Annotated in this window: 48 protein-coding genes and 2 tRNA genes (1 of these 50 running past the window's edge); 14 read left to right on the forward strand and 36 right to left on the reverse strand. The window is 73.6% G+C overall.

All coding sequences use genetic code 11. From position 1 onward, the window contains the following. Positions 1 to 505: 505 nt before the first annotated feature. Together ABZ945_RS11570 and lepA are read right to left on the reverse strand one after the other, a co-directional pair. Complete coding sequence (locus tag ABZ945_RS11570; protein ID WP_361267154.1) at positions 506 to 2,395, reverse strand: long-chain fatty acid--CoA ligase; 1,890 nt, start codon at positions 2,393 to 2,395, stop codon at positions 506 to 508. Positions 2,396 to 2,968: 573 nt separating this feature from the next. Beyond that, positions 2,969 to 4,843: a translation elongation factor 4 gene (gene lepA / locus ABZ945_RS11575; RefSeq protein WP_361267156.1), complete on the reverse strand. Its 1,875-nt coding sequence runs from the start codon at positions 4,841 to 4,843 to the stop codon at positions 2,969 to 2,971. A gap of 307 nt (positions 4,844 to 5,150) precedes the next feature. Here lepA and rpsT point away from each other — a divergent pair, with 307 nt between their 5' ends. Next, positions 5,151 to 5,417, forward strand: a complete 267-nt coding sequence (rpsT, locus tag ABZ945_RS11580) for a 30S ribosomal protein S20 (protein WP_248632114.1) — start codon at positions 5,151 to 5,153, stop codon at positions 5,415 to 5,417. 214 nt (positions 5,418 to 5,631) lie between these two features. On the opposite strand, the gene ABZ945_RS11585 is transcribed toward rpsT, so the two are convergent. Then, entirely contained in the window at positions 5,632 to 6,528 is an 897-nt protein-coding gene (locus ABZ945_RS11585; RefSeq protein WP_361267158.1) for a LysR family transcriptional regulator, read from the reverse strand. 100 nt (positions 6,529 to 6,628) lie between these two features. Between ABZ945_RS11585 and ABZ945_RS11590 the strand changes: the two genes are divergently transcribed. After that, positions 6,629 to 6,982 carry a DoxX family protein gene (locus ABZ945_RS11590; protein ID WP_361267450.1) on the forward strand — a complete coding sequence of 118 codons (354 nt, stop codon included), beginning with the start codon at positions 6,629 to 6,631 and terminating at the stop codon, positions 6,980 to 6,982. Between the two features lie 24 nt (positions 6,983 to 7,006). Here ABZ945_RS11590 and holA read toward each other — a convergent pair whose 3' ends face one another. After that, positions 7,007 to 7,993: a DNA polymerase III subunit delta gene (gene holA / locus ABZ945_RS11595; RefSeq protein WP_361267160.1), complete on the reverse strand. Its 987-nt coding sequence runs from the start codon at positions 7,991 to 7,993 to the stop codon at positions 7,007 to 7,009. A gap of 51 nt (positions 7,994 to 8,044) precedes the next feature. Beyond that, positions 8,045 to 9,037 carry an alpha/beta hydrolase gene (locus ABZ945_RS11600; protein ID WP_361267162.1) on the reverse strand — a complete coding sequence of 331 codons (993 nt, stop codon included), beginning with the start codon at positions 9,035 to 9,037 and terminating at the stop codon, positions 8,045 to 8,047. Between the two features lie 224 nt (positions 9,038 to 9,261). On the opposite strand from ABZ945_RS11600, the gene ABZ945_RS11605 reads away from it, so the two are divergent. Beyond that, the gene (locus ABZ945_RS11605) at positions 9,262 to 9,870 is read left to right on the forward strand and encodes a GNAT family N-acetyltransferase (RefSeq protein WP_361267164.1); all 609 of its coding nucleotides are present in this window, start codon (positions 9,262 to 9,264) and stop codon (positions 9,868 to 9,870) included. After that, positions 9,867 to 10,742: a PaaX family transcriptional regulator C-terminal domain-containing protein gene (locus tag ABZ945_RS11610; protein ID WP_361267166.1), complete on the forward strand. Its 876-nt coding sequence runs from the start codon at positions 9,867 to 9,869 to the stop codon at positions 10,740 to 10,742. The genes ABZ945_RS11605 and ABZ945_RS11610 overlap by 4 nt, the downstream gene beginning before the upstream one ends. A gap of 45 nt (positions 10,743 to 10,787) precedes the next feature. On the opposite strand, the gene ABZ945_RS11615 is transcribed toward ABZ945_RS11610, so the two are convergent. Beyond that, positions 10,788 to 11,033, reverse strand: a complete 246-nt coding sequence (locus ABZ945_RS11615) for a hypothetical protein (RefSeq protein WP_248632107.1) — start codon at positions 11,031 to 11,033, stop codon at positions 10,788 to 10,790. 158 nt (positions 11,034 to 11,191) lie between these two features. On the opposite strand from ABZ945_RS11615, the gene ABZ945_RS11620 reads away from it, so the two are divergent. Beyond that, positions 11,192 to 11,647 carry a pyridoxamine 5'-phosphate oxidase family protein gene (locus ABZ945_RS11620; RefSeq protein ID WP_361267168.1) on the forward strand — a complete coding sequence of 152 codons (456 nt, stop codon included), beginning with the start codon at positions 11,192 to 11,194 and terminating at the stop codon, positions 11,645 to 11,647. A 48-nt stretch (positions 11,648 to 11,695) separates the two neighbouring features. On the opposite strand, the gene ABZ945_RS11625 is transcribed toward ABZ945_RS11620, so the two are convergent. From ABZ945_RS11625 to leuS, 5 genes are all read right to left on the reverse strand, one after another. Continuing rightward, positions 11,696 to 14,332 (reverse strand): ComEC/Rec2 family competence protein, encoded by a 2,637-nt coding sequence (locus ABZ945_RS11625; RefSeq protein WP_361267170.1) that lies wholly within the window; start codon positions 14,330 to 14,332, stop codon positions 11,696 to 11,698. A gap of 209 nt (positions 14,333 to 14,541) precedes the next feature. Continuing rightward, positions 14,542 to 15,201 carry a ComEA family DNA-binding protein gene (locus ABZ945_RS11630; protein WP_361267172.1) on the reverse strand — a complete coding sequence of 220 codons (660 nt, stop codon included), beginning with the start codon at positions 15,199 to 15,201 and terminating at the stop codon, positions 14,542 to 14,544. A 494-nt stretch (positions 15,202 to 15,695) separates the two neighbouring features. Then, positions 15,696 to 16,544 (reverse strand): DegV family protein, encoded by an 849-nt coding sequence (locus ABZ945_RS11635; RefSeq protein WP_361267174.1) that lies wholly within the window; start codon positions 16,542 to 16,544, stop codon positions 15,696 to 15,698. Positions 16,545 to 16,617: 73 nt separating this feature from the next. After that, on the reverse strand, positions 16,618 to 17,457 hold the full coding sequence (locus tag ABZ945_RS11640; protein ID WP_361267176.1) for a hypothetical protein: 840 nt from the start codon (positions 17,455 to 17,457) through the stop codon (positions 16,618 to 16,620). Between the two features lie 182 nt (positions 17,458 to 17,639). Further along, complete coding sequence (gene leuS / locus ABZ945_RS11645) at positions 17,640 to 20,510, reverse strand: leucine--tRNA ligase (RefSeq protein ID WP_361267178.1); 2,871 nt, start codon at positions 20,508 to 20,510, stop codon at positions 17,640 to 17,642. A 602-nt stretch (positions 20,511 to 21,112) separates the two neighbouring features. Between leuS and ABZ945_RS11650 the strand changes: the two genes are divergently transcribed. Next, entirely contained in the window at positions 21,113 to 22,690 is a 1,578-nt protein-coding gene (locus tag ABZ945_RS11650; RefSeq protein WP_361267180.1) for a ferric reductase-like transmembrane domain-containing protein, read from the forward strand. Continuing rightward, positions 22,687 to 24,270: an NADH-ubiquinone oxidoreductase-F iron-sulfur binding region domain-containing protein gene (locus ABZ945_RS11655; protein ID WP_361267182.1), complete on the forward strand. Its 1,584-nt coding sequence runs from the start codon at positions 22,687 to 22,689 to the stop codon at positions 24,268 to 24,270. The genes ABZ945_RS11650 and ABZ945_RS11655 overlap by 4 nt, the downstream gene beginning before the upstream one ends. 157 nt (positions 24,271 to 24,427) lie before the next feature. Here the strand turns inward: ABZ945_RS11655 and ABZ945_RS11660 are convergent. Then, positions 24,428 to 24,500 (reverse strand) — tRNA-Ala (locus tag ABZ945_RS11660). 195 nt (positions 24,501 to 24,695) lie between these two features. On the opposite strand from ABZ945_RS11660, the gene ABZ945_RS11665 reads away from it, so the two are divergent. Then, positions 24,696 to 26,054: a glycosyltransferase 87 family protein gene (locus tag ABZ945_RS11665; RefSeq protein WP_361267184.1), complete on the forward strand. Its 1,359-nt coding sequence runs from the start codon at positions 24,696 to 24,698 to the stop codon at positions 26,052 to 26,054. Here ABZ945_RS11665 and ABZ945_RS11670 read toward each other — a convergent pair. From ABZ945_RS11670 to ABZ945_RS11710, 9 genes are all read right to left on the reverse strand, one after another. Continuing rightward, complete coding sequence (locus ABZ945_RS11670; protein WP_248632099.1) at positions 26,033 to 26,266, reverse strand: hypothetical protein; 234 nt, start codon at positions 26,264 to 26,266, stop codon at positions 26,033 to 26,035. The genes ABZ945_RS11665 and ABZ945_RS11670 overlap by 22 nt on opposite strands. Positions 26,267 to 26,269: 3 nt before the next feature. Beyond that, positions 26,270 to 26,452, reverse strand: coding sequence for a hypothetical protein (locus ABZ945_RS11675; protein WP_361267186.1), 183 nt, complete (start codon positions 26,450 to 26,452; stop codon positions 26,270 to 26,272). A gap of 215 nt (positions 26,453 to 26,667) precedes the next feature. Continuing rightward, positions 26,668 to 26,740, reverse strand: a tRNA-Ala gene (locus ABZ945_RS11680). Positions 26,741 to 26,851: 111 nt separating this feature from the next. After that, complete coding sequence (locus ABZ945_RS11685) at positions 26,852 to 27,505, reverse strand: histidine phosphatase family protein (RefSeq protein ID WP_361267452.1); 654 nt, start codon at positions 27,503 to 27,505, stop codon at positions 26,852 to 26,854. Beyond that, positions 27,502 to 27,939 (reverse strand): ribosome silencing factor, encoded by a 438-nt coding sequence (gene rsfS, locus ABZ945_RS11690; RefSeq protein WP_248632097.1) that lies wholly within the window; start codon positions 27,937 to 27,939, stop codon positions 27,502 to 27,504. The genes ABZ945_RS11685 and rsfS overlap by 4 nt, the downstream gene beginning before the upstream one ends. Before the next feature lie 94 nt (positions 27,940 to 28,033). Beyond that, positions 28,034 to 29,923 (reverse strand): LCP family protein, encoded by a 1,890-nt coding sequence (locus ABZ945_RS11695; RefSeq protein ID WP_361267189.1) that lies wholly within the window; start codon positions 29,921 to 29,923, stop codon positions 28,034 to 28,036. 19 nt (positions 29,924 to 29,942) lie between these two features. After that, positions 29,943 to 30,563 carry a nicotinate-nucleotide adenylyltransferase gene (gene nadD / locus ABZ945_RS11700; protein ID WP_361267191.1) on the reverse strand — a complete coding sequence of 207 codons (621 nt, stop codon included), beginning with the start codon at positions 30,561 to 30,563 and terminating at the stop codon, positions 29,943 to 29,945. A 118-nt stretch (positions 30,564 to 30,681) separates the two neighbouring features. After that, positions 30,682 to 30,837 carry a hypothetical protein gene (locus ABZ945_RS11705; RefSeq protein WP_361267193.1) on the reverse strand — a complete coding sequence of 52 codons (156 nt, stop codon included), beginning with the start codon at positions 30,835 to 30,837 and terminating at the stop codon, positions 30,682 to 30,684. Positions 30,838 to 30,959: 122 nt separating this feature from the next. After that, on the reverse strand, positions 30,960 to 31,127 hold the full coding sequence (locus tag ABZ945_RS11710) for a hypothetical protein (protein WP_361267195.1): 168 nt from the start codon (positions 31,125 to 31,127) through the stop codon (positions 30,960 to 30,962). A 204-nt stretch (positions 31,128 to 31,331) separates the two neighbouring features. Here ABZ945_RS11710 and ABZ945_RS11715 point away from each other — a divergent pair, with 204 nt between their 5' ends. Then, a complete protein-coding gene (locus ABZ945_RS11715) occupies positions 31,332 to 32,450 on the forward strand; it encodes a M48 family metallopeptidase (protein WP_361267197.1) in 1,119 nt (372 codons plus the stop codon). 70 nt (positions 32,451 to 32,520) lie between these two features. Here the strand turns inward: ABZ945_RS11715 and ABZ945_RS11720 are convergent, their stop codons facing one another. From ABZ945_RS11720 to rplU, 11 genes are all read right to left on the reverse strand, one after another. After that, positions 32,521 to 33,603 (reverse strand): hypothetical protein, encoded by a 1,083-nt coding sequence (locus ABZ945_RS11720; protein WP_361267199.1) that lies wholly within the window; start codon positions 33,601 to 33,603, stop codon positions 32,521 to 32,523. A gap of 65 nt (positions 33,604 to 33,668) precedes the next feature. Beyond that, complete coding sequence (locus ABZ945_RS11725; RefSeq protein WP_361267201.1) at positions 33,669 to 34,229, reverse strand: hypothetical protein; 561 nt, start codon at positions 34,227 to 34,229, stop codon at positions 33,669 to 33,671. Positions 34,230 to 34,317: 88 nt separating this feature from the next. Beyond that, positions 34,318 to 35,670 (reverse strand): glutamate-5-semialdehyde dehydrogenase, encoded by a 1,353-nt coding sequence (locus ABZ945_RS11730; RefSeq protein ID WP_361267203.1) that lies wholly within the window; start codon positions 35,668 to 35,670, stop codon positions 34,318 to 34,320. A 439-nt stretch (positions 35,671 to 36,109) separates the two neighbouring features. Then, positions 36,110 to 36,622 carry a hypothetical protein gene (locus tag ABZ945_RS11735; RefSeq protein WP_361267205.1) on the reverse strand — a complete coding sequence of 171 codons (513 nt, stop codon included), beginning with the start codon at positions 36,620 to 36,622 and terminating at the stop codon, positions 36,110 to 36,112. 269 nt (positions 36,623 to 36,891) lie between these two features. Next, positions 36,892 to 38,007, reverse strand: coding sequence for a glutamate 5-kinase (gene proB / locus ABZ945_RS11740; RefSeq protein ID WP_361267454.1), 1,116 nt, complete (start codon positions 38,005 to 38,007; stop codon positions 36,892 to 36,894). A gap of 170 nt (positions 38,008 to 38,177) precedes the next feature. Then, the gene (locus ABZ945_RS11745; protein WP_361267207.1) at positions 38,178 to 39,500 is read right to left on the reverse strand and encodes a glycosyltransferase family 2 protein; all 1,323 of its coding nucleotides are present in this window, start codon (positions 39,498 to 39,500) and stop codon (positions 38,178 to 38,180) included. Positions 39,501 to 39,601: 101 nt separating this feature from the next. Further along, positions 39,602 to 41,893 (reverse strand): hypothetical protein, encoded by a 2,292-nt coding sequence (locus tag ABZ945_RS11750; RefSeq protein ID WP_361267209.1) that lies wholly within the window; start codon positions 41,891 to 41,893, stop codon positions 39,602 to 39,604. Between the two features lie 301 nt (positions 41,894 to 42,194). Further along, entirely contained in the window at positions 42,195 to 43,694 is a 1,500-nt protein-coding gene (locus ABZ945_RS11755) for a bifunctional cytidylyltransferase/SDR family oxidoreductase (protein WP_361267211.1), read from the reverse strand. Positions 43,695 to 44,042: 348 nt separating this feature from the next. After that, positions 44,043 to 45,479: a GTPase ObgE gene (gene obgE / locus ABZ945_RS11760; protein WP_361267213.1), complete on the reverse strand. Its 1,437-nt coding sequence runs from the start codon at positions 45,477 to 45,479 to the stop codon at positions 44,043 to 44,045. A gap of 106 nt (positions 45,480 to 45,585) precedes the next feature. Further along, positions 45,586 to 45,840, reverse strand: coding sequence for a 50S ribosomal protein L27 (rpmA, locus tag ABZ945_RS11765; RefSeq protein WP_031070415.1), 255 nt, complete (start codon positions 45,838 to 45,840; stop codon positions 45,586 to 45,588). 14 nt (positions 45,841 to 45,854) lie between these two features. Beyond that, on the reverse strand, positions 45,855 to 46,175 hold the full coding sequence (rplU, locus tag ABZ945_RS11770) for a 50S ribosomal protein L21 (protein WP_361267215.1): 321 nt from the start codon (positions 46,173 to 46,175) through the stop codon (positions 45,855 to 45,857). 375 nt (positions 46,176 to 46,550) lie between these two features. On the opposite strand from rplU, the gene ABZ945_RS11775 reads away from it, so the two are divergent. Continuing rightward, positions 46,551 to 47,765, forward strand: a complete 1,215-nt coding sequence (locus tag ABZ945_RS11775; RefSeq protein ID WP_361267217.1) for a glycosyltransferase family 39 protein — start codon at positions 46,551 to 46,553, stop codon at positions 47,763 to 47,765. 107 nt (positions 47,766 to 47,872) lie between these two features. After that, a complete protein-coding gene (locus tag ABZ945_RS11780; RefSeq protein WP_361267219.1) occupies positions 47,873 to 48,478 on the forward strand; it encodes an acyltransferase in 606 nt (201 codons plus the stop codon). Positions 48,479 to 48,620: 142 nt separating this feature from the next. Here ABZ945_RS11780 and ABZ945_RS11785 read toward each other — a convergent pair whose 3' ends face one another. After that, a complete protein-coding gene (locus ABZ945_RS11785) occupies positions 48,621 to 49,679 on the reverse strand; it encodes a hypothetical protein (protein WP_361267221.1) in 1,059 nt (352 codons plus the stop codon). Between the two features lie 430 nt (positions 49,680 to 50,109). Here ABZ945_RS11785 and wecB point away from each other — a divergent pair, with 430 nt between their 5' ends. From wecB to ABZ945_RS11800, 3 genes are all read left to right on the forward strand, one after another. Next, positions 50,110 to 51,222: a UDP-N-acetylglucosamine 2-epimerase (non-hydrolyzing) gene (gene wecB / locus ABZ945_RS11790; protein WP_361267223.1), complete on the forward strand. Its 1,113-nt coding sequence runs from the start codon at positions 50,110 to 50,112 to the stop codon at positions 51,220 to 51,222. 115 nt (positions 51,223 to 51,337) lie between these two features. After that, positions 51,338 to 52,708 (forward strand): glycosyltransferase, encoded by a 1,371-nt coding sequence (locus ABZ945_RS11795; RefSeq protein WP_361267456.1) that lies wholly within the window; start codon positions 51,338 to 51,340, stop codon positions 52,706 to 52,708. Further along, on the forward strand, positions 52,705 to 54,834 hold the full coding sequence (locus ABZ945_RS11800) for a glycosyltransferase family 1 protein (RefSeq protein WP_361267225.1): 2,130 nt from the start codon (positions 52,705 to 52,707) through the stop codon (positions 54,832 to 54,834). The genes ABZ945_RS11795 and ABZ945_RS11800 overlap by 4 nt, the downstream gene beginning before the upstream one ends. A 78-nt stretch (positions 54,835 to 54,912) precedes the next feature. Here ABZ945_RS11800 and galE read toward each other — a convergent pair whose 3' ends face one another. The 3 genes from galE to ABZ945_RS11815 form a co-directional block, all read right to left on the reverse strand. Further along, positions 54,913 to 55,881: a UDP-glucose 4-epimerase GalE gene (gene galE, locus ABZ945_RS11805; RefSeq protein ID WP_361267227.1), complete on the reverse strand. Its 969-nt coding sequence runs from the start codon at positions 55,879 to 55,881 to the stop codon at positions 54,913 to 54,915. 86 nt (positions 55,882 to 55,967) lie between these two features. After that, on the reverse strand, positions 55,968 to 57,251 hold the full coding sequence (locus ABZ945_RS11810; RefSeq protein ID WP_361267229.1) for a nucleotide sugar dehydrogenase: 1,284 nt from the start codon (positions 57,249 to 57,251) through the stop codon (positions 55,968 to 55,970). After that, positions 57,248 to 57,671: the end of a glycosyltransferase gene (locus ABZ945_RS11815; protein WP_361267231.1), read on the reverse strand. The gene runs 1,220 nt beyond the window's last position; only the last 424 of its 1,644 coding nucleotides appear in the window; the start codon falls outside the window, past its right edge; it ends in the stop codon at positions 57,248 to 57,250. The genes ABZ945_RS11810 and ABZ945_RS11815 overlap by 4 nt, the downstream gene beginning before the upstream one ends.

The raw sequence follows: 57,671 nt of genomic DNA on the forward strand, positions 1-57,671 counted from the left end.
TGCGGATCTACGGCTCGGGGGACGCGACCGGGAACGAGAAGGACGCGCTGCGGGCGCTGGTGGCGCCGGCCGCCCACCCCCTCCGCCGCTCACCAGCCCCGCCCCCGCCCCCACGCCGACCGTTCACTCCCGTCGACAACGACCTATGGCCGAAAACAGCCCCTCCCCCGGCCTCCGGAGCGGACCCCCCACAGCCGGGGCGGATCCCGTACACCGGGGGCGGCGCAACGCGCAGGAGCCGGGGGCAACGCGCCACCGACCGCCCCGATGGGACACCGACGGACCCGGAGGGACCGCGACGGGCCCGGAGGAACACCGGAGGAACCGAAGGACCCGGACGAACACCGAAGGACCCGGAGGAACACCGGAGGAACACCGAAGGACCCGGAGGGCGGCGCAACGGAGGTGGCGCAAAGTGGGCGGCACAACGGGAGGGGGCGCGGCACAAGTCCCCGCCCCCTCCCGCGTGTCCTCCTCCCGCGTGTCCCCGCCCCCCTTCGCGTCCTCAGCCCTCCTTGGTGCCCGCGTACATGTCCTCGATGAGGTGCTTGTACTCGCGCTCCACGACCGGACGCTTCAACTTCAGGCTCGGGGTCAGCTCGCCGTGCTCGATGTCCAGGTCACGCGGCAGCAGCCGGAACTTCTTGATCGTCTGCCAGCGCTGGAGGCCCTCGTTGAGCTGGTCCACATATCCCTGGACCAGGGCGTCGGCCTGCGGGGTGGCGACCACCTCCGCGTACGACTTGCCGCCCAGGCCGTTCTCCTCCGCCCAGCCGAGCAGGGCCGGTTCGTCCAGCGCGATCAGGGCGGTGCAGAAGTTCCGGTCGGCGCCGTGCACCAGGATGTTGGAGACGTACGGGCAGACCGCCTTGAACTGGCCCTCGACCTCGGCGGGCGCGATGTACTTGCCGCCGGAGGTCTTGATCAGGTCCTTCTTGCGGTCGGTGATCCGCAGATAGCCGTCGACGGACAGCTCGCCGATGTCCCCGGTGTGGAACCAGCCGTCCGACTCCAGCACCTCGGCCGTCTTCTCCGGCAGCCCGTGGTAGCCCTCCATGATCCCGGGGCCGCGCAGCAGGATCTCGCCGTCGTCGGCGATCCGCACCTCGGTGCCGGGCAGCGGCTTGCCGACCGTGCCGGTGCGGTAGGCCTCGCCCGGGTTGACGAAGGACGCGGCGCTGGACTCGGTGAGGCCGTAGCCCTCCAGGATGTGGATGCCGGCGCCGGAGAAGAAGTAGCCGATGTCGGGGGCGAGCGCGGCGGAGCCGGACACGGCCGCGCGCAGCCGGCCGCCGAAGGCCTCGCGGAGCTTGGAGTAGACCAGGGCGTCGGCCACCTTGTGCTTGGCGCCGAGGCCGAACGGCACACTGGCGCTGCCGGTGCGGCGGTAGTTGTCCTGGCTGGTCTTCGCGTACTCGCGGGCGACCTCGGCGGCCCACTGGAAGATCTTGTACTTGGCGCCGCCGCCGGCCCGGGCCTTGGCCGCGACCCCGTTGTAGACCTTCTCGAAGATCCGCGGGACGGCGGCCATATAGGTCGGCTGGACCACCGGCAGGTTCTCGATGATCTTGTCGACCCGGCCGTCGACCGCGGTGACGTGACCGACCTCGATCTGCCCGGAGGTCAGCACCTTGCCGAAGACATGGGCCAGCGGCAGCCACAGGTACTGCACGTCCTCGGCGGTGACCAGCCCGGTGGCCGCTATGGCCTTGGCCATGTACGACCAGTTGTCGTGCGGCAGCCGCACACCCTTGGGCCGGCCGGTGGTGCCGGAGGTGTAGATCACGGTGGCGAGCTGGTCCGCGGTGATCGCGCCGACCCGCTCCCGTACCGCCTCGGGGTGCTGCTCCAGGTAGTCCCGGCCGCGCTTCTCCAGATCGGCGAGGGAGAGCACCCAGCCCGCCGGGTCGTCCCCGGCCACCTCGACGCCCTCGTTGTCGATGACGACGACATGGGCGAGATGCGGCAGGTCGGCGCGGCGCTCACGGGCCTTGGCCAGCTGCGCGGCGTCCTCCGCGATCAGCACCCGGCTCTCGGAGTCGGCCAGGAGGTACGAGGACTCCTCGGCGTTGGTCTGCGGGTAGACCGTGGTGGTGGCGGCACCGGCGCACATCACGCCCAGGTCCGAGAGGATCCACTCCACCCGGGTCCCCGAGGCGAGCGCGATCCGCTCCTCGGCCTGTACGCCGAGGTCGATCAGACCCGCCGCGATCGCGAAGACCCGCTCGGCCGCCTGCTCCCAGCTGAGCGACCGCCACTCGTCCGGCCCCTGGCCGGAGGGCGCGGGAACCGGGTAGCGGTACGCCTCCGCGTTCGGAGTCTTCGCCACGCGCTCCAGGAAGAGTGCCGCCACCGAGGGCGGGCGGTTCTCGATCAGGGTCTGTGTGTCGCTCACGGCGTCCTCCGGGCGGCTTGCGGCTCTGGGCTGCACGTCGAGTGGGCTCTGGGCTGCACGTCGAGATTGTTAACTGGCGAGTAACCCTCGGGCGGCCAGGTTAGAGGGCCGGGGTCCGACACGTAAGGGGCTGCGGCCCGGCGCTTGGTTCCCTCTTCATAACGCTTCACCTCATATCGCTTCACCGTCTCCCGTGCCGCTGCTCCGTGTCTGCTGCGCGCTTCCCTGTCTGCTGTGCGCTGTCCCCCCCTGCCTGTCTGCTGTGCGCTGTCCCCCCGCCCGCGCCCCCTTCCTCTTTGGGCAACGAAAAAAGTGCGGCCATCGTGCCGGAGTGGCCCGGAGTGGCGAGGACTCGCCACGTACCGGAGTTGGCGAGCGGGCCCTGCGGGCCGGTCGATGGGGGAACGGGCGGATGGGCCGGGGAGTGCCGTGGTGGCGACCATCCGCCACGACGGGCGCCACCGCGAGTGCCACCGCGTCATGCGGCGAGCGCCCGCCCCTGGGTGAGGGACGGGCGCTCGGAAGCACGGCCGGGCTGTATGCCCCGGCGGGCGGGATGCCCCGGTGGGCGGGCTACTTCTTGGTCTTGCCGCCGCCCGCGGAGTCGTCGCTGGACAGCACCGCGATGAAGGCCTCCTGGGGGACCTCCACCGAGCCGACCATCTTCATCCGCTTCTTGCCTTCCTTCTGCTTCTCCAGCAGCTTCCGCTTACGGGAGATGTCACCGCCGTAGCACTTGGCGAGGACGTCCTTGCGGATGGCGCGGATGGTCTCGCGGGCGATCACCCGGGAGCCGATGGCGGCCTGGATCGGCACCTCGAAGGCCTGGCGCGGGATGAGCTCCCGCAGCTTGGCGACGAGCCGCACCCCGTACGCGTACGCGGCGTCCTTGTGGGTGATGGCGGAGAAGGCGTCCACCTTGTCGCCGTGGAGGAGGATGTCCACCTTCACCAGGGAGCTGGCCTGCTCGCCGGTGGGCTCGTAGTCGAGCGAGGCGTAGCCGCGGGTCTTGGACTTCAGCTGGTCGAAGAAGTCGAAGACGATCTCGGCGAGGGGGAGCGTGTAGCGGATCTCGACCCGGTCCTCGGAGAGGTAGTCCATGCCGAGCAGGGTGCCGCGCCGGGTCTGGCAGAGCTCCATGATCGAGCCGATGAACTCGCTCGGCGCGAGGATGGTGGCCCGGACCACCGGCTCGTACACCTCGCCGATCTTGCCCTCGGGGAACTCGCTGGGGTTGGTGACGGTGTGCTCGGTGCCGTCCTCCATGAGTACCCGGTAGACCACGTTGGGCGCGGTGGCGATCAGGTCGAGCCCGAACTCGCGCTCCAGCCGCTCGCGGATCACGTCCAGGTGGAGCAGGCCGAGGAAGCCGACCCGGAAGCCGAAGCCGAGCGCGGCGGAGGTCTCCGGCTCGTAGACCAGGGCGGCGTCGTTGAGCTGGAGCTTGTCCAGGGCGTCGCGCAGCTCGGGGTAGTCGGAGCCGTCCAGCGGGTAGAGGCCGGAGAACACCATCGGCTTGGGGTCCTTGTAGCCGCCCAGCGCGTCGGTGGCGCCCTTGTGCTGCTGGGTGATGGTGTCGCCGACCTTGGACTGGCGGACGTCCTTCACACCGGTGATCAGGTAGCCGACCTCCCCGACGCCGAGGCCGTCGGCGGGCAGCATCTCCGGGGAGTTGGTGCCGATCTCCAGCAGCTCGTGGGTGGCGCCGGTGGACATCATCCGGATGCGCTCGCGCTTGTTGAGCTGGCCGTCGACCACCCGGACGTAGGTGACGACACCGCGGTACGAGTCGTAGACCGAGTCGAAGATCATCGCGCGGGCGGGCGCGTCGGCGACGCCGACCGGGGCGGGCACGTCCTGGACGACCCGGTCGAGCAGCGCCTCGACGCCGAGGCCGGTCTTGGCGGAGACCCGCAGCACGTCGTCGGGGTCGCAGCCGACCAGGTTGGCCAGCTCCTCGGCGAACTTCTCCGGCTGGGCGGCCGGGAGGTCGATCTTGTTGAGCACCGGGACGATGGTGAGGTCGTTCTCCATCGCCAGGTAGAGGTTGGCGAGGGTCTGCGCCTCGATGCCCTGGGCGGCGTCCACCAGCAGGACCGTGCCCTCGCAGGCGGCCAGGGAGCGCGAGACCTCGTAGGTGAAGTCGACGTGCCCCGGCGTGTCGATCATGTTGAGGATATGGGTGCTGCCCTGGCCGTCGCCGCTGGTGGGCGCCCACGGCAGCCGGACGGCCTGGGACTTGATCGTGATGCCGCGCTCGCGCTCGATGTCCATCCGGTCGAGGTACTGGGCGCGCATCTGCCGCTGCTCGACCACACCGGTCAGCTGAAGCATCCGGTCGGCGAGTGTGGACTTGCCGTGGTCGATGTGCGCGATGATGCAGAAGTTGCGGATCAGCGCCGGGTCGGTACGGCTCGGCTCCGGCACATGGGTAGGGGTCGCGGGCACGCAGGGTCCTGATTCTCGAGACGCCGGGCGCTGCCGGGGGTCTCTGCTCGGGTCGACGTCGGATCGATACGTAGGTTCCATGGTCCCACGGACGGCGGCGGGCCCTGGGTACGGGCCGCGCGGGCTGCGGTTCGGGGTGCGGGGGCTTGGGTTCGCGGCCGTGGGGGGAGCGTGGGTTCGCGGCCGTGGCCGGCTGCGGTTTGGGCCGTTCGGACGCCGACTGCTAGCCTGGGCAGCTGTGTCTTCTGGCCCCTCTCGGCCGGCGGACGCGTCGATCAAATCCTTACGAACCTGAAAAGGCTCTTTCGTGGCGAACATCAAGTCCCAGATCAAGCGGAACAAGACGAACGAGAAGGCGCGGCTGCGCAACAAGGCCGTGAAGTCCTCGCTCAAGACCGCGATCCGCAAGGCCCGCGAGGCCGCCGCCTCGGGTGACGTCGAGAAGGCCACCACGGCCGCTCGCGCCGCCACCCGTCAGCTGGACAAGGCTGTCTCGAAGGGTGTCATCCACAAGAACGCCGCCGCCAACAAGAAGTCGGCGCTGGCTTCCAAGGTCGCCACCCTGCAGGGCTGAGCTCACGCTCTGACTGCTTCTGATGTGACAACCGCCGGTACGGACCAAGCGGGCCCTCTCATCCGCTCCTGACCGGCACCCTGCGTCATACGCGACTGCGTTCGCCACGCGGGTATGGCGCACACTTCTTGATCCGCGAGGCCCCGGTCGCCGTCCTTCCCCAGGACGGTGGCCGGGGCCTTCGGCATGCGGGCGGGAGTTTTTCGGTCGCCGGTCACGGGGCCGGTACGGCTTCCAGGCAGCTGCGGACGAAGTCCTGTACGACGGGGTCGTGGTCGTGGGCGGGTGCCCAGGCGACGCCCACCCGGCTCGGGCCGATGCCGCGCACCGGGCGGTAGACCACGCCGGGGCGGGCGTAGAAGCGGGCGGCCGAGGCGGGCGCGAGCGCGATCCCGTAGCCGTTGGCGATGGCGCTCAGCCAGTCGTCCGGCAGGTCGGTCACCGCGCCGATACGCACGGGCCGGCCCTGGCGCTCGTCGGCGGCCAGCCAGTGGTCGCGCCACCAGCCGGACTCGGCGGGGGCGGCGACGAACGGCTCGTCCAGAAGTTCGCGGAAGTCGATCACCTCGCGGTCGGCGAGCGGGTGCCCGGCGGCGAGCGCCACCCAGCGGTCCTCGCTGAACAGCTCGGCCGTGCGCAGTGCCTCCTGGCCGGGGAAGGGCAGCCGGAGCAGTGCCGCGTCGACCTCTCCGTCGGCCAGTCCGGCGGTGGGCTCGGACCAGGCGGCCTGCCGCATCTCCACTCGCCAGTCCGGTCGCCGTGCGGTGAAGGCGGCCACGATGTCCGGGGTGGCCTCGTTGGCGGCGCTGGCCAGGAAACCGACCCGCAGCACCCGGGCGGCCCGGGCGGCCGCGGCCTTGGTCTCCCGTACCGTCCGGTCCCAGGCCGCCAGCAGGTCCGGTACCCGCTCGGCGAGGGCGCGGCCGGGCCCGGTGAGGGCCATCCCGGTACGGGAGCGGGTGAACAGCCGGACGCCGAGCTGGGTCTCCAGTTGCCGGATCTGCTTGGTCAGCGCGGGCTGCGAGACGAACAGCTCCTCGGCGGCGCGGGTGAGGGTGCCCGTCTCGGCGACGGCGGTGAAGTAGCGGAGCAGCCGGGTGTCCACATCCATGCCTCCAGGTTATGGACGCAGGTATTGGACGGGGTGCCGGGGGCCTGGGGAGGGTGGTGGTGACCCTGTGGGAGACCTGGACCTGGCGGAAGGCACCTCGATGTATCCGGCGTTTGTGATCGTCACCCTTGTCACCGTGCTGGCCAACGCCGCGATCGCCGTGGCGGATCTGCGCGGGGCCGGCTTTGTGCTGGCCAACTCGGCGGAGGTCGGGGTTCCGCGCGGCTGGCTGTGGTGGCTGGGCGCGCTGAAGGGGGCGGGGGCGGCCGGGCTGCTGCTCGGCCTGCTGGGGGTGGTGTGGGTGGGTGAGGCGGCGGCGGTGGGGCTGGTGCTGTTCTTCATGGGCGCGGTGATCGCCCATGTGCGCGCCGGGGTGTACCGGAACATGGCGTTCCCGGGCGGCTTTCTGTGCCTGGCCGTGGCGGTGCTGGTGCTGGGCGCGGCCGCCCGCTGAGTCGGTGCTGCTTCGGCGGGTGGCTCAGCGGCGGGGGCGGGCGGCGTGGGCGATGGCGACGACGGCCTTCTCCAGGGCGTATTCCGGGTCGTCGCCGCCGCCCTTGACCCCGGCGTCGGCCTCGGCGACGGCGCGCAGGGCGGTGGCGACGCCGTCGGGGGTCCAGCCGCGCATCTGCTGCCGTACCCGGTCGATCTTCCACGGCGGCATGCCCAGCTCGCGGGCGAGGTCGGCCGGGCGGCCGCCGCGCGCCGAGGAGAGCTTGCCGATCGCCCGGACGCCCTGGGCGAGGGCGCTGGTGATCAGTACGGGGGCGACGCCGGTGGCCAGCGACCAGCGCAGCGCCTCCAGGGCCTCGGCGGCGCGGCCCTCCACCGCCCGGTCGGCGATGGTGAAGCTGGAGGCCTCGGCGCGGCCGGTGTAGTAGCGGCCCACCACGGCCTCGTCGATGGTGCCCTCGACATCGGCGGTGAGCTGGGAGACGGCGGACGCCAGCTCGCGCAGGTCGCTGCCGATCGCGTCGACCAGCGCCTGGCAGGCCTCCGGAGTCGCGGACCTGCCCAGGGTGCGGAACTCCCCGCGGACGAAGGTCAGCCGCTCGGCCGGCTTGGTGGTCTTGGGGCAGGCCACCTCGCGTGCCCCGGCCTTGCGGGCCGCGTCGAGCAGGCCCTTGCCCTTGGCGCCGCCCGCGTGGAGCAGCACCAGGGTGATCTCCTCGGCGGGGGCGGCGATATAGGCCTTCACGTCCTTGACCGTGTCGGCGGAGAGGTCCTGGGCGTTCCGCACGACCAGGACCTTGCGCTCGGAGAACAGGGACGGGCTGGTCAGCTCGGCGAGCGTGCCGGGCTGGAGCTGGTCGGAGGTGAGATCGCGGACGTCCGTGTCGGCGTCGGCCGCCCGCGCCGCGGCCACCACCTGCTGCACCGCCCGGTCCAGGAGCAGGTCCTCCTGCCCCACGGCGAGGGTGAGGGGGGCGAGGACGTCGTCGGTCTGGTTCTTTCTGCTGGCCATCGCTGCCCAGCATCCCACGCCCCACTGACATCCCGTTCGGGGGCGGTTCCCTCAGGGGCCCGGATTGCTTCTGGGGCGGGCGCGCTTGAGGAACTGCCGCTGGTCGTCCAGGAAGCCGTCCGCGAAGAGCGAGCGGGGGGAGAAGAGCGCGGTGAGTACGGTCCTGGCCTCCGACTGCTCGATGGACTGCTTGAGCAGCGAGTGGGTCGCCTGCGGGTAGTGCTCGACCGTGAGCGCGCCGCCCGGGCCCAGTACCTCGCGGTAGACGCGCTCCGTGTCGGCGGTGTCGACGTTGATGTCCTGGCCCGCGAGGGTCAGCAGCACCGGTATGCCGCGCAGGGCGCTCAGGTCGTGGGTGGCGTCCGCGGTGTGGTTTCTGGCGATGAAGCCCCAGCGGTCGGCGGTCATGCCGTCCGTGTCACCGTGCGTGGCCTTCACGTACTCCTCGAAGGTCGCCCGGCGTTCCAGCAGTCGGCGGGTGGTGTCGCTCCTGGCGATCGCGGCCCGGGTACGGGCCGCCGACGCGCCGTCGGCGCGCAGCTCGGCGAGGAGGTTGTAGCGGCCCTGCCGGAGCCAGTTGATCGCGGGCGAGACGGCGATGACGAAACTCACCGGGGTCCTGGACGCGATCTTCGGCAGGACCCAGCCCGCCTGGCTGGCGCCCCAGAGCCCGATCCGGTCGCCGTCGATGTCCGGGCGGGCGCGCGCCCAGGCGATGGCGGCGGCCGCCTCGTCGGCCCGGTCGTCCATGGACTGGTCGAGCCAGTCGCCGGGGGCACCGGCGACGCCGGGCTTGTCCCAGGACAGGGTGGCGTAACCGGCTTGGGCGTTGGCTTCCCACAGGGGCTGGTAGCCGTCCTCGTGGGTGGCGTCGACGGGGCCGTCGCCGTGGATGTACACGACCAGGCCGTGGCGCTTGCGGCCGTCCCTGGGGGTGGCCAGTACGCCGTGGAGGGTGTGGCCGCCGTGGCGGATCGAGACCCGCTGCTGGTCCATGTCGTAGGAGTGCTGCCACAGCACCGCGCCGGCGAGCCCGGCGGCCACGACCAGGACTATGACGAGCGCGTACACGGCGACGCGGAGCCCGCGCCGCCGGGGTCGGGTTTTCGGACACATGGGAGGAGACCGCCTCTGTTCAGCCGCGTACCGGGAGGTGAAACTATCACCAGCAGAACGGTCGTAGTAAATTTGATAGATTTGGTGTTCCGAGAGGGAGTAGAGAGGGAGGGAACGGCGTGGAAGCTGACGCGAGATCCGGGACCGGATCTGTGGCGGTCCGGCGAGGTGTTCCGGCCGGGGCCGAGCGGCGGGCGGCCGAGCTGTACTGGGACGCCTTCGGCCGCAAACTCGGTCCCGCGCTGAACCCGCCGGGCAAGGCGGTGCCCTTCATCGCCGCCCATCTGAACGCCGACCGCGCGGTCTGCGCGCTCCTCGACGGGCGGCTCGTCGGCCTCGCCGGCTACCAGCTCGGTGGGCGGGCCCTCACCGGGGGATCGGCATCGGACGTGCTGCGGGTGTACGGATACGTCGGAGGGCTGCGCCGGCTCCCGCTCCTGGCTCTGTTCGAGCGCCGGCCGGCCCCCGGGCAGCTCGTGATGGACGGCATCGCCGTCGACCCGGAGCTACGCGGCCTCGGTGTCGGAAGCCTGCTGATCGAAGAGGTGGCCGCCGTCGCGGCGGAGCAGGGCTGCCGGGAGATCCGACTGGACGTGATAGACACCAACCCGCGTGCCAGAGCCCTCTACGAGCGGCGGGGCTTCACGGCCGTACGGACCGAGTCCACGCCCTACCTCCGCGGGCTGCTGGGGTTCGGCGCCGTGACCACCATGCACCGCCCCGTCGGGACGGACGGGCCGAGAGGACCGCGCACACCGTGACCGACCACGTCGAGATCCCCACCCGCCTGCTGGTCCACGCGCTGATCCGGGAGGACGGTACGGTCAGCGCGGACGAGCTGTACACCGTCGCCGGGACCCTCGGGATGAGTGACCAGCAGGTGCGGCTGTGCATCAAGCGCCTGGTGGCCGAGGACCGGTTCAGCCACGAGGGCCGCGGTCGCCGAGCGGTTCTGCACGCCACCGAGGACACCGCGCGGGCACTGGCTCCCCACACGGACTTCCTGCGGCACGCGTTCCGCCAGGACGCCGGGCTCGCCCCCTGGGACGGCGTCTGGCATCTGGCCGCCTTCGCCGTGCCCGAGTCGTCGCGCACCGCCCGGGACGCCCTGCGCGAGACCCTTGTGCACCTCGGCGGCGCCCCGCTCCAGGGCGGACTGTACGTCTGCGCCAACGCCTGGGAACCGTATGTCGAGGACGCCGCGCACCGCCTCGGCGTCCACGGTGCGCTCACCCTCCTCAGCACGACCGACCTGCGCAGGGGCGAGGTCCGGGAGCCCGCCGAACTCGTCCGCGACCTGTGGCCCCTCCAGGAGATCGCCGACCGCTACCACCGCCTCGGCCGCATCGCCCGGCCCCGTCTCGGCCGGCTCACCGGCTCCGCCGCACTCCCCCCGACCGAACTGCTCACCATCGCCGTCGAGCTGGCGGCCGAACTCACCCGCGCCATGGAGCCCGACCCCCTGCTGCCGCCCCAGCTCCTGCCCCAGCCCTGGCCCGGCACCCAGGCCCGGGAGCTCATCGCCCGGTGCTGGGCGGCCCTGCCCGAGCACGGCCATGGCGAGGCCCGCCCGGTCCTGTTCCGCCGGTACGCCGACATCACCCGGGAGGCGGCGGAGCGGGCCGCACGCTGAGGAGGCGGCCGCCGGTACGGGCGGTCCGCCGTCCCGCGCCCCGCCTCAGGGCTCCTCGCGCCAGCCGTCCCAGCGGGCGGCGAACTCGTCCAGTTCGGCGGCGACCAGCCGCCCGTCCGGGTCCTCCAGTACCAGCAGCCACTGGGCGTCCTCGGCGTCGTCCTCCCCGGCGAGGGCGTCGCGCACCAGCTGCGGTTCCTCGGTGACCCCGAACCGCTCCCCCACTTCCTCCGCCGCCTCCTCGGCGGCGTCCCGGTCGGGCAGTACCAGCACATGTCTCAGATCGCTCACCGGACCATTGTCGCCATGCCGATCGCGCCGCCGGTCCGGCCCCGGCGACCGCCCGGGGGTCGGACGGCTGCCGGGGGTCGGACGGCTGCCCGGGGGTCGGACGACCTAGGACCGCCGCCCGATGTGCGAGGGCCCGGACCGCGCCTACCGTGCCGATCATGACGAACCGGGAGCCGGCGCGTACCGCCGAGCAGCGCAAGCGGGACACCCTGAAGCGGCTGGAGAACGACGAGGACGTATGGGTGGCGACCGCTTCGGCCGCGGGGGATCCGGTGCTGGTGCCGCTCTCCTTCGTCTGGGACGGTGCCACCCTCCTGATGTCGACCAAGCGCACCAACCCCACGGCCCGCAACCTGACCCCGCGGGGCACGGTGGTGCTGAGTCTGGGGCACACCCGTGACGTGGTGCTGATCGACGGGGTCGCGGAGGCGGTCGAGGCGGCGGACCTGGAAGGCTCCTCGGCGGACGCCCTCGCGGCCAAGCTCGGCTGGGACCCGAGGGACCTGGCCGCCTGGGTCTATCTGCGGGTGACCCCGCGGAGGGTGAGGGCCTGGCGCGAGGCGAACGAGATCGCCGGCCGCACGCTGATGCGCGAGGGTGCCTGGCTGGTGTGACCTGAGCGGAGCCGGTCCGTACGGTCTCCGCCCTCGCCGGCCGGGCGCTCACGGCGGTGCCGCCGGCCCGCGTGGCACGGCGCGGAGGCCTTGCTCGCCCGTGGTCACGGCGATCGCCCCATGGTCGCTGGTGCTCAGCACCGCCGCTCCCCCGGCGCCCAGCGCGGTCATGGTGCGCGGGGCGGGATGCCCATAGGAGTTGTCCCGGCCCGCCGACACCAGCGCCAGCCGGGGGCGCGCCCGTTGCAGCAGCTCCGGATCCTGGTGGGCCGAGCCGTGGTGGGCGACCTTGAGCACGTCGACGGCCGGCAGGCGGGGGTGGGCCCGGAGCAGCGCCTGCTGGGCGGGCGGCTCCAGGTCGCCGAGGAGCAGCAGACTCAGGCCTCCGGCGGTGCGCACCAGCAGGGTGACGCTGGAGTCGTTGGGTTCGGGGTGGGGCGATGAGGGGTCCCACCCCGGGGACGGTGGGGACGGCAGGGGCGGCCACAGTACGTGCCAGTCCAGCGGGCCCAGTCGACGGCGTTCGCCTGCCACCGCCCGCACCACCGGGACACCGGCGGCGGCCGCGGTCCGGTGGACGAACTCCGCCTGTTCCGGGGGCTGTCGCAGGCCGGTGGTCTGGATGGCACCGACCTGCCTGCCGTCCAGCACGCCCGGCAGCCCTCGCACATGGTCGGCGTGGAAGTGCGTGAGCACCAGGAACGGGACGCGGTGGACGCCCAGTTCGGTGAGGCAGCCGTCGACGAGCCGCGGGTCGGGGCCCGCGTCCACCACCAGCGCCTGGCCCGGGCCGGCCGCCAGCACCAGGGCGTCGCCCTGGCCGACATCGCATATCGCGGCCACCCAGCCCGGTGGCGGCCAGCCGGTGAGCAGCCGGACCACCGGCGGGGGACGGAGTACGGCGAGGAGTAGCAGGATCACACAGGCGCTCACCGCCCAGGCCCGGTGGCGTATCCGCCGTACCGCGACCAGCGCGAGCAGGGTGGCCAGGGCGAGCAGCAGACCGCCGCCCCATCCGCCGGGCCAGGCGGCCTCCGCTCCGGGCAGGGCGGCCCCGGCCCGGGCGATGGACGCGATCCACCCGGCCGGCCAGCCGGCGCAGACGGCCACCCAGCCGGCCAGCGTCCCGGAGACCGGCGCCGTGGCCAGGGTGGCGAACCCCAGGATGGTGGCCGGGGCCACCGCGAGCTCGGCGAGCAGGTTGCAGGGGATGGCGACCAGGCTCATCCGGCCGGCGAAGACGACCACCACGGGCGCGCAGACGGCCTGTGCCGCCGCGGCCGCCGCCAGCGCCTCCGCCAGGCGCCCGGGGACGCCCCGCCGCCGCAGGGCGGCGCTCCATCGGGGCGCGAGGGTGAGCAGGGCGCCGGTGGCGAGCACCGACAGCAGGAAGCCGTACCCGCGTGCCAGCCAGGGGTTCCACAGCACCAGCAGCAGCACGGCGGCGGCCAGCGCGGGCAGCAGGGAGCGGCGGCGCCCGGTGGCGATGGCGAGCAGGGTGATCAGTCCGCAGGCGGCGGCGCGCAGCACGCTCGGTTCGGGGCGGCAGACGAGGACGAAGGCGAGGGTGAGCAGCCCGCCGAGGAGCGCGGTGCCGCGCAGGGTGATGCCCAGCCGGGGCGCCAGGCCTCCGCGTTCGGCCCGCAGGGCGCGGCCGGGCGGCCCGATGAGCAGCAGCAGGACGATGCTGAGGTTGCTTCCGCTGACGGCGAGAAGGTGGAGCAGGTCGGTCGCTTCGAAGGCGTGGTGCAGGTCGTCCGGGATCCGGGAGGTGTCGCCGACGACGAGCCCCGGCAGCAGGGCACGGGCGTCCGGGGGCAGGTGGTCGGTGGCGTCGCGCAGCCCGGCGCGGAGCTCTCCGGCCGTGCGCTGGAGTCGGGTCGGCGCGCCGGTGACGACCGGTCCCGCCGCGTCGGGCCGCAGCACGGCCGCGTATCGGCCGCCCTGCTCACCGGGTGGTTCCAGGCGTCCGCTGAGCCGTAGCCGGGTGGAGGGGAGCAGTGGGCGCCACCGCTGCTGGGCGGTGAAGGTCATCACCAGGACGGGGGTGCGGACCCGGGTCGGAGGGCGGGTGCCGTTGGCGCTCTCGACTCTGGTCACCTCGGCGTCGAGCATCACCCCGGGCGGACCGGTCCGCGGGCCGTCCATGACGGGCCGGGTCAGCCGGGGGTCCGAGGTGACGGTCGCCTCCACCGTCACCCTGGCGTGGTGGCCGGCCAGTTCGGGCACCGGCCCCCGGCGCAGGTCGGCGCCGTGCAGTCCGGCGGAGGCGGCTCCGGCGGCCGCGCACAGCAGCACCGCCGCGGCGGCCGTGGCGTTCTGCCGCCACCAAAGGGCACGGAGCCATCCCGCAGGGGTGCGTCCGCGCTGGCCGCCGTTGGGTGCGAAGGGGTCCGGTGAGTCGGCTCGGGTCCGCTCCGTCGAGCCGTTCGGCCTCCCCGAGATGGGACCGGCCGGTCTCCTCCGCCGGGCGGTCAGCAGCAGGGCCAGGGCCGCCGCCGTACAGAGCGCCACGGCGGCGGCCGTCCAGCCGCCGGGGGCGCCGAGCGCGAGCGCCGCCGCGACCCAGGCGGCCACCGCGGGCCCGACCAGCCGCAGATCGACCGGGCCTTCGGCGGGAACCGGGTGTCCGCTCGGCGCACTACCGGGAGCCACGGCACCGGAGACGGCGGCCCGGCGGGCCATCCGGCGAGTTGCCCCCGCCCTGACGGGCGGGACCAAACCCTCTGCCCCACTCGCCGCCGTGCTCGCCGCCGCGGCCCGGCTCACCGACGCTGTCTCGCCCGGACCCTGACCAGCCGACCCGCTCGCCGCCGCACTGACCGCCGCGGCCCGGCTCACCGACGCCGTCTCGCCCTCGCCCACGGCCGGAGGCCCACCGGCAGCCGGCCTGGTCATGGCCGCACCAGCGACTGGAGTTCGGCGAACCGGCGGTCGCCGATGCCGCTCACCTCACGCAGCTGCTCCACCGAGCGGAAGCCGCCGGTCCGCGTGCGATGGTCAACGATCTTCCGGGCGAGGACCGGGCCGACGCCGGGCAGGGTGTCCAACTGCTCGACGGTGGCGGTGCTGAGGCTGATCGGCCCGGTCGGCGCCGCCCCCGTACCGGTGCCGGCCGCCCCCGGCACACTCGGAACCGGCCCGGCCATCGGGGCGGCCGCCTGCGCCGCCGTGCCGACCACGACCTGCTCGCCGTCCAGCAGCACCCGGGCCCGGTTCAGCCCGCTGACGTCGGTGCCGGGGGTGACCCCGCCGGCGGCCCGCAGTGCGTCGGCGACCCGCGATCCGGCGGGCAGCCGCAGCACCCCGGGGTGGCGCACCTCCCCGCCGACGTCGATGACCACCACCGGCAGCGGTCCGGCCGTGGGCGCCGCCGCCCCGGCCGCGACCGGCGGGCGGGACGGGGCCGCGTGGTGCACCACCTCGGGGGCTCGCACCGGCTCCGGGCGGCCCGACCAGAAGTGCCGTCCCGCCAGCACCGCCGCCACCGCGAGGACGACGGCCAGCGCGGCGAGCGTGCGCGGCTCCATACCGCAGCGGGTCTGCACCCACATCGGTAACCGGTCCCGTACCGCCGACCGCCACCGTTCTCCACGGCCGGGCGCCCGCTCGGGCCCTGGTCCCGGCTCCGGCCTCGCCAGGACCCCTTCGGCCGGACCGGGCACCTCGGGTTCCGGTGCCGTGGCGTCAGTCCCGACAACCGGGTCCGGGGGGTGGCGGCGTGGGCCGGGTGGGGCGAAGAGGCCGTCCGCTCGTCGCCGTGCGGCCAGCAGGGCCTCCGCCGTCGTCCGGGCTCGTCCACCACTCTGTCCGCGTCCGCGTCCGCGCCGCAGTCGGCCGTCGGAGCCCGGGGCTCGTCCGGGGCCGCTGGTGGCGCGGCGGCGGACGGTGGAGCCGGTTGTCACGGAACGTGTTCGTACGGTCATGGCTCAGGACGGTAGACGTCGGAGCGGGCCAGCGGGTGGCCGGTCGCGAATCTGTGGATAGGCTCTGGAATGGGGATACTTCGGCCACTCCGGAGAGTGACAGCGAAGGGTGAAGGAGGGGGTCAGCGGGCGGAGACGACCACGCCCAGCAGTCCCGGGCCGGTGTGTGCGCCGATCACCGCCCCCACCTCGCTGACATGCACCTCGTCCAGTCCGGGCACCCGGGCCCGCAGCCGGTCGGCCAGCGCGGCGGCCCGGTCCGGGGCGGCGAGATGGTGGACCGCGATGTCCACGGCACCGCCCGCCGCCGCACGCTCGGCGGCGATCTCCTCCAGCCGGGCGATCGCCTTGGACGCGGTGCGTACCTTCTCCCGCAGCTCGATCCGTCCGCCCTCCAGCTCCAGCAGCGGCTTCACGGCGAGCGCGGAGCCCAGCAGCGCCTGGGCGGCGCCGATGCGCCCGCCGCGCCGCAGATACTCCAGGGTGTCGACGTAGAAGTACGCGGAGGTCCCGGCCGCGCGCTTCTCGGCGGCGGCCGCCACCTCGTCCAGGGCCGCGCCCGCCTCCGCGGCCTCGGCCGCCGCCAGGGCGCAGAAGCCCAGGGCCATCGCCACCATTCCGGTGTCCACCACCCGTACCGGCACCGCGGCGGTGCGGGCGGCCAGCACGGCCGCGTCGTAGGTGCCGGAGAACTCGGCGGACAGATGCAGGGACACGATGCCGATGGCGCCCCGCTCGGCGGCCTGGGCGTAGGCGGCGGCGAAGGTCTCCGGGCTCGGCCGGGAGGTGGTCACCGAGCGCCGCTTCTGCAGGGCGAGGGCGAGCGAGCGAGCCGAGATCTCGGTGCCCTCCTCAAGGGCCTGGTCGCCGAGGACGACGGTCAGCGGGACCGCGGTGATAGCGTGCCGCTCCATCGTCTGAGGCGGCAGGTAGGCCGTGGAATCGGTGACGATCGCGACATGGCGGGACATGACCGGGAGGTTACCCCGCGGCGACCACCGGGCGGCAGGCCACCCCTTACCCGGCCAGCCCCACGTCTCGGACTCAGTTGGTCGTCTCGGGACGGGCCGTCTTCTGCCAGGAGAAGCTCTGCAGCCGCGGGTCGCGCGCGGTGATCGCCTGCGGACCGGCCTCCTCGGACCGGCCCTCCGCCGGATCCCTGCCGTCCGGGCGGCCGGTGGAGTCGCCGACGGCGGGAGCGCCCTCGTCGGCCGGCCAGACCTGCTCGGAGGAGGTGCTCTGCCGTCCGGTGGGGGCCTCCGGCCAGGCGGAGGCAGCGGCGGAACCACCCGTCGCCGCGCCGGAGCCGGTGGCTCCGGTCCCGCTTCCGGGCTCGTCGGTGGCGGCCCAGTGGCGCAGGGCGCCCGCCTCCATGTCGATCTGGGCGCTCAGCGACTCCAGCTCGTCGTCGGCGAACCGCTGCGCCCGGTCGCGGGCGGCCCAGCGCAGCGAGTCGGCCGCGTGCGTGACCTGCTCGGTGCGCCGGCGGACCTCGTCCAGGTGCGCGGCCACCCGGGACCGGTCGGGGTCGCGCTCCATCCGCCGGAGGTCGGCGTCCAGCTCCTTGCCGTGCGCGCTGAGCCGACCGAACAGCGCCAGTGACTCCTTGAGCGAGGCGTCCTCGGCCACCCCCGCCTCCAGGGCGTCCTGGGTGGCGCGCATCGAGGTGCGCAGGGCGAGCCGCAGCCGGGCCAGCTCGGCCGGCGCCCCGGCCTGGCCGTAGCTGCGGGCGCGCAGGGTGGTGTCCTCGACGGTGCGGCGGGCCTGGTCGATGGTGCGGTCCACACCGCGCTTGGCGGCCTTGACCGCCTTGACGCTCAGATAGGCACCCAGCGCGACGAAGGCGACGAAGAGCAGCGCCAGGATCAGGATCGCCTCTGCCATGCCGGTCCCCTCGGTGTGGATGCCCTCGGTGTCGATGCGGCGGGTGTGGGGGACGCGATGCCCAGCCGTGCCGGGAGCGCGTCGCCGCCGCCGTTCTCCACGGTAAACGGAACGGGCGGGCCACAGGTTCCCCTGGAACCCGCAACCCGCCCGTAGGGGTCATCCCTCAGCCATGCACCCGATCACGCCGGGACGATGTTCACCAGCTTCGGCGCCCGGACGATGACCTTCCGGATGCCGGCGCCGCCCAGCGCGGCGACGACGCCCTCGTCCGCCAGGGCCAGGGCCTCCAGCTCGGCGTCGGTGATGGACGGGGCCACCTCCAGCCGGGCCTTGACCTTGCCCTTGATCTGGACCACGCAGGTCACCGTCTCGTCCACCACATACGCCGGGTCGGCGACCGGGAAGTCCCGGTGGACGACGGACTCGGTGTGGCCCAGCTTGCGCCACAGCTCCTCGGCGATGTGCGGGGCCAGCGGGGCGACCAGCAGCACCAGCCGCTCGGCGACGGTGCGGGGCAGCGCGCCGCCCGCCTTGGTCAGGTGGTTGTTCAGCTCGGTGACCTTGGCGATCGCCGTGTTGAAGCGCATCGCGGCCATGTCCTGGGAGACGCCGTCGACCGCCTTGTGCAGGGCGCGCAGGGTTTCCTCGTCGGGCTCGGCGTCGACCACGGTGGTTTCCCCCGTCGCCTCGTCGACGATGTTGCGCCACAGCCGCTGCAGCAGCCGGAACTGGCCGACCACGGCGCGGGTGTCCCAGGGGCGGGAAACGTCCAGCGGGCCCATCGCCATCTCGTACAGCCGCAGCGTGTCGGCCCCGTACTCGGCGCAGATCTCGTCCGGGGTGACCGCGTTCTTCAGGGACTTGCCCATCTTGCCCAGGACACGGCTGACCTTCTCGCCCTGGTAGTAGTAGGCGCCGTCGCGCTCCTCGACCTCGGCGGCGGGCACCGCGATACCGCGTGCGTCGCGGTAGACGAAGGCCTGGATCATGCCCTGGTTGAACAGCTTGTGGAACGGCTCGGCGGAGGAGACGTACCCCAGGTCGAACAGCACCTTGGACCAGAACCGGGCGTACAGCAGGTGCAGTACGGCGTGCTCGGCGCCGCCCACGTACAGGTCGACGCCGCCGTGCGGCTGCCCCTCGCGCGGGCCCATCCAGTAGCGCTCGATCTCCGGGTCGACCAGCGCGGAGTCGTTGTGCGGGTCCAGGTAGCGCAGCTCGTACCAGCAGGAACCGGCCCAGTTGGGCATGGTGTTGGTCTCGCGGCGGTACTTCTTGGGGCCGTCGCCCAGGTCCAGGGTGACGTTGACCCAGTCCTCGTTGCGGGACAGCGGGGTCTCGGGCTGGGTGTCGGCGTCGTCCGGGTCGAAGGTGCGCGGCGAGTAGTCGTCGACCTCGGGCAGCTCCAGCGGCAGCATCGACTCGGGCAGCGGGTGGGCGATGCCGTCCTCGTCGTAGACGATCGGGAAGGGCTCGCCCCAGTAGCGCTGGCGGCTGAACAGCCAGTCGCGCAGCCGGAAGTTGACGGTGCCCTCGCCGATACCGCGTTCGGCCAGCCAGTCCGTGATCCGGGCCTTGGCCTCGACCACGCCCAGCCCGTCCAGGGTGATGTCACCGTGCGCGGAGTTGACCAGCGCGGCGTCGTACGAGGAGAAGGCGTCGTCCCACTCGGCCGGGTCGGTGGAACGGCCGTCGGTGGGCTGGACCACGCAGCGCATCGGCAGCTCGAAGGCGCGGGCGAAGGCGAAGTCGCGGCTGTCGTGCGCCGGGACGGCCATGATCGCCCCGGTGCCGTAGCCCATCAGCACGTAGTCGGCGATGAAGACGGGGACGCGCTCGCCGCTGACCGGGTTGATCGCGTACGCGCCGGTGAAGACACCGGTCTTGTCCTTGGCCTCGGCCTGGCGCTCCACGTCGGACTTGGAAGCGGCCTGCTTGCGGTAGGCGCCCACGGCGTCGGCGGGGGTGGCGTGGCCGCCGGTCCACACCTGGTGGGTGCCCTCGGGCCAGGCGGCCGGGACGATCTTCCCGACCAGCTCGTGCTCGGGCGCCAGCACCATGTAGGTGGCGCCGAACAGGGTGTCCTGACGGGTGGTGAAGACGGTGATGGCGTCGTCCTCGCCGACGGCGAAGTCGACCCGGGCGCCCTCGGAGCGGCCGATCCAGTTGCGCTGCTGCAGCTTGATGGCCTCGGGCCAGTCCAGCGCGTCCAGGTCGTCCAGCAGCCGGTCGGCGTAGGCGGTGATGCGCATGTTCCACTGGCGCAGCTTGGCCTTGAAGACGGGGAAGTTGCCGCGCTCGGAGCGGCCCTCGGCGGTGACCTCCTCGTTGGCCAGTACGGTGCCCAGCCCGGGGCACCAGTTGACCGGGGCGTCCGAGGCGTACGCCAGGCGGTACTCGCCCAGCAGGTCGGCGCGCTCGGCGGCGGTCAGCCCGGCCCAGCTCCGGCCCTCGCCGGGCACCGGGCGCTCACCGCTCTCGAACTGGGCGACCAGCTCGGCGATCGGGCGGGCCTTGGCGGCCTGCTCGTCGTACCAGGAGTCGAAGATCTTCAGGAAGATCCACTGCGTCCACTGGTAGTAGGACGGGTCGATGGTGGCGAACGAGCGGCGCTTGTCATGGCCCAGGCCCAGCCGGCGCAGCTGGATCTTCATATTGGCCATGTTGGCCTCGGTGGAGGTCCGCGGGTGCGTGCCGGTCTGCACCGCGTACTGCTCGGCGGGCAGGCCGAAGGCGTCGAAGCCCAGGGTGTGCAGGACGTTGTGCCCGGTCATCCGCTGGTGGCGGGCGTAGACGTCGGTGGCGATATAGCCCAGCGGGTGCCCCACGTGCAGCCCCGCCCCGGACGGGTACGGGAACATGTCCATGATGAACTTCTTGGGGCGGGCGGCGACCGCCGGGTCCCCGGCCAGGTCACCGGTGGGGTTGGGCGCCTCGTAGGTGCCGTGCGCGTCCCAGAAGTCCTGCCAGCGTGCCTCGATGTCGGCGGCCATCGCCGCCGTGTAACGATGCGGGGCCGCCTGCTCGGCGGCCGGATTCGTCTCGCTCATGATCCTTTAAGCTCCATCGGGGTCGTCTCTGCCCACCGCCGGCCGGCCTGTGCGCGGAAGTCCGGGCACGGTCCGGGCGCGGAGTCCTCCACGCGCGGATGGCCGGGGCGCGAAACGAAAAATCCCCTCACACAGGAGGGGACGCCGCGCCGACTCCGCGCGGGTGGTGGGAGCCCCGCGTCGGGACTGGTCAGCGCGGCTCGGTAAGCAGAAGGCGTACGGCACGCATGGCGCCAGGGTACCGCAGCGCCCGCAAGGCCCGCAGCGAGGTCCGCCCACCGGACGCGCCCGCGTGAACGCCCTGCGTGACGGCGCGCACCACCTCGTACGCGCCCCGCGCCGCGCCCACCCACCCCCGCCCGCACCCCCTCCCGCCCCGGGGCGCCGAGCCGCCGCGTACCGCCTGGTCCAGACCACTGGCGGGCTCCGAACGGCCGCCCGGGGGTGCCGGGTTACTCCGCGTATCGCCCCTATCCCGGGCAACCCCAGAGTCAGTTGGCGAGGGACCGAAACATAAACGCCCGATTCTCGTACCGGTTGGTATGCGTCGACTTAGCATGCGGCCACGGGACCTCTTTTCCGCACCACAGGAGTCGCCCCCTATGAACCCTCCTCATCGCACGACCCGCTCCTCGCCCACGCGGAAACCCGGCCTCAGCAAGCCGGTACAGGGCGGACTGGCCGCGGCCGTACTGCTCCTCATACCCCTGCTGGCGATCGTCGGCAGCGACCGCTTCCGGGCCGCGCTGGACTTCACCACCGGCGTCCTCTCCCTTGTCTCGCTGACCGCGTCCGTCGCCTGGGGCCTGCTCGCCACCGACCGGCTGCTGCTCTCCGTACGGCACCGGCTGCTCGCCCAGGCCATCCACCGCACCACCGCGGTGGCCTCGCTGGGCTTCCTGCTGCTGCACGCCACCGTGAAGGTGTCACTGGGCCATGTGGAGCTCATCGGCGCGCTGATCCCGTTCAGCCTCGGGCTGACCGGCACTTCCGGGCTGATCGGCCTCGGCTCGCTCGCGGGGCTACTGATGGTGGTCGCCGCCTCCACCGGCGCGGCGCGCAGCGCGCTGGCCGGGCGCGGGCCGATCGCGGCCCGCTGGCGACCGCTGCACATGCTGGCCTATCCGGCCTGGTGCTTCGCGCTGATGCACGGACTCTACGCGGGTCGCCCCGCCGCGACCTGGGTTACCACGATGTACTGCCTGGCCCTGACCGGCGTCGCGGGGGCCGTCTCGATACGGCTGCTGCCGCGCCCGCAGCAGAACAAGCTCGCCGAGCGGCTGCTGGCCCTGCTCGGCCCCGGCGCCGAGCGGAACGCCTCCCCCTCGCGCCGGCGCCGCGACCCCTCGGTCTCCCCGCTCCCGGGTACGGGGGACCTCCCCGCCGCCGCGACCGGCACCGGCCGGGCCGGCCCCGCCCCCTACCCCCCGGAACCCTCCCGTCCACCCGCCTCCCCCTCCCCCGAGTGGAGCGCCGAGCGGCCACCCGTCTCCCCCGAGTGGACGGCCGAGCGGGCGGCCGGCGATCCACCCCGCAGAGCGCGGAAGCGGCGTTCGTCCTCCATATCGGCCGGCTACCGGGCCGTGTCCCTCGGCACCACGGGGGGCACGGCCGCTGCCGCGTCCGGCGGCCCGGCCACCCAGGAGATCCCGTTCGCCGAGCGGGTGCCGATGACGGAGGAGCTGCCGGTGGTCACCGAGGAGCCGGCGACCCGACCGGGCTACTGGCCCACCCCCTCCCCGCCGCCGCCCGCCCAGTCCCCGGCGCCGCCCTCCTCGTACATCCCCCAGCAGCCAACCCGCTCGCCCTTCGACTCCTTCGGGTCCTCCGGCTCGTCGGAGTCCTCCGGCTCCTCAGGGGCCTCCGCGCCCTTCGGCTCCTCCGGCGGTGGCGACCCCTTCAACGGCGGTTTCGCCCCCTCCCCGCCGTCCACCACACCCCCGTCCTACGCCTTCCCCTACGGCTACGGCGACCGCGGCACCCCCGGCGGCTACCCCGCCACCGGCCCCGGCTTCGACACCGGCCCCGACACCGATGTCCACACCGATGTCGACAACGGTGCCGGGACCGGTCAGGCGCCTTTCACCCCCTTCACGCCCTTCGCCGACCCCGCGCAGGGCACCTTCCAGCAGCCACCGGCCGGCGAGCCGTGGACCGCACCCGCAGGAGAACGCCCGTGAACGCCCCGCTCCCCGACGTCCCCGAGGTCCGCGTCGTCGGCCTGCCGCAGCTGACCCAGGGGTTCGACCTGGTCGAGCGGCTGGACCTGCCGATGCACCTCAAGGTGCACGGACCGCTCGAACCGATCGCCGGGGAGCGGCTGGCGCAGCTCGCCGACGACATATCCCTGCGCGGGCGGGGCGGCGCGGGGTTCCCGTTCGGCCGGAAGCTGCGCGCGGTGGCCAAGTCGACCATCCGGCGCGGGGTGCGGCCGGTCGTGGTGGTCAACGGCAGCGAGGGCGAACCGGCCTGCCGCAAGGACACCGTGCTGCTCAACCGCGCCCCGCACCTCATCCTGGACGGCGCGCTGCTGGCCGCCGAGGCCCTGGGCGCGCGCACCCTGGTGGTGGCGGTGACCCGCAATTCCACCGAGGTCTCCATCCGCGCCGCGCTCGCCGAGCGCGGGCTGTCCGACCGGCGCGGGCAGCGGTTGCGGGCCCGGGTGGTGCGCACCCCCGAGCGGATGGTCTCCGGTGAGGCCTCGGCCGTGATCCGGGCGGCGGGCGGCGGACCGGCGCTGCCTCCGGGCCGCCGGGAGCGGGCCGCGGAGTCCGGGGTGGGCGGTGCGCCGACCCTGCTGTCGAACGCCGAGACCTACGCGCAGCTCGCGGTCGCCGCCCGGATCGGCCCGACCCGGTACGCCCACGGCGGGCTGGACAGCGAGCCGGGCACGGTGATGCTGACGATCTCCGGGGCGGTGGCCCGGCCGATGGTGGTGGAGGTGCCGACCGGGGTGCCGCTGCGGTACGTGCTCCAGCTGGCCGGCGCCCCGGCGCAGCCGCAGGGCGTGCTGACCGGTGGCTACCACGGCAACTGGATCGACTCGACGGCCGTGCACAACGCGGTGATCTCCCGGGAGTCGCTGGCGGCGGTGGGCGGTTCGCTGGGGGCGGGGGCGATCCTGCCGATCGGCCCGGAGACCTGTCCGCTGGGTGAGGCGCAGCGGGTGGCGAACTGGCTGGCGGCGGAGACCGCCGGGCAGTGCGGCCCTTGTCGGCTGGGTCTTCCGGCGGCGGCCGGCGGGCTGTCGGATGTGCTCAACGGAGGCGGCCCGGCGGCGCTGGAGGCGTTGCGGGAGGTGACCCAGGCGGTGAAGGGGCGGGGGGTGTGCAAGCACCCGGACGGTTCGGCCCGGTTCTTCGCCTCCACCCTGTCGGCGTTCACCGACGACCTGGCCGCGCATGTGCTGCACGGCGGTTGCGGCCGTCCGACGACCGGGGTGCTGCCGCTGCCGGGACCCGGCTACCAGGACGTGGTGGAGTCCATTCCGAGCGGCCGGAAACTGGCCGTGGACTGGACGCTGTGCAAGGGGCACGGGCTGTGCGCGGACATCGTGCCGGAGCTGGTGCGGATGGGCCGGGACGGCTACCCGGTGCTGGCCGACGCCTCGGTGCCGATGCATCTGCGGGACCGTGCGCAACTGGCGGTGCGCCGCTGCCCCGAGCTGGCGCTGCGGCTGGAGGCGGCCCCGCAGGAGCGGCCGGACCGCCCGGCGCTGCCCCCGGTGACCCGCAAGGCCCTTGGCAGCGGCCAGGGTTGACCCGTAGCCGCTGATCCCGGGCCGGGCCCGTCGCCCCTGGTGACGGGCCCGGCCCGGGCGGGAAACGGCGCGGGCAACACCGGGAAACCCCCCGGGAAACCAGGGAAACGAAAGGGAGGCGGGCCATCCGACCGGATGACCCGCCTCCCACATACTGTGGAGCTAAGGAGAATTGAACTCCTGACCTCCTGCATGCCATGCAGGCGCTCTACCAACTGAGCTATAGCCCCTTGCGGTGCGCCGCCCTCCGGGGCTTCCTCCCGATGGGGTTTCCCTGCTGGTTTCCCTTGGGGTTTCCCTCGCGGCGACAGAGAGAACATTACACGGTCCCCCCGGTGGTTCGCCAAATCGGTTACGGGCCGGGGGCCGCACGGCCGCCCACGGCGGGTGCCGGGCCCCAGCGGCCGCCCGGTAGCGTCCTCCGGGTGACCGTGACCGTGAACCTCCGGGCCCGACTGGCCCGGGCGCCCTTCGCCGCCGCGGCGGCGGCCTGCCTGCTGTCGCTCGCCGCCTTCTGGCTGGCGCAGCGCGCCGCCCACGTGACGATGCTGGACCTGTCCGTGTACCGGGCGGAGGGCGAGACGGTGCTCGCCGGCGGCGACCTGTACGCGATGCGCGCCACCTCGGCGAACCTGCCGACCACCTACCCGCCGTTCGCCGCGCTGCTGTTCACCCCGCTGACCCTGCTCGGGGTGCCGGAGATGCGGACCCTGGCGACGGCCGGGAACCTGCTGCTGCTGGTGGCGCTGGTGCGGCTGTCGCTGCGCCTGGTGCGGCCCGAGGCGCCGGCGCGGGCGCTGTGGACGGCGGCGCTGTGGGCGTCCGCGGTGCTGGTGTGGTGCGAGCCGGTGTGGACCACCCTGCGCTACGGCCAGATCAATCTGCTGATCGCGGTGGCGGTGCTGTGGGACTTCACCCGGCGCGAGGGCCACTGGGGCGCCCGCTGGGCCGGGCTCGGCACGGGTCTGGCGACCGCGGTGAAGCTGACACCGGGGCTGTTCGTGGTGCTGATGCTGGTGGTCGGTGTGCTGCGGCTGCGCCGGGGCGGGGTGCCGGGCAGGGCTTGGGGGGACCCGTGGCTGCGCAAGGCGGTGACGGCGACGGCGGTGTTCCTGGTGGTGACGGTGGTGTCGGCGGTGGTGCTGCCGTATGACTCGCGCCGGTTCTGGACGCGGATGATCTTCGAGACCAGCCGGGTGGGCCGCAAGGAGGAGACCGCCAACCAGTCGCTGAACGGGGTGATCGCCCGGCTGCTGCACACCACCGACCCGGGGGTGTGGTGGCTGCTGGCGGCGGTCGTGGTGGGGGCGGCGGGCCTGGCGGTGGCGGTCCTCGCCGCGCTGCGCGGGGACCGGCCGGTGGCGGTGGTGGCGTGCGGGGTGACGGCGCTGCTGGTGTCCCCGATCTCCTGGTCGCACCACTGGGTGTGGTGTGTGCCCGCCCTGGTGCTGCTGGCGTCGCGGGTGCGGCCGGGCTGGACGGCGGCGGTGGGGCTGGTCTTCGCGTCGTTCGCGCTGTGGTGGGTGCCGCACGCCCCGGCCCCGGTGCGACTCGAACTCCACCAGAACCCGGGGCAGATGCTGCTGTCCGGGCTCTACACCCTGGTGGGGCTGGCCCTGTTGGCGGTGTTCGCGCTGCGGCTGCGTCACGAGGGCCGTACGGCGTCCGGACCGGCCCCGGCGGCGGACGACCGCGTACACCTGCCCGCCCAGGCGACGGGCGACTCACCCCGCGAAGCCGGCGATCAGGCGGCGGCCGGCGATCAGGCTCTGGCGAAGGAGTAGAAGCGTTTGAGGGTGCAGTGCTCGTCGAGCAGGCGCCCGTAGATGGGCTCCCCTTCGAGTTCCCGGTAGGTCTCGATGGGGTCGCCTTTTATGATCAGCGCCCGCGCGCATTCCTCGCACCAGTACTGGTAGCGGGCGTTGACCGGTTCCATGTCGCGGACGATCGGCGTACCGCTGCCGCACCAGTCGCATTTCCGCCTGTGTGCACCCATCGATCAGCTCCAGCTGTGGCCGCAGGACGTGCACACATAGGACACCCCGCCGTTGTCACCGAGTACCTGGGCGACGTGGGCGGAACCGCACGAGGGGCAGCTGAGTCCGGTCCGCGCCCGTGCCGTGTCCACCGCGTCCGCCGCGCCGGAACGGTCGGGAGCCTCTTCGGAACCACTGCCGGCCATCTGCAACTCCCTCCCGTACGCGTACCCGCCGGCGTCCCCTCCGGCCGTCCGATTCTGCCATGGCCACGCACAGCGGTCAGCGGGACGAGGCAGGGAAGCCGGAGAGGAGGCGGAGAGGAGGCAGGGAGCAGGGCAACGGACACGAGACCCGGACCGGGCAGCGGCCCGTATACGACGGAATCCCGCCCCCACCGGGGACGGGATTTCCGTGAACGTGGAGCTAAGGAGAATTGAACTCCTGACCTCCTGCATGCCATGCAGGCGCTCTACCAACTGAGCTATAGCCCCTCGTGTTCTTCGCGCTCCGCGCTGCGAACAAGAAGAACTCTAGCCGGTGACCTGCCGGAAAGGGAAATCCGGTGGCCGGGGCTGCCGACCTGGTGAAGGCGGCCCGGCCGGTCAGGTGTCGTCGCCGAGGACGGGCTCCGGGAGGGTGCCCGCGTTGTGCTCCTGGAGCCGCCAGCCGCGGGCGCCCTCGCCGAGGACCGACCAGCAGCAGTTGGTGAGCCCGCCCAGGCCTTCCCAGTGGTGGGCCTCCAGGCCCAGCAGCCGGCCGATGGTGGTGCGGATGGTGCCGCCGTGGCTGACCACCACCAGGATGCCGCCGTCGGGCAGCTTGTCGGCGTGGCTCAGCACCACCGGGGCGGCCCGGTCGGCGACCTCGGTCTCCAGCTCGCCGCCGCCCCGCCGCACCGGCTCGCCGCGCTTCCAGGCGGCGTACTGCTCGCCGTACCGCGCCACGATCTCCTCGTGGGTCAGCCCCTGCCACTCGCCCGCGTAGGTCTCGCGCAGCGCGGCGTCATGGGCGACCGGCAGCCCGGTCACGGCGGCCAGCTCAGCGGCGGTGGCGGCGGCCCGCCGCAGGTCGGAGGCGACGATCGCGTCCGGCTTCAGGGCGGCGAGCAGCCGGGCGGCCCGGCGGGCCTGGCCGAGACCGGCCTCGGTCAGCTCGATGTCCGTGGTGCCCTGGAAGCGGCGCTCCAGGTTCCACGCGGTCTGGCCGTGGCGCCACAGGACGATACGCCGGCCCCGGCCCGCCTTGCTGCCGTTCAGCTCAGCTCACCGTCCGTACCGTCGGCGCCGCTGAGCCGGGCGTGCTCCTCCGCCTTGCCGCGGGTCTTGACCGCGTCCTCGGGCAGCGGCAGCTCGGGGCAGTCCTTCCACAGCCGCTCCAGGGCGTAGAAGACGCGCTCCTCGCTGTGCTGGACATGGACCACGATGTCCACGTAGTCGAGCAGGATCCAGCGGGCGTCGCGGTCGCCCTCGCGGCGGACCGGCTTGGCGCCGAGGTCCTTGTTCAGGCGCTCCTCGATCTCGTCCACGATCGACTTGACCTGGCGGTCGTTGGGCGCGGAGGCGAGCAGGAAGGCGTCGGTGATGGACAGCACATCGCTGACGTCGTAGGCGATGATGTCGTGCGCGAGCCGGTCGGCAGCCGCCTGGGCGGCGGCGGTCACGAGCTCGATGGAGCGGTCGGTGGCGGTCACATGCTGGCTTTCGTCGGCGGTCCGGGACTCCCCCAGGGTCTCACGTACCGCCGACAGCCCGGCAAACCGATAGCGCTCCCCCGCCCCCCGGCCGCTACCCGGTGCCCTCGCCGTAGTCGGCGCCCAGCACCACGCTCACGCCCGACCCGGCCCCGCCGGAGTCCTTGGTGACCGCGGAGGCCGGCAGCTTGAGGGTCTTGGCGACCTCCTCGGCCACCGTCTTGTCGGCCGGCTCGGCGTAGCGCACCTCGCTGGTCGCCTCGCTGCCCTCGCTGCCGCCGTTGACCACCGTGTAGCCGCCGTTGACCAGCACGATCCGGGCCTCCTCGGCGGCGCCGGGGTCCCCGGAGGCGTTGCGCACGGCGACCCGGACGGCGGCGCCCGTCTCGGGGGCGCTGACCGAGCCGCCCAGCACGTCCTTGACCACGCTCCGCGCGGACTGCTCGCTCAGCGTGCCGTCGGCGCGCACCGGCAGCAGCGCGGTGTCGTGGTCGCCGACCTTGGCGTGCTCGGCGAGCCGGGCCAGCGAGGCGCCGAGGTCCTTCTCGGGCAGAGAGGGGTCCAGCACCTGGGCCAGGGTCTGCACGGTGAGGGTCGCGGAGCCGGGGTCGTCGGAGATCTTGCGCAGCGTGCCGAGGACGACCTGGCCGAACCGCTGGAGCTGCTTGGCCTCCGGCTCGCCCTCGGCGCGGTGGGTGGCGTAGGCGACGGCCATCCGGCCGTTGAGGGTCTGGCCCTCGCCCTTGGGGACGCGCGGCGCGCCGTTCTTGCCGGTGGCGGCGGGCACCTCGGTGTCGGTGTCCACCTCGATGCCGCCGAGGATCTCGACCAGGTTCTCCAGATAGGGGGTGTCCAGCCGCCAGGTGCCGCTGATCCGGGTGCCCAGGAGGGTGCCGACGGCCTCCCGGGTGCCGGTGCCGCCGTCCTCGGCGACGGACTTGGCGAGGGTGGTGGTGGAGCCGTCCTCGTCGGCGACGGAGAGCGAGTTGGGCAGCAGCACGGTGGTGCCGCGCTTGGTGGTGGCGTTGTTCACCAGCAGCGCGGTGGAGGTCTCGTCCCCGCCGGTGGAGTGCAGATGCAGCACGATGACATCGCGCTGCTGCGGTCCGCTCGCGGCGGCGCCGGTCCCGGTGCCCGCCTCTCCGCCGGACCAGGGGAGCTTGCCGGCCGCCCAGAGCCAGCCCACGCCGCCGACCAGGGCGACGGCGAGCACCACGGCCAGCACCACGACCCGGTTGCGGCCGCGGCGCTTGGCCTCCTCACGGCGCTCGGAGCGGCTCTCGGTGAACTTCAGCCAGTCGATGACGTCCTGGGAGTCCTCGTCGGGCTCCTCGACGAAGGAGAACTGCTCGGTGCGGTAGTCCTCGCCGTCCGGGGCCGGCGCCGACGCGGATTCGCCGTCGTCGGCTCGGCGCTGGCCGGGCAGCCGCCGCCCGGTGGCCTCCCGTTCGGCCGGATCACCGGTCCCGGTCGCGGTCCCGGTCGCGGCCTCGGGTGCGGTACGGGGCTCGGGTACGGGCGGCTGCTCGGCGGCCGGGGCCGCGGCGGGCGCCCAGGAACCGGTGGCGGCGGTGTACCCGGCGGCACCCGCCTCGGGGGCCGTCGGGCCCTGCTGCCCGTAGCCGCCGCCGTCGTACGGCTGCGGGTACTGCTCGCCGTACCCCTGCCCGTATCCCTGCCCGTATCCCTGCGGTCCGGTGTACGCGGAGGGGTCCGCCGCCCCGTAGGCGTAGCCCTGCTCCGAGGCCTGGCCCGCGGCATAGGGGTCGTACGGGTCGTAGGAGGCCCCCTGCTGCCACTGCTGTTCCGGGGACTGCTGGTGCTGCTGGTACTGCTGAGCCGTCTGGTCCTGCTGATACTCCTGGTACTCCTGGTACTGCTGCTCGTACACCGGCTGCCCGTAGGCGTCGTAGCCGACGATCCGCGGCCGGCCCGCCGGGTCGTACGGGTCGTGTCCGCCGTACGGGTTGTGCTGGTCGTTCACCGGTGCCCCTCTCCGCGGTTCACTCGCCGCGGTACAACTGGCGCTTGTCGATGTAGCGCACCACACCGTCCGGGACCAGGTACCAGACGGGGTCGCCCCGCCCGACGCGCGCGCGGCAGTCGGACGAGGAGATCGCCAGCGCGGGCACCTCGACCAGGGAGACGCCGCCCTCGGGCAGGCCGTCATCCGACAGGTCGTGGCCGGGCCGGGTCACCCCGATGAAGTGGGCGAGCGAGAACAGCTCCTCGGCGTCCCGCCAGCCCGGCATGATCTGGGAGAGGGCGTCGGCGCCGGTGATGAAGAACAGGTCGGTGTCCGCGTTGAGGTCGCTCAGGTCCCGCAGGGTGTCCACGGTGTACGTCGGCCCGCCCCGGTCGATGTCGATCCGGCTGACCGAGAACTGCGGGTTGGACGCGGTGGCGATGACCGTCATCAGATAGCGGTCCTCGGCCGGGGAGACGGTGCGGTGGCTCTTCTGCCACGGCTGCCCGGTCGGCACGAAGACGACCTCGTCCAGATGGAACAGGGCGGCCACCTCACTGGCGGCCACCAGGTGTCCGTGGTGGATCGGGTCGAACGTTCCGCCCATCACGCCCAGTCGGCGCTTGCCGGGACTGGCGGGCACTTCCAGGTCTCCCATGCGTGCAGAGCCTAACGGCACGGCGGCGCGGCCGGTCCCGGCGGTCGCCCTCACGGTCGCCGCCGACGTCGGCTCGGCGGCCGGCGGCCCGGCGGTCGGCGACTCGGTGGCCGGCGGCTCAGCGGTCGCGGTTGAACCGGGTGGTGATCCACAGCAGCACGACCAGGGCGACCAGGGCGCCGATACCGGTCAGGTACGGGTTGAGGCTCGGGTTGTGCTCGGTGTGCTCGGCGGCGAGCGTGACGAGACCGGTGGCGGAGGTGGGGAGGCTCATCTTCGGCAGGACCTATTCCGTCGGGGCGCGACTCGGGTGGTGACGCCGGGCTGTGACTCGGTGGGTGTGGCTGAGACGTCGCGCACATCGTATGCGGGCGGTCCGGGCACGCTCACGCCGACTCAGTCGTTGTCCTCGTTGTCACTCCCCGCGCCCCGGTATCCGCGCAGCAGGAACCAGGCGAGCAGCACCGCTCCGACGATCGAGACGACCAGGACGATCCGGAGGGTGTTGCCCGGCCCCTGCTGTCCGGAGGCGGCGGCGAGCAGGGCGGCGGCGGTCTGGTGCATGGGGGGCTCCTCGGGTGCGCGGGGCATCCCTTTCCGGGTTGTCCACAGGCCCGTGGGCGGCTTGTCCACAGGCCCGTTCACACCGTAGCCGCAGCACCTACGCTGGGGTCCGGCAGGGGGACGAGACCGTCCGGCCGCACCGGCGCCGTGGGCGCGGGTGGGGGTGGGCACCGACGAGTCGCGTACGAACGATGGGGGCAGGGCATGACCGACAGCAGCCATGAGCGTGTGCCGGGCAGGCAGCGCAGGCGTTTCCCGGAGATATCGTCCCGGGCCTATGAGCACCCGGCGGACCGCTCCGCCCTGGTCGCGCTGCGCAAGCTGAGCGGCTTCGACACCGTCTTCAAGGCCCTGAGCGGGCTGCTGCCGGAGCGCAGTCTGCGGCTGCTGTTCCTCTCCGACTCGGTGCGGGTGGGCGACGAGCAGTTCGCGCATCTGCACACGATGCTGCGGGACGCCTGCTACATCCTGGACCTGGAGAAGGTCCCGGCGATGTATGTGACCCAGGACCCGAAGCCCAACGCCATGTGCATCGGCCTGGACGAGCCGATCATCGTGGTCACCACCGGGCTGGTGGAGCTGCTGGACGAGGAGGAGATGCGCGCGGTCGTCGGCCACGAGGTGGGCCACGCGCTGTCCGGCCACTCGGTCTACCGCACGGTGCTGCTCTTCCTGACCGGTCTCGCGGTCAAGGTGGCGTGGATACCACTGGGCAATGTGGCGATCATGGCCATCGTGACCGCGCTGCGGGAGTGGTTCCGCAAGTCGGAGCTCTCCGCCGACCGGGCCGGGCTGCTGGTGGGCCAGGACCTGCGGGCGTCGATGCGCGGGCTGATGAAGATCGCCGGCGGCAACCATCTGCACGAGATGAACGTGGACGCGTTCCTGGCGCAGGCGGAGGAGTACGAGTCGGGCGGCGACCTGCGGGACTCGGTGCTGAAGATCCTCAATGTGCTGCCCCGTTCGCACCCCTTCACCACGGTCCGGGCGGCCGAGCTGAAGAAGTGGGCGGAGAGCCGGGACTACCAGCGGATCATGGACGGGCACTACCCGCGCCGCACCGAGGACAAGGACACCTCGGTCACCGACTCGTTCCGCGAGTCCGCCTCGCACTACGCGGACACGGTGCGCACCAGCAAGGACCCGCTGATGAAGCTGGTCGGGGACCTGGCGGGCGGCGCCGGCGACCTCGGCGGCCGACTGCGCGACCGCTTCACCGGCAACGGCGGCGGAAGCGGCAACGGCAGCGGGAGCGGCCCCGCGAACGGCGGCGGCAGCGGCAGCGGCGGGAAGGAGGGCCGGGAGGGCGACGGTACGGCCTGACCGGCGGCGGTACGGCCTACGGCTTTACGGAGGGCTGCGGCTTTACGGAGGCCTGCGGCTTTACGGAGGCCTACGGCTTTACGGAGGGCTGGGCGCTGGGGGCGAGGGCGCCGCAGAGGGCGGTGGCGGCGGCACCGGGCGCGTACGGGTCCGTCGCCACGGGCGGTGCCGGCGGGGTGCTCCGTCCGGCCGGTACGGGGTGCAGGGCTGCCGCCGTGTCGGTGCCGCAGGCCTGCGGGCCGGCCAGCACCCGGGCGTTCAGCAGCTCGGCGCGGTGCATCCGCAGATCGTCCCGGTCGAAGCGGAAGGTCAGCTCGCGGCGGACGGTGAACAGCGAGGCGTCCGCCCGGGCCGCCCCCGCCCCGGCGGGCCGGACCGCGTAGACGAAGGTGTGGTCCGAGGCGACCTCCAGGACACCGGGGGCGGCCTCGGAGGCGCGCAGGGTGCCGCGCACCCGCACGGGCGCGTCGGCGAGTGCCGTCTCGTCCGGGTCGAAGCGGACCAGCCAGCCGGTGGCGGCGTGCCGCCCGTCGTCGGCGGGGTTGTCCATGCTGTGGTCGAACTGGTCGTGCAGCCCGGGGTCGAGCAGCAGCCGCACCGGGCGGGTGTCCCGGCCGGACAGCACATCCGGGTCGAGCGAGGACCGGACCAGGTAGTCCTTGGCGATGGCGAGCGCGGCCGTGACCTGGTTCCCGGAGAAGTGGGCGGTGCCCTCGGAGGGGGGCACCGCGACCCCCGCGGCCCCGCTCGGGTACGGGGCGGCGGGGCTGCGGGCGAACAGCTCGGCGGGGCGGCCGCCGGGCACCGCGGACTGCGGGGCCAGCGCCACCACGGTGGTGCGGAGCGGCTCGGCGGCGCGCTCTCCCGGGGCGGGGGTGGTGGTCCGCACCCCCAGATAGAGGACGGAGGCGAAGGCCATCGCGACGACCAGCACCAGCAGCAGCGCGCTCCGTCCGCCCGCGCCGCGCCCCGGTGGCAGCGGGCGGGTGCGCACGGCGGCCGCGTGCTGGGTCAGCCGTTCCTTGGCGGAGGACTCCTGGAGGCGGGCAGCGCGGATGAACGTCTCGTCGAAGACGACGGAACGGTACTCCTCGTCGCCGCCGCCGGGGGCCCCTTCGGGTGTCCCCTCGGGCGGCTCGCCGCGCCCGGTCATACTTTCAGGGTAGGTCGCGGCGCACTCCGGTAAACGCCCTACCCGAAGGCGAGTTGCGGGGAGGGTCAGGGTGTGCCGGGGCCGCTGGTCAGGGTCGGTTCGCCGCGTGGGGCGAGCACGGCGGGGGCGCCGGGGGCGGCTCCGTCCACTCCGCTGCGGGTGGGCGCGGGGACCTGTTCGCCGCGCCCGGAGGAGGTGCCCCGGTACACGGCGCTGAAGGCGAGCGCGACCATCCCGACGCCCATCACCACGGCCAGGATCCAGGCCACCGGGCGGTGCCAGCGGGAGCTGGGCCGGTACGGGCGCAGGGCGCCGCCGTGGGCCCCGTACGGCCCGTCCCCGCACTCGTCCTCGTACTCCCCGTACGCGTCGCCGTCCGGATGGCCGCCGTAGCCGTACCCCGGCCCGTCGTCGGCGCCGCCGTGGCGGAACCGGCGGGCCTCGGCCTCGGCCCGGGCCTCGGCGGCGGCGAGCAGCCGCTCCACGGCGCTGGGCTCGTGGAAGGCGGCGGCCCGTACGAAGTCCTCGTCGAACACCACGGAGGCGAAGTCCTGGTCAGCGCCTCCGCGGTCGTCGTCGGGCTCCCAACCGTCCGGGAACGGCTTGCCCCCCACGTCGTCCGGCACTCGTTCAGAGTAGACCTGGAAGGTGGTTCGCGGCAGCCGGACGGCGAAGCCGGACCGTGATCCGGCCCTCGGGCCCGCGCTCCTGTGCCTACCGGGTGTGGCCGTCGCCGGTGACGATGTACTTGGTGGAGGTCAGCTCGGGCAGGCCCATCGGGCCGCGGGCGTGCAGCTTCTGGGTGGAGATGCCGATCTCCGCGCCGAAGCCGAACTGGCCGCCGTCGGTGAACCGGGTGGAGGCGTTCACGGCGACCGTGGTGGAGTCCACCAACCGGGTGAAGCGGCGGGCGGCGGCCTGCGAGGTGGTGACGATCGCCTCGGTGTGGCCGGAGGACCAGCGGCGGATGTGGGCGACGGCGTCGTCCAGCGAGTCCACCACGGCCGCGGCGATGTCGTAGGAGAGGTACTCGGTGGCCCAGTCCTCTTCGGTGGCGGCGAGCACGGTGGCCTTGGACGCTTCGGCGTATCCCCGCACCCGCTCGTCGCCGTGGACGGTGACCCCGGCCTCGGCGAGCGCGTCCAGGGCGCGGGGCAGGAAGGCACCGGCGGCGTCCCGGTGGACCAGCAGGGTCTCGGCGGCGTTGCAGACGCTGGGGCGCTGGGCCTTGGAGTTGACCAGGATGTCCACCGCCATGTCGAGGTCGGTCTCGGCGTCCACGTAGACATGGCAGTTGCCGGTGCCGGTCTCGATGACCGGGACGGTGGACTCCTCGACCACCGTGCGGATCAGCGAGGCGCCGCCGCGCGGGATGAGGACGTCGACCAGACCGCGGGCGCGCATCAGCTCGCGTACCGAGTCGCGGGACTCGCCGGGCACCAGCTGGACGCTGTCGGCCGGCAGCCCCGCGCCCGCGACGGCGTCCCGCAGGACGGCGACCAGCGCGGAGTTGGAGGCGTACGCGGAGGAGGAGCCGCGCAGCAGCACCGCGTTGCCGGACTTCAGGCAGAGCGCGGCGGCGTCCACGGTCACATTGGGGCGGGCCTCGTAGATGATGCCGACGACACCGAGCGGGACGCGGATCTGGCGGAGGTCGATGCCGTTGGGGAGGGTGGAGCCGCGGACCACCTCGCCGACCGGGTCGGGCAGCGCGGCGACATGGCGGACGTCGGCGGCGATGGCCTGGATCCGCTCCGGGGTGAGGGTCAGCCGGTCGATGACCGTCTCACTGGTACCGGCCGCCCTGGCCCGGTCGGTGTCCTCGGCGTTGGCCGCCACGATCTCGGCGGCCCGGGCCTCCAGGGCGTCCGCCACGGCGAGCAGGGCGGCGTCCTTGGCCGCACGCGGAAGTGGCGCGATCTCGTCGGCGGCCACCCGGGCCCGGCCGGCGGCCTGAAGCACCGCCGACAGCGGCGCGGCGCCGTCGGCGGGCGCGGCCGGGGAGGCCGGGGAGACCTCGGTGGCGGAGGGAGCCGGGGTGGACGCGGAGACGGAGTGCGAGCTCATGCTCGCAGGGTAATGCGGTGCCGGGCCTGGCCCGGCGGGGCGTCCCGCTCCGCGAGACGGGGAGGCCGGTACGTGGACGGGGCGGCGGCGCACGGGACGGCGGGGCCGGCACCGGGGCGCGGAGGTGTCCGGGCCGCGGCCGCCGGTCGTTCGGTCCCGCGCGCCGGGCCTCCGGCCGTGGCCGCCAGAGGCTTCCGGGCCGCGCACCACCGGTCACCCGGCCTCGGTCACTGACCGTCCGGCCCGCCTGTCGCCAGGGGCGTGCGGTGCCGATCGTTCAGGCCCGCTCACCGAACATCCGGCCGGGTCCCGGGGCGTCCGAGCCACGGCAGCGCATGGGGCCCACCCGGCCGCGGCCGCCAGTCCTCCGGGCCCGCCCGGGCCCGGAGGCGCGGAGGCCCTGCGAGGTGAGGCCTCCCTGGCGGAGCCTCGGCGCCGGTCAGTACGGGTGGACGCCGACCGGGGCGGCCGGTGGGGGGCCGTAGCCCTCGGCGACCCGCTGGTGGTAGGTCTCCCGGTCGATGACCTCCAGGCCGACGATCTTCCAGGGCGGCAGCTGGGAGGTCTGGCGGTGCTCGCCCCACAGCCGCAGCGCGACCGCCGCCGCGTCGTGCAGGTCCCGTGCCTCCTCCCAGTACCGGATCTCGGCGTGGTCCCCGGCGTAGCGGCTGGTCAGCAGGAAGGGGTGGTCGTGGGCGAGCTGCTCCAGCGCCCGTCTGACGTCCCGCAGCGGGACCTCGGGCCCGGAGACGCTGAGGGTGACATGCCAGAGCTTGGAGACCGGGCGCTCGGGCGCGGGCCGGCCGTGCCCGCCGTCCGGCCGCCCGGCCGCCGCCTGGTCCGGCGGCTCCCCGCCGAGGGCGGACCGCTCGGTGCCGGCCCCGGCCGGGACACTCGTCAGGGCGCGTTCGGTCGTCCCCCGGGGCGGGCCCCCTGGGCGCGCTCGTCTCACCGGCGGCCTCCAGTTCAGGCGTTGATGTCGAAAAACGGGCGGTTGGCGATGGGCAGAGGGTTGCTCTCTGCGTGCTCCCGGCTTCCGGGACCTGCTCTCCACTGTGCTGTGTCGTACCGGTAGACGAATACGCGGTCGACCGGGTTGGCCCGCCATTCGGACAGCCTTCGGCGAGGCCTCGCCACCGTCGTCACCCGAGACAAAGTTGACCAGCCCCGCGCGGGACGCGGGGCGGTTTTTCCGAAGGTGCCGGTGCGAAGGCCGGTGTTTCAGCCGTTTGACGGCTGAAGGACGACCAGGTCGTCCCTGTGTACGACCTCGCGTTCGTAGGCGGGGCCGAGGGCGCGGGCCAGTTCGCGGGTGGAGCGGCCGAGGAGTTGCGGGATCTCCTTGGCGTCGAAGGAGACCAGGCCGCGGGCGACCGGCCGGCCGGCGGTGTCCCGCAGTTCGACGGGGTCGCCCGCCGAGAACTCGCCCTCGACGGCGGCGATGCCCGCCGGGAGCAGCGAGGTGCGCCGCTCGGTGACGGCCCGTACCGCCCCGTCGTCGAGGACCAGCGCGCCCCGCGGGGTGGAGGCGTGCGCCAGCCAGAGCAGCCGGTCGGCGGAGCGGCGGCCGGTGCGGTGGAACCAGGTGCCGGTGTCGCGGCCGGCCAGGGCGTCGGCGGCCCGGCTGGCGGCGGTCAGGACGACCGGGATGCCGGCGGCGGCGGCGATCCGGGCGGCCTCCACCTTGGTGACCATCCCGCCGGTGCCGACGCCCGCCTTGCCGGCCGAGCCGATCTCGACGCCGGCCAGGTCGGCGGGGCCGCGCACTTCGGCGATCCTGGCGGTGCCGGGCTTGGCCGGGTCGCCGTCGTAGAGCCCGTCCACGTCGGAGAGGAGGACCAGCAGGTCGGCGCGGACCAGATGGGCCACGAGCGCGGCGAGCCGGTCGTTGTCGCCGAAGCGGATCTCGTCGGTGGCGACGGTGTCGTTCTCGTTGACCACCGGCAGGGCGCCCATGGTGAGCAGCTGGTCGAGGGTGCGGTAGGCGTTGCGGTAGTGGGCGCGGCGGCTGGTGTCGTCGGTGGTGAGCAGCACCTGGCCGACGCGGACGCCGTAGCGGGCGAAGGAGGCGGTGTAGCGGGCGACCAGCAGGCCTTGGCCGACGCTGGCGGCCGCCTGCTGCCGGGCCAGGTCCTTGGGGCGGCGGGCCAGGCCCAGCGGGGCGAGTCCGGCGGCGATGGCGCCCGAGGAGACCAGCACGATCTCCTTGTCGCCGCCGGCGCGTACGGTCGCGAGCACGTCCACCAGGGCGTCCACCCGGTCGGCGTCCAGTCCGCCGGAGGCGGTGGTCAGGGAGGAGGAGCCCACCTTGACGACGATCCTGCGGGCTTCCGCCACCTGCTGCCTTGCCTCTGTCACAGCCTTGTTCACAGGGGAAACCTATGCCAGGGCGGAGGGCCGCCGCTCCTCCGTTCCAGCCGATGGGACGACCGCCGGCGGCACCGGTGCCGGGGCGCCACCGCGCCGGTCCCGGCCGTCTGCCGCCGGCCGCCGGCAGATGTCAGCCGTCAGCGGCGCAGCCCGAACCACCGCAGGGTGCGGCCGGCGAGCCGGCGGGCGCGGCGGACCACCGTGCGGGCCGGCCGCCGGGCGCGGCCGAGGGCGGTCCGGAGCGTCCCGGGCCGGCCCGTGAGCTGGTACGCCGAGTCCGGGATACCGGTGGCGCGGTCCCGGAAGCGGGGGTAGGCGAGGTACTCGCCGCGCAGTCCGCGTACCGTCTCCGGGCTGGTGCCGGCCTTGAGGTAGCCGACGATCTCCAGCAGGGCGTCCTGCTTGCCGAGGGCCACGCAGGTGAGCCGGAGCCGGTCTTGCGGCTTGAGCCGGCGGGCCAGGCCCGGGGTGAAGTGGGCGGCCGTCAGCGGAGCGGCCAGCTCGAACTTCCCGGCCAGCACCTCGCGGGACTGGTTGAGCACCACCGGCCCGAACTGGGGCAGCAGGGTGATGGTGAACGGGCGGACCATCAGCTGGTCGCGGCGGTCGCCGGGCGGTACGAGTTCGGCGATCAGCTCCATCAGCCGGCGGGCCGACTCGAAGCGGATGGCATGGCTGCCGCTCTTGGTGAGGTGGACGCCGTCGTCCCGGCCGACCAGGTGGTAGCAGGTGTAGTCGGCGACGACCGAGACGCCGCTGCCCCGCAGATAGGCCTCCAGCGTGAACAGGGCGTCCTCGCCGGTGCGCATGGAGGTGTCGAAGCGCATGCCGTGCCGCACCAGCAGTTCGCGGCGGAACAGCTTCTGCGCGCTGAGCGTGTACATGACGTTGGAGGCGTAGACGTCGGCGTGCTCGACGGTCTTCTTCCACATGGACTTGGGGGCGCCGCGGTTGACGCCGACGACCTTGCCGAGCACCACGTCGGTGCCGGCCCGGTCGGCCATGGCGACCATCCGCTCCAGCGCCTCCTCGCCGAAGTAGTCGTCGGCGTCCAGGAAGAAGACGAACCGGCCACGGGCCAGCGAGAGGCCCTTGTTGCGGGGGCCGCCGGGGCCACCGGAGTTGGCCTGCCGCACCACCCGGGTGGCGACCGCGGAGCGGGCGGCGAACTCCTCCAGGTACTCCCCGGTGCCGTCGGTGGAGCCGTCGTCCACGGCGACGATCTCGATCCGGTCGGCGCCGAGGGTCTGCGCCTCCACGGACTCCAGGCACTTCACCAGGTACGGCATCGCCTGGTAGGCGCCGACCACCACGGTGACGTCGGGGACGGGGCCGCCGGGGGCGGGGCCGCCGGGGGCGGGGCCGTCCGGGACGGCGGCCTCGGCGGAGGCGGCCGGATCGGCGGAGGAGGCGGCTCGAACGGCGGGGTCGGCGGGATCGGCGGAGGGCTTGTCGGTCATCGGACGCCTTAGGGATCTCGGCAGCGGGGCGGCGCGGGAACGGCAGGGGCCCGGAGCCGGCCGCCCCGCGGTGGGGGGTCCGTGCTCCGGGCCGGTACGGGTCAGGGGGCGGCGGCCGCGGTGGTCGGCGCCGCTGCCTCGGCGGGCGCTCCGGCGGCGGCCACGTCCTCGGCGATCGCCGGATCGGCTTCCGCCGCCTCGGCGGCGGCCGGGTCGACCGCGGCCGGGGTGCCGGGCTCGGGCCGCTCGGCCTGCTCCGGCTCCTCGGCGGCGCCCTGTTCGGCGACCGTGTCCACGGCGGCGGCGGGCGGCTCGGTGGCGTCGGCGCCGGCGGCCTCCTCGTCGAGCCGGGCGATCTCCTCGCCGGCCAGCTTCCGGGCGACGCTCGCGTTGCGCGCCTCGGCCTTGGCGGTCAGCGCGCGCACGGCCGCGTTGAACCGCTCCTGGGAGGTCGGCCGGTCGGGCCCGAGCAGGTACCGCTTGAGTTCCCGGCGGGCGCCGGCCAGCCGGTCGGCGGCCGGGTCGGCGACGGCGTCGAGCAGTTCGTCCAGCTCGGCCGCGCTGTTGGAGAGGACGACCGCGGCCCGTACGGCGGTGTTCTGCCGCTTGAACTCCTCGGCGCCCAGCTCGGCGGAGTCGGTCACCGCGTACGGCTTGCCGCTGGTGATGAAGTCGGAGACGACGCTGGAGATGTCGGAGACCATGGCGTCGGCCTCGTTGAAGCAGTCGTACAGCGAGGGCGCGGCCCCGGTCACCACGGTGTGCTCCCACCAGCCCAGCGAGCGCCAGTAGGCGTCGTCGCGCTCGGCGCGCAGCCGCCGGACCTCGGCGAGGCGGTGCGGGTCGGCCAGCGAGGTGCGGGAGGTCTCGGCCTCGTCACTGCCGGGGCGGCCGGTCTCGGTCAGCTCGGCGAGCCGGGCCTCGATCCGGGTGAGTTCGGCGCGGGCGGCGGACCGCTGCCCGGCGGTCTCGGCGGCCTGGCCGGCCCAGCGGGGGTCGGTGGCGCGGGCCGCCGCGGCGGTGGTGATCATCTTCCGGATGCGGGCGTCGACGGCCTTGGCCTTGCGGTTCACCAGCCCGGTGAAGGGGTGCGGCTTGTAGACGACCCGCACCGGGCGGTCGGCCTCCAGCAGCCGCCGGACGATGTTCTCGCCGGCCAGCAGCAGCGAGGTGTTGCCGGCCTTGTGGTCCCAGCCCTCCCAGGTGGGGGCGTACAGGACGGTGGGGATCAGGTGCTTCGGGGTGGCCGCGGCGGGGGTGATGGGCGCCAGCTGCGGGCGGCCGACCTCCACGATGTCCTCGTCGCGCACGCCGACCTCGGCGAGGGCGTACCGGTCGCGACCGGCCTGCCCGGCGGTCCACACCTCGTCGTACACCTTGGAGAACGGGTTGACGCTGGCCAGCTTGTCGCTGTCGCCGTGCCCGATGAAGACGTGCTTCATGTTGGGCTCGCGGAGCATGTGGATGTTCTTGCCGACGTTGGCGGGGTAGAGCGTGACCCGGATGGTGGAGAGGTCCATGGCCATCAGGTGCTGGCCGCCCGGGACGCAGAGCACCGGCACGGTGGTCTGGTGCAGCTTCTCGACCAGGTTGCGCTCGCGCATGATGATGATCGGCCGGCCGTCCAGCCGCTCCAGGGTCTCCAGCCACATGTTGAGCTGGTACGCGGAGTCGGCGCCGCCGGAGAAGTACAGGGCGACGGTCGGCTGGTACTCGCCGAGCCACTTGGTGACGGCCTTGAGCACGGCGCCGGCGGCCGGGGCGCGGCGGCTGCGCCGCAGGTACGGGGCGAGGGCCAGGATGTAGAGCAGGCCGAGCGCGAGGGTGCAGGCGACGCCCGCGTAGCCGTAGGCGTCCCGCCCGGTGATCACCGCGGCCAGCAGGCCGGCCAGCGCCAGGATGTCGACGTGCAGTATCTTCTCGGCGGAGCGGTGCAGCAGGGGGCGCGGCGGGGCGTCGGGGACGCGGACCGCGTGCAGGTCGACGTTGCGGGTGACGACCGGCATGGTGCGGCGCAGCCGGACGAGGGTGGCGAGGGCGCCCTGTGCGGCCTGGAGGCCGTAGAAGACCATCAGGCAGCCGACGGCGGCGTAGAACAGCGGGTGGTCGGCGAGGCCCTCGCGGGCCAGCAGCAGGACCAGCAGCAGCTCGCGCAGCAGGAAGCGGATCGGCAGGCCGAGCCGCACCTGACCGAGCCGGTTGACCAGGTAGCTCTTCTTCTGGTGCAGATACCAGTCGGCGGCGTAGGTGACCGCCGCGGCCCCCGCGAAGAACCACAGGTTCGGTATCAGGGCGGCGGCCAGGACGCTCGGATAGCCGATCCCCATCAGGACGGCCGCGGCCAGCTCGGACCCGCTGCCGACGCGGGCCAGCCGGATGATGGTCGAAATCACGTGGAATCTGCTCCAGAGGGGTCGTTCGCGGCCGGTCGTGCGTCCAGCGGGTGGTGCGCTCGGAGGACCGGGCGTCCGGGAGGGCGTCCGGCGGGCGGTCCCCGCACCGGAGCATCCGGCGGGGGGTCTCCTCACCGCAGCATCCGGCGGGCGGTCCGTTCACCGGAGCGTCCGTCCGGCCGGTGCGCCATTCCTGTGAATTTCCTGTGACCCTGCTGTTTCCGGCAGTGCCCTTATCGGAAATCCGACCTTTGCGGCCGCACCGAAATCACCCGGATCAGAGACGAATATCCGCCGAGTATTACACATCCTCCTGGCGGTCCAGGACCGCCGCGAGGGCCTGCTCGAAGCCGGACGCCTCGCTCGCGCCGGCGGTCGGGTCCTGCTGGCGCACATCGACGACGTGACCGGTCAGTTCCGAGAGCAGGACGTCCAGCGAGGTGCGGGCGACGGCCTCGGAGGAGAGCAGCGAGCCGGCCGGCTCCCGGCCGAAGGCGTTGGTCCGCATCGGGGTGGCGGTGCGCTCGGGATTGACGCAGTTGACCCGGATTCCGTCGGCGGCCCATTCATCGGCAAGGGCCTGGGTGAGATTCACCATGGCGGCCTTGGTGGACGAGTAAAGGCTGTACTCGGCGCGGCCCCGGGTGTAACTGGAGGAGGTGTAGAGCAGCAGCTGCCCCTTGGTCTCGACCAGGTACTTGTAGGCGGCCCGGGCGATCTGCACGGGGGCCAGGTAATTGACGTCCAGCGCTTCCCGGATGGTGGCGTGGTCGGTCTCGGCGAGCCGGCCGATGCGCAGCACCCCGGCGGTGTTGATGACGTGGTCGATGCGGCCGGTCTCCGCGTACGCCGTGGCCAGCGCCTGCTCGACGTGCTCGGGGTTCTCCACGTGGGTGCCGGTGCTGGAGCGGCCGAGGGCGTAGACGGAGGCCCCGTAGCTCTCGGCGAGCCGGGCGATGTCGGCGCCGATGCCGTAGGAGCCGCCGAAGACGACCAGGGTCTTGCCGGCGAGCAGTTCGCGGTAGGCGGCCTCGTCGGCCTGGCGGGGGGCGGCGGTGGAGGCGAGCTGGAACAGCTTGTCGGCGATGAAGACGTCGACCGGCTGGGTCACCTTCATGTTGTACTCGTCGCCCGAGACCACGTGGATCGGCACGTCGGGCAGGTACTTGAGCACCACCGAACAGTCGTCGGTGGCCTGGAAGTTGGGGTCCTCGGCGGCGACCTCGTAGGCCCGGCGGATGGTGGAGAGCTTGAACGCCTGCGGGGTCTGGCCGCGGCGCAGCCGGGAACGGTCCGGGACGTCGGTGATGAACTCGCCGTCCTCGCCGTGGGTGCGGGTGACGATGATGGTGTCCGCGGAGGGGATGGCGACGTCCACGGCCTGGTAGCGGTCGAGGGCGTCGACGCAGTCCTGGATGACGCGCTGGGAGAGCAGCGGGCGCACCGCGTCGTGGAAGAGGACGTTGAGGTCCTCGCCCTCGGCCAGCCCCTCGCCGAGCGCGGCGATGGCCCGCTCGGTGGTCTCGTTGCGGGTCGAGCCGCCCTCGATGACCCGCTTGACCTTGGTCAGTCCGGCCTTGGCGACGATCTTCTCGACATCGCCGGTGAAGCCCGGGGCCATCAGCACGATCACGTCGTCGATGGACTCGGCGTTCTCGAAGATGGTCAGCGTGTGCTCGATGACCGCCTTGCCCGCGATCTTCAGCAGCTGCTTCGGAATGGAGAGCCCCACGCGCTGGCCGGTGCCCCCGGCGAGCACGACAGCTGTGGTGCGGGTCTTTGCTTCACGCGGCGCTGACACAGAACGACCTACCTTGCGGGGATGGGGGACGGCCTGATGGTCGCACTCTGCGTGACTGTCCCGCAAGGCGGACGGCGGCCTGCGCCCACCTCCGCGACACCTGGGGTTCACCCTGCGGTCAGGGGCGTTGGCGGGACCGGCGGCGGGCGGCGGCGTGTCCGACATCACGCGGCCCGCGCACCCGCTCCGCCACCGGCGAGGGCGCGCGCGGGGCCGGACGGCGGGGCCGGGGACGGGGGGGTACGGACCGGGGCGGCCGACCGCCGTTCCCCGGCCGCGGGAGGGGGCGCGGCACCCCTCCCGCGCACCCTGCCGACTACCGTACGTAACCGAAGAGACGGGCCGGGCCTAGAACGGCTCGAAGTCGTCGTAGGCGCGCTCGGCCTCGTCCCGCTCCGCGTCGCGGTCCCTGCGGCGCTGGGCGGCCGGGCGGGGGGCCTCCAGACGGTGGTCCTCGCCGCGGCGGCCGAGCATCTCGGCGCCGGCCATCATCGTCGGCTCCCAGTCGAAGACGACCGCGTCGTCCTCGGGGCCGATGGCGACGCCGTCACCCGCCCGGGCGCCCGCCTTCATCAACTGCTCCTCGACACCGAGGCGGTTGAGCCGGTCGGCCAGGTAGCCGACGGCCTCGTCGTTGTTGAAGTCGGTCTGGCGGACCCAGCGTTCGGGCTTGTCGCCGCGGACCCGGAACAGGCCCTCGTCCTCGCGGGTGACGGTGAACCCGGCGTCGTCCACGGCCTTGGGGCGGATGACGATCCGGGTCGCCTCCTCCTTGGGCCGGGCGGCGCGGGCGGTGGCGACGATCTCGGCGAGCGCGAAGGACAGCTCCTTCAGACCGAGGTGGGCGACGGCGGAGACCTCGAAGACGCGGTAGCCGCGCTCCTCCAGGTCCGGCCGGATCATCTCGGCGAGGTCCTTGCCGTCGGGGATGTCCACCTTGTTGAGGACGACGATCCGGGGGCGGTCGTCCAGCCCGCCGTACTGGCGCAGCTCCTCCTCGATGACGTCGAGGTCGGAGACCGGGTCGCGGTCGGACTCCAGCGTTGCGGTGTCCAGGACGTGCACCAGGACGCTGCACCGCTCGACATGGCGCAGGAACTCCAGGCCCAGGCCGCGGCCCTGGCTGGCGCCGGGGATGAGGCCGGGGACGTCGGCGACCGTGTAGACGGTGGAGCCGGCGGTGACCACGCCCAGGTTGGGGACGAGGGTGGTGAAGGGGTAGTCCGCGATCTTCGGCTTGGCGGCGGAGAGCACCGAGATCAGCGAGGACTTGCCGGCGCTGGGGTAGCCGACCAGGGCCACGTCGGCGACGGTCTTGAGCTCCAGCACGATGTCACCGGACCGGCCGGGCTCGCCGAGCAGGGCGAAGCCGGGGGCCTTGCGGCGGGCGGAGGCCAGCGCCGCGTTGCCGAGGCCGCCGCGGCCGCCCTCGGCGGCGACGAAGGAGGTGCCGTGGCCGACCAGGTCGGCGAGCACCTCGCCCCGCTTGTCCAGCACCACGGTGCCGTCCGGCACGGGCAGGATCAGGTCCTGGCCGTCCTTGCCGGAGCGGTTGCCGCCCTCGCCGGGCTTGCCGTTGGTGGCCTTGCGGTGCGGCGAGTGGTGGTAGTCGAGGAGCGTGGTGACGGACTGGTCGACGACCAGGATGACGTCGCCGCCCCGGCCGCCGTTGCCGCCGTCGGGGCCGCCGAGCGGCTTGAACTTCTCCCGGTGCACGGAGGCGCAGCCGTGGCCTCCGCTACCCGCGGCGACGTGCAGTTCGACGCGGTCCACGAAGGTGGTCATGTGGGTGCCTCCGGTGCGTGTGACGTGCTTTCGGTCTTACGGAAAACAAGCGAGAGGCGGACCCGCTTCCCGTACGGGAAGTGAGGTCCGCCTCCGCGAAAGAAAATCAGGCAGCCGGAACGATGTTCACGACCTTGCGACCGCGGTGGGTGCCGAACTGCACGGCGCCGGCCTGCAGGGCGAACAGCGTGTCGTCGCCGCCGCGGCCCACGCCCGAACCGGGGTGGAAGTGGGTGCCGCGCTGGCGGACCAGGATCTCACCGGCGTTGACGACCTGACCGCCGAAGCGCTTCACGCCGAGCCGCTGAGCGTTGGAGTCGCGACCGTTCCGGGTGGACGATGCGCCCTTCTTGTGTGCCATGTCTCCTCAGTCCCTTACTTCGCGGCCGACGGGATGCCGGTGACCTTGATCGCCGTGTACTGCTGGCGGTGGCCCTGGCGGCGGCGGTAGCCGGTCTTGTTCTTGTAGCGCAGGATGTCGATCTTGGCGCCCTTGTGGTGGTCCACGATCTCGGCCTGGACCTTGATGCCGTCCAGCACCCACGGGTCGCTGGTGACGGAGTCGCCGTCGACCACGAGCAGGGTCGAGAGCTCGACCGTGTCGCCAACCTTGGCAGTGGAAATCTTGTCAACCTCAACGATGTCGCCGACCGCAACCTTGTGCTGGCGACCACCGCTGCGCACGATGGCGTACACGCGGATCTCTCTCTCGCTCGGAACGGGAACCCCTGATGCCAGCCGCCCGCACGGGCCACGCGGGCCCATGACCGTCCGGATGGGATGAGCGGCCTCTCCGGGCGCCCGCGAGGGGCGGCCGGCGGAGGAGGGTGCTCAGGAGTCGGCGCGTACGGAAGACACGCCGACGGTCAAGGTTACGGACGCCCCCGCCGGGGGTCAAACCGGACCGGAACCGCGGCCCGCCGGCGCCCCCGTACCGCACCCCCTTCCGGCGTTCGGGTGCGGCATGATCGGCGCGCCGATCATATAAGCGGCCACGTCGCCCTCTTCGTCCCAGACTCTCCCTGGCATCCCTCCCCTCCCCCGGGGACGGGGCCGCGCGGAGGGAGAGACATGGCGCAGCCGCAGGCCGGCTCGCGGGGCGGGGTGGACACGGCGGCGGCCGGGGCGGGCGCGCCGCTGCGGCTGCCCGCGTCGGGCCGGCGGCCCGCCCGCCGCAGGGCCACCGGGCAGGCGGCCGCCGCGCTGGCCCGCGCCCGGCCGGCGCTGCTGGCGTACGCGGCGGTGCGGGCGCTCGGCCTCGCGCTGGCGCTCGCCCGCACCGACCGGAGCGCGCTCGACCTGCTGGCCGGCCGGTGGGACTCGGCGTGGTACCTGCTGATCGCCGAGCAGGGGTACGCCGGGAGCTGCCCGGCGCAGGGGGAGCTGTGCCGGTACGCGTTCTTCCCCCTCTACCCGGTGCTGATCCGCACCGCCGCCACCCTCACCCCGCTGCCCGCCCCGTGGGCGGCGCTGCTGCTGTCGCTCACCGCGTCGGGGGTGGCCGCGTGGGGGGTGTACGCGGTGGCGGAGCGCTGCGCGGGGCGGCGTACCGCCTTCATCGCCACCGTGCTGTGGGGCGTCCTGCCGCACGCCGTGGTGGAGTCCATGGCGTACACCGAGAGCCTGTTCACCGCGCTCGCCGCCTGGGCGCTGTACGCGGTGCTGACCGGGCGCTGGCCGGCCGCCGGGGCGCTGGCCTGCCTGGCCGGGCTGACCCGGCCGACCGGGATCGCGGTGGCGGCGGCGGTCGGAGTGTCCGCGCTGCTCGCGCTGCGGGCCCGGCCGCTCCCCCGGCGCCCCGCCCTGGCCCTCGCGCTGGCGCCGCTGGGCTGGCTCGGCTGGGTCGCCTGGACCGGCGTCCGGGCCGGCCGCTGGGACGGCTACTTCGTGGTGCAGCGGCGGTGGGGTTCGTACGTGGACGGCGGGGCGTACACCTGGGACCGGCTGGGCCGGCTGTTCGCCCGCCCCGAGACGCCGCTGAGCGCGGCGGCGGTGGCCGCGGTGCTGGCCGGCGCGGCGGTGCTGCTGGTGGTGTGCGTCCTCCAGCGGTGGCCGCTGCCGCTGCTGGTGCACTCCGGGCTCACCCTGCTGATCACCGTCGGCGGGGCGGGCTACTTCCACTCCAAGGGCCGCTTCCTGCTGCCCGCGTTCGCCCTGCTGCTGCCGGTCGCCGCCGCGCTGGGCCGGGCGCGGCCGGGGGTGCTGCGGGCGGTGCTGCTCCCGGCGGCGGTGGTCTCCGGGCTCTTCGGCGGCCATCTGCTGCTGGTCGCCGGGCACTCGCCCTGACGACCGGTACGCCCCGCCGGGCCGCCCTCCGCGCCCCGTATGCTCACGGCGGCGACAGCCGTGTTCGTATCCGTATGGCAGCAATGGAAGCCGGAAGGCAGAGCAGCGTGAACTACAGGGTCCAGCCCACCGCCCAGGTCGCCGAGAGCGCCCGGATCGGCGCCGGCAGCAGCGTGTGGGAGCTCGCCCAGATCCGCGAGGACGCCCAGCTCGGCGAGGGCTGCGTGGTCGGCCGCGGCGCGTACGTCGGCACCGGGGTGCGCATCGGCGACAACGTCAAGCTGCAGAACTACGCGCTGGTCTACGAGCCGGCCGAGCTGGCGGACGGCGTCTTCGTCGGCCCCGCGGTCGTCCTCACCAACGACCACAACCCGCGCTCGGTGGACCCGGCCGGCAAGCAGAAGCGCGGCGGCGACTGGGAGGCGGTCGGCGTCAAGGTCGCCGAGGGCGCCTCGCTCGGCGCCCGCTCGGTGTGCGTCGCCCCGGTCCGGGTCGGCCGCTGGGCGATGGTCGCCGCGGGCGCCGTGGTCACCCGGGACGTCCCCGACTTCGCCCTGGTCGCCGGCGTCCCGGCCCGCCGCCTCGGCTGGGTCGGCCGCACCGGCGTACGCCTGGTGGAGCGCGCCGGCGAGCCGGGCGTCTGGGAGTGCCCGCAGACCGGTGAGCTCTACGACGAGCAGGACGGCACCCTCACCGAACGCCCCACCGGCTGACCCGCCCCCTCTCCGCCCCGGCCGGCCCCGCGAGACGGGCGCCCGACCGGGGCGGCGGCATACGGGGGGGGCAGGGCGCCGACCCCGTACACGGGCCGCCGTCACCGAGGCGAGGCGCGACCGGGCCGCCAAGGCCCCCGCCTCAGACCGCCGTCCAGGCATCCAGGGCGAGGCCGGGCTCGGACTTCTGGCGGGCGACGCGGAGGGTGCCGTCGATGCCGAAGGCGGCGACGACCACCCGGCCGCGGCCGTCCAGGGCGAGCGCGGGGGCACCCAGGCAGGGGGCGCCGGTGAGGGTCCAGGAGGCGCCCAGGGGTTCCTCCTCGGTGGGGTAGGCGGCGATCGCCGGGCGGCCGGTGGCACCGTCCCGGCGGACCATCACCGTGCAGTCGTGGCCGTCCACCGGCGTACGCAGCAGCGCGACGGCACCGCTGCCGCCCGGACCGCCCAGCGGGGCGGGGTCGGCGGCGGCCCCGCCGGGGCCGGCGCGCCAGGTCCGTACCGTGCGGTCCCCGCGGTCGTGCCACACATGGGTGAGCCGCCCCGGGGCGGTCGCCACCCGGGACAGCGAGTCGGGCTCGGGGGCGGCCGGGATGTCCGCGGCGCGGACGAACTTCACCCCGCGCCCGGGCTGGGTCCACCGCATCAGGTGCCGGGGAGTCGGCGCCAGCAGCTCCATCAGCTCGTCGTCCAGCAGCGCGGTCGAGACCCGGCCGGTGATCCGCAGCCCCCCGAGGTCGGCCCACCGGTTCCACTTGCCGGAGGCCACCTGGGCGCGGTGCCGGACCCCGCCGCCCGGGTCGGCGACGAAGACGTGCAGTGAGCCGGTGGTGTCGACGACGGCGGTGGGCGGGCCGATCCGGGCCGCCGCCTCCGGGTCGTCCGGGAACGGGTTGCCGACCGTCTCCCAGGAGCGCACCGCCAGCCCGGACTGGTACTGCAGGGCGCAGACCACCTCGGTGGCGGGCTTCCCGCCGGCGCCGCGGGTGCGGCGCAGCCCGACCAGATGCACATAGGCGTCGGCGCCCTGGGCTATACACACATACGGGTCGTTGCCGGGGGCGGGGATGGTGTCCGGGCCGGCCCAGCCGGGCCCGCCGGGGTGCGCCTCGGTCCACCGCAGCACCGCGTCCTCGACCGCCGCGTAGGCGGTGAGCCGGCCGTCCTTGCCGCGCACCAGCCAGTCGGTGCCGGCGGGCACCGCCGCCCCGGGCAGCCCCGGACCGGAGCCGCCCCGACCCCGGTCCCGCTCCCGGTCCGAAGGGCGAACGCCCGTCTCTCCGTGGGGATTACGCGCGGACCGTCCCGCCATGGCTCACCGCCGACCCTCTCCAGCACACACGCGGGGGCGCCTTGCCGCCCCCGGGCTCGCGTGACGATAACACCGCCCCGGGGCGGGATCCGGACCGGTCGCGGGGCCCGAGGGACGGCCCGGCAGGCGGACGGGAGGGATACGGGAAGGGGACAGGAGGGCCACCGGAGGAGCACGGCAGGGGTGAGGGGGCGGGCGGGCGCCGGTTGTCCCGGAATCGTTATGGCCGGAGCCGCGGACCGACCCCTTCCCGGGATTGCCTACGATGGCACGGCACGTCTCCCTCATCGACCTGTACCCAGTAGAAGAAGAGTGCTCAGTGAAAGTCATCAGCATCGTCGGCGCCCGTCCCCAACTGGTGAAGCTCGCCCCCATCGCGGCGGCCTTCGCCGGAACGGAGCACGAGCACGTCATCGTGCACACCGGGCAGCACTATGACGCGGACCTCTCCGACGTCTTCTTCGACGGACTGGGCATCCCCGACCCGGACGTCCACCTCGGGGTCGGCTCCGGCAGCCACGGCGTGCAGACCGGCACGGTGCTCGCCGCGCTCGACCCGGTGCTGGAGCGCGAGCGCCCGGACTGGGTGCTGGTCTACGGGGACACCAACTCCACCATCGCGGGCGCCCTTTCGGCCGTGAAGATGCACCTGCCGGTGGCGCATCTGGAGGCCGGGCTGCGCTCGTTCAACCGGCGCATGCCCGAGGAGCACAACCGGGTGCTCACCGACCACTGCGCCGACGTGCTGCTCGCGCCGACCGAGGAGGCCATGCGCCACCTCGCCGACGAGGGCCTCAAGGACCGCGCCGTGCTCGCCGGCGACGTGATGGTGGACATCTGCCTGCGCATCCGCGACGACGTGCGGGCCGGCAAGCACCCGGCGCCCTCGCTGCCCGAGGGCATCGACCCCTCCCGGCCGTTCCTGCTGGCCACCCTCCACCGCCCGGACAACACCGACGACCCCGAGCGGCTGTCCGCCATCATCGCGTCGCTGGCCGCGCTGCCGGTGCCGGTCGCCCTGCTGGCCCACCCGCGGCTGGTGGCCCGCGCCGAGGAGCACGGCATCGAGCTGGCCCAGGGCTCGGTGCACGTCGGCCGCCCGCTGCCGTACGCCGGTCTGATCGCCGCCGTGCTGGCCTCCACCGGTGTGGTCACCGACTCCGGCGGCCTGCAGAAGGAGGCCTTCCTGCTGGAGCGGGTCAACACCACGATCCGGCCGGAGACCGAGTGGGTGGAAACCGTGGACACCGGTTGGAACGTCCTCGTACCCGACCCGCACACGCTGTCCGCGGACGACTGGGCCGCCACGGTGACCCGGCCGGCGCCCACCGCCGACCCCGGCACCCCGTACGGGGACGGGCAGGCCGCCCGTAACGTCGTGCGCATCCTCGCGGACCTGCACGAGCAGAAGGGAGGCAGCCGGCACGCGTGAGGGACAAAGGACCCCTCGGGGTCACTTTTCCGTCCATCTCACCGTGCTAGCGTCACCGGTTATGTCAGTGTCTCCCACGTCCCGGCCGCCTGCCTTCGCGGGCGAGCGGCCTCACGTGATCTATCTCGCCATCGGTTTCCCGCCCGCCGCCAAGAGCTGCGCCTACCGCATGCGCGAGACGGCCAACCAGTTCGTCCGCCAGGGCTGGGACGTCACCGTGGTCACCATCGCCCAGGAGTCCTGGGAGCGCGACTCCGGCGTGGACCTCACCCTGCTGGAGCAGGTCGACCCGCGCGTCCGGATCGTCGAACTGCCCCTGTCGCGCGAGGACCTGGAGACCGACATCGGTCTGTACAGCGAGGAGCGCGCGCTCAACCCGAACGGCTGGGTCACCCGGCTGCGCCGCCGCCAGATGGAGCCCTTCCCGGAGCCCAACTTCGGCGACTGGCGCGGCGATCTGGAGCAGGCGGTGCTGAAGGTGCACGCCGAGCAGCCGGCCGACCTGCTGCTCGCCAGCTGCGTCCCCTACGTCAACCTCGCCGCGGCCTGGAAGCTGTGGGAGGAGGCGAAGGTCCCGTACGCGGTGGACTTCCGCGACGGCTGGTCGATCGACGTCATCGAGGGCGTGGAGTGCTTCGCCCGCGACTCCGCCGAGGGGATCTGGGAGCAGCGCATCCTGGACCACGCGGTCTCGCTGTGGGTGGTCAACGACCCGATCGCCGAGCACTACCGCACCCGCTACCCGGAGTTCGCCGACCGCGTGCACGTGGTGCGCAACGGCTACGACGCCGACAGCTCCCCGGGCCGGGTGCACCGCCCGGACACCGGCGCCGGCCTCGCCTTCGGCTACCTGGGCACCGTCAACTTCACCGTCCCGCACCTGGAGACGGTGCTGGACGCCTGGCGGGCCGCCCGGGAGCGGGAGCCGCTGCTGGCCAACGCCACCTTCGAGGTCCGCGGCCACATCGGCAACGGCTCCGGGCGCGAGGCCAACCGGCACGCCGAGGTGCTCAAGCAGGCCGAGCCGGACGGCGTCCGCTTCGGCGGCCCCGCCGCCAAGGCCGAGGTCGCCTCGATCTACGCCCGCTGGGACGCGATGGTCCTCATCCTCATCGGCGGCCGGTACGTCACCTCCGGCAAGGTCTACGAGTACATGGCGACCGGGCTGCCGATCGTCTCCGCCCACGTGGTCGAGCACGACGCGTCCAACGTCCTTGAGGGCCACCCGCTGTGGACCGGCGCTCCCGGGCTGGACGTGGCGGGCCTGACCGAGTCGTTCGTCAGGGCCGCGCACATGGCGGTGGAGACCAGCGACGAGGTGCACGCCGAAGCGATGGCGCACGCCGACCGGTTCACCCGCGAGGCGGTGATGAGCGTCGCGGTGAAGACCCTGATCGACGACCACGCGGCCCTCCACCGGGACAGCGCCGGGGACGCGGCCGCCCTCGCCGACACCCAGCCCGCCGCCGGAGGACCCTCCCAGTGACCAACGTCCTGTTCATCGCCAGCACCAAGCCGCAGATGGGCGTCTTCGCCGACTCGGTGCGCAAGTTCCAGGCGCTGGGAGCGGCCACGTACCTGGGCGGCATCTTCCACCTGCCGTCGGTCGCCGAGCTCGGCACCACCCCGCTGACCGAGACCCACCAGCTGCCGCGCAACCTCAACACCCGCAGCGCCGCGCTGCGCCGCAAGGCCCGCAAGGCGCCCGGCGGGATGAAGGTGTGGCTCCAGGCACGCGGCGACAGCTGGCTGCGCCGCCAGGCCCGGCACGCCGACGTGCTGGTGGCGCTGGACCCCGGCGCCGTGTACACGGTGTGGCGGCTGGCCCAGTACTACCGTGTGGAGGAAGCCCACTTCGGCATCGCGCCGGCCCTCAAGGCGGTCGAGCGGGTCAAGCAGCGCGGCACCTCCGGCACCCGCGCGGCGCTGCCGCCGCTGGACATCGTCAAGGCCAACGCCCGCCGCGCCATGGACGGCCTGCCGGCCGCGGTGATGCGGCACGCCACCGCCCGCCCGGTGATGCGGTCCGCGGTCGGCGCCAAGCTGTGGCGGACAGCCGTCCAGGTGCCGGGCGTCCCGCCCCGGGTGCGCGTCGCCACCTCCCGGTACGTCGCCGAGGGCATGCAGTGGGCGGGCCGCACCAGCGGCGCGTCGCTGACCCTGGCCGCCGCCGCGTCCAAGATCCCCGACCTGACCACCAGGGCGGGGCTGCTGGACGAGGCCGTGATGAACGAGCTGGCCAAGGGCATCAGCCCGCGCGACATGGACAAGGCGGTCGCGGCCCGACTGGCCGAGACCGACGCGGAGTTCGCCAGGGGGGACCAGGTGAAGGCGTCGGCCGCCCTGGACCGGGCGCTGACCCTGGCGTTCCACCGGGTGCTGCACATCGACCAGTTGTCCTCGCCGCTGGCCGAGGACGCCGCCGGGTTCACCGCCCCGCTGTACCGCTCGCCGTCGATGCGGGCGCTGGCCAGACCGCAGGGCCGCCGCACCCCCTACGCCGAGCCGCCGAAGGACCGGCCGCTGCGGCTGCTGGTCACCACCAGCGCGAACGACAACTTCCTGCACCACATCCTGGCCCGTTACGGCAAGCACCAGGACGTGGAGCTGCGCTACCTGGACCTCGCCGCGCAGAGAAGCCTCAAGCGGATAGCGTGGGCCGGACGCCGGGTGCTGGAGGACCGCCTCTCCGGCGGCACCAGCACCTACCAGGAAGAGGTCGAGCGGCTGATGCGGCCCTACCTGGACTGGGCCGACACCGTCTTCCTGGACTGGTCGGTGGGCCCGGCGGCGATGCTCACCACGATCGACCCGGGCACCACCCGGATCATCGTGCGGCTGCACAGCTACGAGGCGTTCACCCGCTGGCCGCACATGACCGACTTCTCCCGGATCGACGACCTGGTGTACGTGGCTCCGCACGTGCGGGACCTGGTCGAGTCGCTGGTGCCGCAGCTGCGCGAGGACACCGCGCCGCGCACGCACCTGGTCGACAACGCCATGGACCTGACCGGCTTCGGCCGCCCGAAGCCGGCCGACGCCCGCTTCAACCTGGGCCTGGTCGGCGTCAGCCAGGTCGCCAAGGACCCGCTGTGGGCCGTGGAGGTGCTGCGCCGGGTCCGCGAGCACGACGAGCGGTACCGGCTGCTGCTGGTCGGCGGGGACATGAACCCAAAGACCAGCATGGCCACCCGGGTGTACCGCCGGGCCATGGAGGCGCAGCTGAAGCCGCTGGTCCAGGAGGGCGTCGTGCTGCGGCTCGGCCCCACCGACGACGTGCCCTCGGCGCTCACCGACATCGGCGTGATCCTCTCCTCGTCGGTGCGCGAGGGCTGCCACGTCGGCCTGATGGAGGGCGCGGCCAGCGCCGCCGTTCCGGTCTCCCGGGACTGGCCCTTCTACGCCGGCAAGCCGAACAGCGCCCGCACCCTGTACCCGCAGGGCTGGGTCGTCGGCTCCGTGGAGGAGGCGGCCCAGCGCATCCTGGAGACCACGGCCACCGAGGAGGCCTGGCGGGACGCCGGCAAACTGGCCGCCGACCACGCCCTGTCCACCTGGGACTGGCCGGTGGTGAGCCGCGCGTTCGACGAGCTGTTCCTCGGCGACCGCTAGCCTGCGGCGCGGCCGACGACGAAGGGGCCCCGGGAGACGATCCCGGGGCCCCTTCGCGTACCGCCGGGCGGCGGCGGGTCAGGGGTGGCGCCGGCGCCAGCCGGCCCACGCGGAGGCGACCATCTCCTTGACCCCGTGGCGGGCGGTCCAGCCCAGTTCGGCGTGGATGCGGTCGGCGGCGGCCACCACCCGGGCCGGGTCGCCGGGGCGGCGGCCGGTGACCTCGACGGCGGCGTCCCGGTGGCCGGTGACCTCGCGGATGACGTCGATCATCTCGGTGACCGAGACGCCCTCGCCGCGCCCGATGTTGAGCACCAGCGAGGCATCCGGGTCGGCGGCCAGCCGGCGGGCGGCGGCCACGTGCGCGGAGGCGATGTCCTCCACGTGGATGTAGTCGCGTACGCAGGTGCCGTCCGGCGTCGGGTAGTCGTCGCCGAAGACCCGGGGCCGCTCGCCGGCGTCCAGCCGCTCGAAGACCATCGGCACCAGGTTGAACACCCCGGCGTCGCCCAGCTCCGGGGTGGCCGCGCCGGCCACGTTGAAGTACCGCAGGGACGCGGTGGCCATGCCATGGGCGCGGCCGACGGCGGAGACCAGCCACTCCCCCGCCAGCTTGGACTCGCCGTAGGGGTTGATCGGCGCGCAGGGGGTGTCCTCGGTGACCAGGTCCACGTCCGGCATGCCGTACACCGCGGCGGAGGAGGAGAACAGGAAGCGGCCCGTGCCCGCCTCGGCGGCGGCCTCCAGCAGGACGCGGATGCCCTCCACGTTCTCCCGGTAGTAGTACAGCGGGCGGGCGACCGACTCGGCGACCTGCTTCTTGCCGGCGATGTGCACGATGCCGGTGACGGCGTGCTCGCGCAGCACCCGGTCCACGGTGGCGCGGTCGAGCACGGTGCCGGTCTCCAGCGGGACTCCCGGCGGGAGCCGGTCCGCGCTGCCGGTGGACAGGTCGTCCAGGACGACGGTCCGCTCGCCCGCGGCGGCCATCGCCCGCACCACGTGCGCGCCGATGAAGCCGGCGCCGCCGGTGATCAGCCAGGTCATGGGTTCCTCCTGCGGAGCGGCCCCGCCCCGCGGTGGCGGGGCAGGGCCGGGGTTCGTACGGGCTGTGCGGGGGCCGCCAGGCGCGGTCAGCCGCCGATGACGACGCGGCGGACGCCCTTCCAGGCCTCCGGGTCGGTGGTGCGGCGGCCGTCGACCAGCACGGTGACGTCCGGCAGGTCGGCCGGGGTGAGGGTGCGGTACTCGGCGTGGTCGGCCTGGAGGACCGCCGCGGTGACCTTCTCGCCGCGGTGCGGGGTCAGCCCGTGGTCGGCCAGCTCCTCCGCGGTGTACATCGGGTCCGAGACGAACGGCACCGCGCCGCGCGCCTTCAGCGCCTCCACCGTGCCGAAGACGCCGGAGAACGCGGTCTCCTTGACGCCGCCGCGGTAGGCCGCGCCCAGCACCAGCACGTGGGCGCCGGACAGGTCGCCGTAGGCGGCGGCCAGCAGGTCCACCGCGTACTCCGGCATCGCGGCGTTGGCCTCGCGGGCCGAGCGGACCACGGTGGCCTCCGGGTCGTTCCACAGGTACATCCGCGGGTAGATCGGGATGCAGTGGCCGCCGACGGCGATGCCGGGCTGGTGGATGTGGCTGTACGGCTGGGAGTTGCAGGCCTCGATGACCTTCTTGACGTCGATGCCGTTCTGGTCGGCGAACCGGGCGAACTGGTTGGCCAGCCCGATGTTGACGTCCCGGTAGGTGGTCTCGGCGAGCTTGGCCAGCTCGGAGGCCTCGGCGGTGCCCAGGTCCCACACGCCGTTCGGCTGCGGCAGGTCGGCGCGCTCGTCGAAGTCCAGCACCTGGCGGTAGAAGTCGACGCCGCGGGCGGAGGACGCCTCGTCGATGCCGCCGACCAGCTTGGGGTAGCGGCGCAGGTCGGCGAAGACCCGGCCGGTGAGCACCCGCTCCGGGGAGAACACCAGGTGGAAGTCCTCGCCGGCGGTGAGGCCGGAGCCCTGCTCCAGCATCGGCGCCCAGCGGGTGCGGGTGGTGCCGACCGGCAGGGTGGTCTCGTACGAGACGAGGGTGCCGGGCTTGAGTCCCTTGGCGATGTCCCGGGTGGCGGCGTCCATCCAGCCGAAGTCGGGGGTGCCCTCGGCGTCGACGAACAGCGGGACGACGACCACGACGGCGTCGGACTGCGCCACCGCGGAGGCCGTGTCGGTGGTGGCCGACAGCAGGCCCGCGGAGACGGTCTGCTTGAGGCGGCGGTCCAGGTCGTGCTCGCCGGGGAAGGGCTCGGTGCCGGCGTTGACCAGCTCCACGACCTTCCCGTTGACGTCCGCGCCGATGACCCTGTGGCCCTTCATGGCGAACTGCACGGCGAGCGGCAGACCGATCTTGCCGAGTGCGACTACACAGATGTTCATCGAGACAGTTTCCTCTTCACACGGGACAGAATCCGGCGCACCCGCTTGAGCTTGCCGGACGAGGGCTCCCAGAGCGGAGCCGTGGTGACCACCAGCCGGCCCTTGCCGTTGGCGGTCGCGGAGACGCGGTAGGGCAGCCGCTGCCGCCAGCGCCGGGCCAGCGGCAGCGGACGGCCGCGTACCGGGACCGGGATCTCGTACGCCGAGCCTGCCACGTCCAGGTAGACCCGGATGCCCAGGGTGGCGCGGCGCGCGGGGAGCGGCAGCCGGAGTCGCAGCACCGTGCCGGCGCCGTCCGGGTCGGCCTCGCGGAGCGTCTCGCCCGCCTCGGCGGGGAGTTCGGCGCCGGCCGGCAGCCGGCGCCCGCCGGGCTTGTCGGCGCTGCGCGGCATGGCCTTCGGGGCCGGCCGCAGGGTGAGC

This window comes from Streptomyces sp. NPDC046887, assembly GCF_040644755.1.
GTDB lineage: Bacteria > Actinomycetota > Actinomycetes > Streptomycetales > Streptomycetaceae > Streptomyces > Streptomyces lichenis.

Bases quoted from the DNA above. Each gene is read 5' to 3' on its own strand.
- ABZ945_RS11620 (WP_361267168.1), top strand. From the start codon at position 11,192: ATGACGAACCGGGAGCCGGCGCGTACCGCCGAGCAGCGCAAGCGGGAC.
- obgE (WP_361267213.1), bottom strand. From the start codon at position 45,479: ATGACCACCTTCGTGGACCGCGTCGAACTGCACGTCGCCGCGGGTAGC.
- galE (WP_361267227.1), bottom strand. From the start codon at position 55,881: ATGACCTGGCTGATCACCGGCGGCGCCGGCTTCATCGGCGCGCACGTG.
- ABZ945_RS11630 (WP_361267172.1), bottom strand. From the start codon at position 15,201: ATGTGGGTGCAGACCCGCTGCGGTATGGAGCCGCGCACGCTCGCCGCG.
- ABZ945_RS11810 (WP_361267229.1), bottom strand. From the start codon at position 57,251: ATGAACATCTGTGTAGTCGCACTCGGCAAGATCGGTCTGCCGCTCGCC.
- ABZ945_RS11715 (WP_361267197.1), top strand. From the start codon at position 31,332: ATGACCGACAGCAGCCATGAGCGTGTGCCGGGCAGGCAGCGCAGGCGT.
- ABZ945_RS11590 (WP_361267450.1), top strand. From the start codon at position 6,629: ATGTATCCGGCGTTTGTGATCGTCACCCTTGTCACCGTGCTGGCCAAC.
- ABZ945_RS11745 (WP_361267207.1), bottom strand. From the start codon at position 39,500: ATGACCGACAAGCCCTCCGCCGATCCCGCCGACCCCGCCGTTCGAGCC.
- ABZ945_RS11670 (WP_248632099.1), bottom strand. From the start codon at position 26,266: ATGGGTGCACACAGGCGGAAATGCGACTGGTGCGGCAGCGGTACGCCG.
- rpmA (WP_031070415.1), bottom strand. From the start codon at position 45,840: ATGGCACACAAGAAGGGCGCATCGTCCACCCGGAACGGTCGCGACTCC.
- ABZ945_RS11730 (WP_361267203.1), bottom strand. From the start codon at position 35,670: ATGAGCTCGCACTCCGTCTCCGCGTCCACCCCGGCTCCCTCCGCCACC.
- ABZ945_RS11675 (WP_361267186.1), bottom strand. From the start codon at position 26,452: ATGGCCGGCAGTGGTTCCGAAGAGGCTCCCGACCGTTCCGGCGCGGCG.
- holA (WP_361267160.1), bottom strand. From the start codon at position 7,993: ATGGCCAGCAGAAAGAACCAGACCGACGACGTCCTCGCCCCCCTCACC.
- ABZ945_RS11640 (WP_361267176.1), bottom strand. From the start codon at position 17,457: ATGGCAGAGGCGATCCTGATCCTGGCGCTGCTCTTCGTCGCCTTCGTC.
- ABZ945_RS11710 (WP_361267195.1), bottom strand. From the start codon at position 31,127: ATGCACCAGACCGCCGCCGCCCTGCTCGCCGCCGCCTCCGGACAGCAG.
- nadD (WP_361267191.1), bottom strand. From the start codon at position 30,563: ATGGGAGACCTGGAAGTGCCCGCCAGTCCCGGCAAGCGCCGACTGGGC.
- ABZ945_RS11635 (WP_361267174.1), bottom strand. From the start codon at position 16,544: ATGTCCCGCCATGTCGCGATCGTCACCGATTCCACGGCCTACCTGCCG.
- ABZ945_RS11705 (WP_361267193.1), bottom strand. From the start codon at position 30,837: ATGAGCCTCCCCACCTCCGCCACCGGTCTCGTCACGCTCGCCGCCGAG.
- leuS (WP_361267178.1), bottom strand. From the start codon at position 20,510: ATGAGCGAGACGAATCCGGCCGCCGAGCAGGCGGCCCCGCATCGTTAC.
- ABZ945_RS11775 (WP_361267217.1), top strand. From the start codon at position 46,551: ATGGCGCAGCCGCAGGCCGGCTCGCGGGGCGGGGTGGACACGGCGGCG.
- ABZ945_RS11585 (WP_361267158.1), bottom strand. From the start codon at position 6,528: ATGGATGTGGACACCCGGCTGCTCCGCTACTTCACCGCCGTCGCCGAG.
- ABZ945_RS11720 (WP_361267199.1), bottom strand. From the start codon at position 33,603: ATGACCGGGCGCGGCGAGCCGCCCGAGGGGACACCCGAAGGGGCCCCC.
- ABZ945_RS11650 (WP_361267180.1), top strand. From the start codon at position 21,113: ATGAACCCTCCTCATCGCACGACCCGCTCCTCGCCCACGCGGAAACCC.
- ABZ945_RS11625 (WP_361267170.1), bottom strand. From the start codon at position 14,332: ATGGCCCGCCGGGCCGCCGTCTCCGGTGCCGTGGCTCCCGGTAGTGCG.